The organism is Microbacterium sp. MAH-37 (genome assembly GCF_009758255.1).
In the GTDB taxonomy this organism is placed as follows: domain Bacteria; phylum Actinomycetota; class Actinomycetes; order Actinomycetales; family Microbacteriaceae; genus Microbacterium.
This window is the reverse complement of the sequence record NZ_WSEN01000010.1, coordinates 846902-904572: the sequence shown is the minus strand read 5'-3', so window position 1 is coordinate 904572 and position 57671 is coordinate 846902. Positions and strand designations below refer to the sequence as shown.

Sequence of the window (57671 nt, the reverse complement as noted above, 5' to 3'; positions counted from 1 at the left end):
CGTTCTTGTCGCTGCCGATGGCGAGCCCGGCCGCCACAGCGCTGTTGCCCCATAGCGTCCACACGTTCGCGGTGATGTCTTCCGCCCAACTCCGGCTATCGGCGGGTTCGAACAGCAGCCCGGGAAGATCGGGGCTGACCGTGCGGTATCCCGTCATCGCGTCGACGCCGATCCCGCGGACGGCGTCGTTCTCGCGGCGCGCGGGAATGAAGCCGTCTGCGAGCGGGTCCGCGACGTCGAAGAACACCAGGTCGAACAGTGGCTGGGGCTTCCCGGAGCGTGCGAACGTGCCAGGAAGAGCTCCGGTCATCCATTTCCGCATCGACTGATGGGTGCGGGTGCGCTCGCGCTGCATACGGTGGTGGAGGACCGCACTGGGCCCTTGGGCAACCGCCAGGTGCCCGGGCCGGCGAATGAGCGCCGCCTGGTGGTCGGCGTGCAGCACGTCATTCAGCCTGTCAGAATGAGACTCATCCAGCCAGAAGCTGACGACGACCGCGGTGAGCCCCTTGCCGATGGGCACGCCGTAGATGTTGGCGGCTGTCACGCCCGGTGGGAGCGTCGCACGGTGCGTAGTGAGGGCACTGAAGCCCGTGGATTCCCCAGAGTGCAGGTGCGCGATCCGCCAGCCGACCTGTCCACCCCCGGCGCGTGATGACGCGAGCACCTCCTCGCCGGCGTGGTCTCTCGACAGTTGAGGGGCGCTCCATCCGGCACGTCGGATGGAGTCGTACAGGCGGTGAACGCCGCTTGCGGTGAAGTACTCCACCACCCACACCGCTGGAAGGGCGATCTTCTCGTCGTCGGGAAGGTGGATCCGCCACCAGTCCCGATGCCCCTTCTGCCGTCGGAACTCCTTCGCATAATGCGTCTGCTCCAGGAAGCTCTCGGAACGGCGGAGGGCTTCTTGCCACCGTACAGGAAGCCTCGAGGCGGCCTTCGAGTAGTGGAGCCTGTTGAGAATGACATACGGCAGGTCGTACCAGCGGAACCACCTCCCGAGTGGGCGCAGATACTCGTACCCTGAGCGTTCCTCCTCGGCCGGGCTTGTTGCGGGCGCGGGCTCGTTGGCGTCCTGCGCCGGGAGGGGATCCGGTGGGCCCTCGGCTCGTTGTACGCGGCGTTGCGGGGTGCTCACCGCTTCAACGTATCGGAGTCACAGCGTGTGCCCGGATTGAAGGGCGGCAAGAGTGCACACAACACCATGCGACGGCCGGCGGCGGTGAGCAACTGACGACGGCAACTGGGCGGTCACGAGGGAGGATGGATGAAACCGTCCCCGGCCCTTCCATGATCCCGGGGACGGTTTCGCCTCGTCCTAGAAGCGTCGCTTCTTCTGAAGGTATTCATTTCACGGAATGTGCACCGGCACCCTGAAACCGGAAACGCGGTGTGGGCTGGCCTTGGGGCTAGCCGGGGCTGGATGCCTTCAGGGCGAAGTCGTCGTTTATCTTGATGACCAGCGCGAGGGTGAGCTTGAGGGCGGAAATGTAAGCGTCGAAATGAGCCTGCGGGCCGTCGGCATCTGCCTGTGTTCCGTGCAGGTACTTGTTGCGGATCTCCGGCCCGTTGAAGAACTCGGCCTTGTTGAGGTGGAAGTTGAAGTAGCCGGCCTCCGCGGCGGTGAGCAGAGTCGCGCTCCGGCGAAGCCAACCACGCTCGACCATCTCGTCAGCCAGCGAGCGCGACGCTGCCGGCAGGTGGCAGTAGCTCGCGGCCTCCCTCGCCCACAAAGAGCTGAGGATGAGGAGCTGGGGAATGCTCGCGACGCGGACGTGTTCATCTTCGCGCTGGAGGATTCCGAGACCAATGAGATGGTCGAGCGTTCCCCGGTGCACATCCAGGAAATCGCTGTAGGCAACTGTGTGGCGCAGGAGCACTTGAGTCAGCGTGTCCTCGTGCAGCTCTTCCCGGAGATAACCCATCAGAGACTGGTCGGAGAACAGGGCGTGGAGTATCTGCTGAATCTCCGGTGCGTCCGTCGCGTAGAGGTACTTTCCGTCATTGAGTGTGGGGATGTGCTTGTACCGCACGGTGTCTGAGGTGATGGTGAGCAGCTCTCTGTCGATCTCGCCGTCCGCCACGAAGAGATCGAACTGGCGCACAACGCTCTCCATCTCCGACAGGAGGTTCCGGGTCTTCTCCAAGTACCCGGACTCCTTGTTTGAGGGGGAGAACGTGAACCCGTCCGCGCCGAACTCGACGGGCAGGTACTCCTGGAAGAACCAGGCGATGACGGATTCGAGGTCGATGCCCTTGTCGCGGAGGAAATCCAGGGTCAGTTGTGTCTGGACCGTGGAGCTCATGTCGCGGATCCTGTAGGCCGCACCCATGTGATAGTCGGTGCGCCCGACGGAAGTGAAGAGCCCCTCGAGAGTACCGAGCTCTGCCTTGTACGAGGGGAGGGTGAGCAGGACGTTCTCGTCGGCGAATTCGAACAGGTGCTGGAAGTGATTGAGCACGCTCGCGGGATCTGTGGTCTGCTCCAGCCATTCGCGGCTATATGAGAGGTGTATGACCATCCCATCGAGCGTGGACAGAGCAGGTCCTTCCTGGCCGCCGACGATGCTCACTTCGACGCCCGTCCGGATGCCCTCGTTGTTCTCGAAGAATGCCTTGGTGTCGCGGGCCTTGCGGCGCTTTGCGTCCAGTTTCAGTTTGGCGTCGACCCCGGTGTCTTTCGTGATCGGTGCTGCTTCGATGAGCGCCACGTAGTTCCCGTTCGCCTCAGGCGCCTGAAGGTAGCGGCTCATCAGATCCCTGGCATCCGCGGGGGTGAGAGAGGAGGGGATATAGAGGTGCCGGCGCCGGTCTCTCCCGAAATGATGCTCGATGAGGAGCTCTGCGTTCCGTGGGTCCTCGATCATGAGCTCACGTACTTGAGGGTCGTATGCGGACACCAGCTTCTTGTTCTCAATCAGCTCACCCACCCGGAACCCCTGGGCCAGGAGCAGCGGGAGCATCTGCGCTGCTCCGCACCGTTCGAACGCCCGATTGTTGCCGAGCAAGGTGAGGACATCACTGCGGTACTGGAAGGGAACCGCCTGGATGCGTGCGTCAAGGTTAGAGCTGTTCACCTCGGTGAAGAAGCGGGCAACGGCACCCCGGATGCGGGAGCTTTTCTCGTTGAGCTCCGCCATTTCTTCGTCAGTGAGGGTCCGGGGCACAAAACCCGCCTGGACGAACTGGTGCGCGTGGTGGAGCTCGATGAGGTCCGTAACATTCCCGGGCGGGGATGACCCGTCGAAGGCGCGCACGATTGCGGCCGCTTCGCCCGCCTGCCAGCCCGAGGACAGATCATGCTGCCCGAAATACTGCAGGCGATGCTCGGGCTCGTGAGCCTCCCTCGTGCCGGTCACTCGCGTCCCATCTCTCGCATCAGAGTCCTGTTGGTGGTGCGCACGGAGCGCTCCACGTTTGCCCAATGCTGCCAGCGAGATGCGATGTACGCCTTACGTTCATCCGTCATCATCACCGACCGGGCAAGTGCCTCACGCGGGTCCCCCAGCGCAAGCGCTTCATCTCCCGATCCCGGCGTCGTCTGATACATGGGGGAGAACGCGAACGGCCGCACGGCGCTCGGCCCGATGGTCGCCGTGATTGAACTGGAATGGTCATGGCGCGGTGTCAGCGAATCGAAGGTCATGAACTGCTCATGCTCACCCCGCTGAGTGTCCCGCTTCAGTAGCAGCGCGTCGGGGTCCCTGTATCCCCCTCCCACCTCGAACTCGCTCCGACGACCGAAGATGAGCACGAAGTGCGGCTCAAGCGGGCGGGACGTGTACTTGTCGCCGAGGAAGAGGAACCGCTCACGGAACGCACTGGCGTTGTTGCCCTCCTTGAACCACGCACGCCACTCGTTCAGTTGGTCGTGCGCGGCGGTGAAATGTGCAGACGGGCGACCGTCCTTGTTGAACCATCGCTTACCCGGCTTTTCGATCTCGATGAGGATCGGGGTGATCAGCGCCGATGAACGAGTGACCCACATGAAATCGGGCTCGAAGTTCTTCCCCCGCCCGTTCAGCCGCGGCTGCGCAAAGACCACACCCCCATCGGACCCGTGGTGCCCGCCCGGGCCCACGTCGCCGCTTCCGCCGGGGATCATGGCCGGGTGCAGCTCCAGGAAGCTCTGGACTGCTGCCTCTTCGGGATCGCTGTCCAGCAGCTTGTCCCAGTCGGCGAGCACAGCCGACTTGTAATCGTCCCATGCCATGGGCAGAGGGCGACCGGGGTCTTGATCCGCAGCGGCTCGAACGTACCGATCCTCACCGAAAGCAGGTGTTGTCATTCACAGAGAGTATCCACCACAGCGTGCCTCGCCGTCGCTGCTCCCAGGACCGCTGAGCGAACTTCCCCGCCCTGAATGGAAATCAAATGCCGTTCACCGATATGTTGAGCGCCGACAGCTGGACTGAAATGCGTCCCCTTCCGTTCGCCGGCCGTGTTGGCGCGATTCGATAGTTCAACTTCGATGGCGTCAATGGGTTGAGCCCTCTGAATCAGGGCTGGCCCATGTTCTCGCTTGTCAGCGGGTCGGTGCTCGTCTGGCGGCTCCCACGCATGGCAGAGCCTGCATGGCGTCATGCTCTGCGCGCTGGTCACTCTTGCTGTGGCGCTCGCGCGGTGCTACTTGTTGGCCACGATCAAGAGCGGGATCGTTAGGTTCCCCGCAAATGTGCCCACAGTCTTTGCCCGCATGAACTTCGGCCCGCTGGCGATGGCCGTGTGCCGGCCTTGGGGCGGAAGGCGAACTGCGGAATCTCCCGACGGTCGCAATGAATGCTCAGTCGGCGACGGCCGTCGCCGCCGCTCGTTCCGCGGCAGACATCACGACCCACCCGCCAAGCACCCCCGACACCCCCCCACCCGTCCGGACCTGAGCTCAGCGATGATGATTGTCGTCGCGATGATGATTGATGATCATCATCGCGACAGCCAGAGCACGGGCACGAGTGGTGTGGCGTCGCCACGCTCTCACGCAATTCGGGATGGAAAGCTGGTCGCATGCGAGACTCCAGGCCGCCGGTGTTCGACGTGCGCGAGCGCACGAACACTGCCCCGGCGACGCACGAGGAGTCCTCGTTCCCCTTCCTCAACAGGGTCGCCGGCGAGTTCTGGGAGCACCCGCGCCGCTTGATTCAGGACTGGTGCGACCGCCTCGCCGATGACGAAGACTATGCGGACGTCCGCGGGCGCCTGCGTTCCGGAGACGCACACGAGTACAGCAGCGTCATGCTTGAGCTGTACATCCACGAGCTACTTCGACGCACCGGCCACCAGATCACCGTGCATCCCAAGCTTGCACACACTTCGCGCCGGCCCGATTTCTACGCCGAAAAGAACGGCACGGGCTTCTACGTAGAAGCGGTCGTGCCTGGCGCAAGCAAGCAGACGCTGTCCGGGCGGGCCCGGGAGAACAGGTTCCTGGACGTCATCAACCGCCTCGAAGACCTGAACTTCACCCTCTCGTTGAACTCGCTCGCAGTCGGTGCATCCAACCCACCCGCATCTAAGCTCCGCGGCGCACTCCACGCGTGGCTCAGATCACTGGACCCTGATGCTGTCACCGACTGGGCGACGGCTCCGGCGTTCCGGTGGGAGAACGGCGACTGGGCCGCAGAGTTCTCCGCGCTCCCGAGGAAGGCGAAACCTCGGGGCCAGGCTCGCTCTCACCACCGAGCCATCGGCGTCTATGCTCACCAGCCGGCGCAGTGGGTCGACGACGCGGTTATCATCGAGCGCGCCCTGAAATCGAAGCACGGCGAGTACGGCGCGCTGGATAAGCCGTTCGTGATCGCTGTCGGACTCTACGTACACGACCCGGACCTGTGGCACAGCACGAACGCGTTCTACGGGCACGAACGGATTCAGTGGAACGACGGTGAGGAAGCGAGCGGGTTCCGCGGGTTGGACGGCTACTTCGGTGCGCCGCCAGCTTGGCGACACACGAACGTGTCCGCAGTGCTCCTGGTCAATCAGCTGCAGCCATATCATCTGCACCACACCCAGGCGACACTGTGGCGGCATCCCGGCGCCGCGCTCCCGGCGCCACCTCTGGACGGCCCGATAGACACCATGACGATGACCGACAACCGGCTGGACGCCACGGCAGCCACCACGCCGGCGCTCGAGTTCTTCGGCCTGCCCACGCCCTGGCCGCCGGGGGTTCCCTGGCCGAAGACTCGGGAGTAATGCCGTCGCTTCCGCGATGCAACATCCGAAGTGCGAGTCGATGCTGACGAGGCCGGGAGATATTTCCGCGCGCACTGGGCATGAAGGTGCACTGCGCATGAAGTAGGTATGACCAGCTCACATCTGCTCCGCCCCGCCGTGAGGCCTCGACCCCATCGCACTGCGAGCAGGCGACTCGACGGGCGGGAGAACAGCCGGCGGGGGATCGCTCGGGCGGCTGTCGGGGACGGAACAGAAGGAGGCTCTCGTGACTGAGATTGGCGACCGCATCGCCCGCCTCCGCGCCGACATCGGGCTGACACAACACCAGACCTCCCCACTATCCGCGGAAACGTGGAGCCGCATCGAGTCGGGGGAGGTAATGCCGAATCTCGGCGAAGTGCTCGGGATCGCTGCAGCACTTGGCTGCTTCGTGTCCACCGTCTTAGGTCGCGGAGAGGCCTTGGATCGATTGCAGGCGGTGACCAACCCCGGTGCGGAAGAAGGAAGCGCAACTGTCGGCCTCGAGGAATTGAGGTTCTACCTGGAGGCGAAAGACCGGATCCGCGAGGCCGGGTTCATCTAATCAGCGCCCGCACGAAGGCAGCAGGCTCGCGATGTTGCGCGAGTTCTGCGCGTTGCTGACCGCGGTTGACGCAGGCAGCCAAGGTAACTTCCCGTCGAGATCCTGGTCCCGAGGGTCGACTAGCTAGCTTTCTGTCGCCGAGTGTCGTCAGGCTCCACGTGGACTCCGAACGTCCTGCTGAAGAGTGGATGTTTCCGCATGGAGGACGGGTCGGAACACTCCGTCCGCGATGAGTCGCGGCAGCGAACTGCGGTGACGAGCCGTGATGCAGCGGATTCGACCGCGTGTCGCGTGTGATATTGCGCTCACCGGCAGACCTAACGTTGGAATATGCGGCACGTACCAGAGTCCGCGCTTGTCGAATGGATAGAGCGCTGCGCCACCGATGCGCGTGAGGCACCGAGCGTCACGGTCAGTGCTGCCCATCACGACGAGTATCTGCTGCTCCATGGACTGATCGTCCGCACGTTCCGCTACAGCAACGCTTATCTGACCCTCGTCAAAGCCGGAATGGAAGGCGAAGCCGTGCCGCTCGCGCGAGCAGCCTTGGAGCACGCTGTCACCCTGCAATGGGTGTTCGTCGTCGATGGCGGGGTTACGAGGTATAGGAACACCGTCGCTCACGACCGCGTCGACCATTTCCGCAGTCTCGCGGAATGGCTCGACAATGACGAGCTCCGCGAAGCGCTGTGCCAACTCGACCCGATTCCAAAGGGCAAGCAGCTGGGCAAGTTCACGGACATGATGCGTGACCTCGACGACAAGAAATTCCTCCAGATGAGTTACCGCATCCTCTCTCAACACGTGCACGTGACGCACAGTGCGGTGACCGCGTTCCTCACTGAGGGCGAAGAAGGCGAACTCCACATCCTGTACGAGCAGGAGTATGCCTACCGAAGCCAGGCAACTTATGTGTGCGCCATCGCGTGCATGATGGCCCGCTGGGTCCTCGCCCGGCTGACGAACGATGAAGAACTGCTCATTGAGCTTGATCAACTGTCTGACGAGCTGCAGCTACCCATGAACCTCACGGACAACGTCAAGCCTCCGTTGACGCGCCGGACGGGGATCTGACCAGGTAGAGAGAGCATCGTCAGTGCGGCACCGCTGCAACACGCGTTCCCGCCTGCCAGCATCTAGAAAAACCCAGGTCAATAGGAGAAAACGAAACCGGCCCGGTTTCCTAAATGGAACCGGGCCGGTTTCGTAATCGGATCTGTCTAGTTTCCTAAACACACCATCTGTGCGCGAGGGGGGACTTGAACCCCCACGCCCTTGCAGGCACTGGCACCTGAAGCCAGCGCGTCTACCTATTCCGCCACTCGCGCATGTCGGTCCGTGACGAACCAACCGCACAAGCCTAACATGCGATTTCGGCGTCGATGAACACGGCAGCATCCCCGGCATCCCGCGAGAAATGCCACTGCGCCCGAGAAACGGCCGCAGCGGCCCTGCCTCATACCGGGAGGCGTTTCTCGCGGCGGAGCGACGCGGCAGAGGCGTTCACTCAGCCGGGCTGGCTACGATGTCCCTACCGGTCAGCCATGCCTTAGGAGCCCAGTGGGACTACTTGACAGCTTCGAGAAGGGTCTCGAGCGCGCCGTGAACGGCGCGTTCGCGAAGACCTTCCGCAGCGGCGTCCAGCCGGTCGAGATCGCCTCGGCCCTGCGCCGCGAGGCCGACACCAAGGCCGCGGTCGTCAGCCGCGACCGCATCATCGCGCCCAACGACTACGTCGTGCACCTCGCCTCCGACGACGCCCAGCGGATGCAGGCGCTCGGCGGCGCCCTCACCGACGAGCTGCTCGCACTGATGACCTCGCACGCGACTGCGCAGGGCTACAGCTTCGCCGGCCCACTCTCCATCCATCTCGAGGCCGACGAGAAGCTCACCACCGGCACCGTGCACGTCGACTCCGGCTCCGTGCAGGGCAAGGTGTCCTGGCAGGGCGTCATCGAGGCCGGCGGACGCCGACACCCGCTCACCAAGGCGCGCACGGTCATCGGTCGCGGCAGCGACGCCGACATCACGATCTCGGATGCCGGTTCCAGCCGCAAGCACGCCGAGATCCTCTGGGACGGCGAACGCGCCCTGCTGCGCGACCTCGGCTCCACCAACGGCACCAAGATCGACGGCCAGAAGATCCGCGAGGCGGCCCTGCCGCCCGAGACGACCTTCATGATCGGACGCACCGACCTCACCTTCCGCGTGGTCCCCGTCGCCGGTCGCGACGACGCCACCCGCGCGATGGGCACGATCTCGTGAGCGCCCTTCGTCCCTTCGTCTCGCTGCGCTCGCTCAGGGCGACGCTCGCCTGTCCGCTCGCTCAGGAACCGGTCCGATTCTGTCCCTTCGCGACGACGGAGGCCGTGCGATGAGCGAACTGGTCCTCCTTCTTCTGCGCATCGCCTTCCTCGTGCTGCTGTGGTTCTTCGTCTTCGGCGTCATCTACTCGCTGCGGGCCGACCTGTTCGGCGTGCGCGTGCGCAAGCTGCCGGCCGGCGAGGCCGCGGCATCCGCCACTCCCGCTCCCGCGGCGCCGGCGAAGGGTCGCTCGACGGGACCCGCGACCACCTCCACGGCGACGAAGCTCGTCATCACCTCAGGACCGAAGGCCGGACTCGAGGTGCCGCTGGGCACCGAGCCGCTGAGCATCGGGCGCTCCAGCGAATCCGGTCTGGTCATCCGTGACGACTACACCTCCAGCCATCACGCCCGCCTCGTCCCGCGCGGCGGCACCTGGACCATCCAGGATCTGGAATCCACCAACGGCACGTATCTGAACGGCCAGCGCCTGACCGGTCCTCCCGTCCCGATCTCGATCGGCACCCCCATCAAGGTGGGAGCCACGACCTTCGAGCTGCGAGCCTGACCGCGGACATGGTCTTCGAGGGCTCGAGCGCAGCGATCTCCCACACCGGGAAGGTCCGCTCCAACAACCAGGACTCCGGATACTCCGGAGCCAACCTGTTCGTCGTCGCCGACGGCATGGGAGGCCACGCCGGCGGAGACGTCGCGTCGAGCATCGCCATCCACCGCATCCAGGGACTCGACCACGCCTACGAGTCCACCGACGACGCGCAGGCCGAGCTGCAGGCGGCGGCCACCACAGCGGCATCCGATCTGGTGCGCGCCTCCAAGGACCGCCCGGAGCTCGCGGGCCTCGGCACCACGCTCAGCGCGATCATCATGGTCGACGACTACGCCGTCATCGGCCACATCGGCGACTCGCGCATCTACCTGTTCCGCGACGACGAGCTCACCCAGATCTCCGCCGACCACACCTTCGTGCAGCGGCTGGTCGACTCCGGCCGCATCACCCCCGAAGAGGCCCGCTACCACCCGCGCCGCTCCGTGCTGATGCGCGTGCTCAGCGACATGGACATCGACCCCGAGCTGGACATGTTCGTCATGCCCACGCATCCGGGCGACCGCTGGCTGATCTGCTCGGACGGCCTCTCCGGCGTGGTCGACGAGCTGCACATCGCCAAGGCGATGCGCCTCGGCCTCGCTCCCGGCCGCACCTCCGACATCCTGCTCAAGCAGGCGCTCGACGGCGGCGCCCCCGACAACGTGACCATCGTCATGGTCGACGTCGGCGGCGCCCACCCGCTCTCGTCCGGCACGCCCACCGTCGTCGGCTCCGCCGCCAACCCGCAGGGCGTCATCGTGCCCGCCGCGCGCTCGTCGCTGACCGGATGGCTGCACCCAGTACGCCAGGCCGCGAACGAGCCCACCCACTTCGAGCCCGCCGCCGACTACCTCGAGGAGCTCATCGAGGAGGACAAGCGCCGGTCGCGCCGTCGGCGCATCGGATGGATCGCCGCGCTCGTCGCCGCACTCGCCCTGCTCGTGGGCGCGGGCTTCGTCGCCTACAACTGGACCCAGACGCGCTACTTCGTGGGCGCCGACGACGACAGCGTCGTGATCTTCCGCGGCGTGCAGCAGAGCATCGGGCCGATCAGCCTCTCCACCGAGATCCAGGACACCCAGATCCTGCTCGCCGACCTGCCGCCGTACCAGCGCTCCGCCGTCGAGCGCACGATCAACGCCCGTTCCCTGTCGGATGCCGAGGCGATCGTGAACCGCCTTCGGGTGAGCGCCGACGACGTCACCGGCGAGACCCCGACCCCCACGCCGACTCCCAGTGAGGAGCCGACACCATGACCGACGTCGCCGCAGACACCAGCGTCGTCAAGGCGCTGAAGAAGATCCGTCAGCCGCAGACCCAGCGCAACCGGGAGTTCTGGCTGCTGCTGTTCGCCTGCGCGATCTCGGGCTTCGCGCTCACCCTCGTGCAACTCGGCGCACTGGATCGCATCGATCCGATGATCCTCGTGATCGGCGGCGGCCTGGCCGTGCTGGTGTTCGCCCTGCACATCGTGCTGCGCGCCGTGGCATCCGACGCCGACCCGTTCGTGCTGCCCATCGCGACCCTGCTCACCGGGCTGGGCATCGCGATGATCTACCGCCTCGACATCGCCGAGAAGCTCATCGGCTGGGCGGCGTACTCCAACAAGCAGCTGGTGTGGACGGCGATCTCGATCGCCCTCGCGATCGCCCTGGTGATCGCGCTGCGCAACTACCGCGTGCTCTACCGGTACACCTACATCTTCGGCCTCGCCGGAATCGTGCTGCTGATCCTGCCCTTCATCCCAGGGCTCCGCATCCCGGACGCGAACGCCCAGGTCTGGGTGTCGCTGGGCGGCCTGTTCTCGTTCCAGCCGGGCGAGCTCGCCAAGATCTGCCTGGCGATCTTCTTCGCCGGCTATCTGGTGCGCACCCGCGACAGCCTCGCCTCTGTGGGCAAGAAGTTCCTCGGCATCACCTGGCCGCGCATGCGCGACCTGGGCCCGGTGATCGTGGTCTGGGCCGTCTCGCTCGGCATCATCGTCATCCAGCGCGACCTCGGCACCGGAATGCTGATCTTCGGCATGTTCATCGCCATGCTCTACGTGGCCACCGGCAAGACCAGCTGGGTGCTCATCGGGCTGGCGGGCGTCGCGATCGGCGTCTTCCTGGCCGCGCAGGTGCTGTCGTACGTGCAGGGGCGCTTCTCCGCCTGGCTGCACGCGTTCGACCCCGCGCTCATCGAGAGCCAGGGCGGCAGCTACCAGCTCGTGCAGGGCATCTTCGGACTCGCGCACGGCGGTCTGATCGGCACCGGGTGGGGACAGGGGCGCCCCGACATCACGCCGCTCGCGCACAGCGACTTCATCATCCCCAGCCTCGGCGAGGAACTCGGCATCGTCGGCCTGTTCGCCATCCTCTGCCTGTACATGGTCTTCGTCAGCCGCGGCATCCGGATCGGGCTCGCCGGCCAGGACGACTTCGGCAAGCTGCTCGCGATCGGGCTGTCGTTCACGATCGCCCTGCAGGTGTTCATCATGGTCGGCGGCGTCACCCGCGTGATCCCGCTGACCGGTCTGACCACGCCGTTCCTCGCCGCCGGCGGTTCGTCGCTGGTCGCCAACTGGCTCATCGTCGCGCTGCTGCTGCGCATCAGCGACGGCGTGCGCCGCCAGCCCCGGGTGGTGATCGGATGACCAAGGAGCTGCGCCGTCTCGCGATCGTGATGCTCGCGATGTTCCTCGCACTGTTCGTCGCGACCAGCTGGATCCAGGTGGTCGAGGCCGACACTCTCGCGCAGAACCCGGAGAACACCCGCACGCGTCTGGACAGCTACCAGATCCAGCGCGGCGCGATCATCGCCGGCGGCACGGCCATCGCCTCGTCGACGCCGGCCGATGACAAGTACCGCTACCAGCGGGTGTACAAGGATGCCCCGATGTGGGCGCCCGTGACCGGATACTTCAACCCGGCGCTCGGCTCGGCCACCGGCATCGAGAAGGCCCTGAACACCGAGCTCTCCGGCACCGGCTCCAGCGCGTTCTTCGCCGAGATCGAGCGGATCTTCTCCGGCCAGCCGCAGCAGGGGTTCAGCGTCGAGCTCAGCATCGATCCGCAGGTGCAGAAGGCCGCCTGGGACGCCATGCAGGGGCTGCAGGGCGCGGTGGTCGCGATCGAGCCGAAGACCGGGCGCATCCTCGCGATGGTGTCGACGCCCAGCTTCGATACGAACACCCTCGCGGTGCACGACGCGAACGCTGCGAACGCCGCGTACGACGCGCTCGACGAGAACCCGCAGAACCCGATGTACAACCGCGGGATCGGCGGCGACCTGAACCCGCCGGGTTCCACGTTCAAGGTCGTGGTCGCCGCGGCCGCGGTGAACGGCGGCGACTACACCATGCAGTCCACGCTGCCCAACCCGGCCCGCTACACGCTCCCCGGCACCAAGATCGTGATCTCGAACGCCTGGGGCGGCACCTGCGGCCCTGGCGCCGAGGTCACGATCGCCGAGGCGATCAGGCTCAGCTGCAACATCCCGATGGCGGAGCTCGCCGTCGAGCTCGGCGACGAGCGCATCCGCGAGACCGCGGAGGCGTTCGGCTTCAACAGCGCCTTCGAGACGCCGCTGAAGTCGACCCCGTCGAGCTACCCGAAGGGGCTCAGCGACGATCTGACTGCGCAGACCGGGTACGGTCAGGGCCCGGTCACCGCGACGCCGCTGCAGATGGCCATGGTGTCGGCGGGCCTCGGCAACGGCGGCATCGTGATGAACCCGCGGATGGTGGACGCCGTGATCGGCGACGACTTCGCCGTGCACCGCGAGTACGACGACACCGAATTCGGCCGCGCCGTCGACAAGGACACGGCCGCGGCGGTGACGGCGGCGATGGTCGCGAGCGTCAAGGACGGCGCCGCGCAGAATGCAAGAATAGACGGAGTCGATGTGGCCGGTAAGACGGGCACTGCGCAGAACGGCGAGTCCAAGCCGTACACACTGTGGTTCACGGGATTCGCCCCCGCGGAGAATCCCGAAGTAGCGGTTGCAGTCGTCGTGGAAGACGGCGGTGGTAAGGGTCAGTCCGGATCCGGCGATGCGATCGCCGCTCCGATTGCGAAGAAGGTCATAGAGGCGGTGCTGGGCAGATGAGGCCGACGCAGGGTGTGTCGTTCGGTGGTCGCTACGAGCTGCAGTCGCGTATCGCGATCGGCGGCATGGGCGAGGTGTGGGAGGCGACGGATCACGTCATCGGACGCACCGTCGCCATCAAGATCCTCAAAGACGAGTACATGGGTGATCCGGGCTTCCTCGAGCGCTTCCGCGCCGAGGCCCGCCACGCTGCGCTCGTCAACCACGAGGGCATCGCGAGCGTGTTCGACTACGGCGAGGAGAACGGCTCCGCGTACCTCGTCATGGAGCTGGTGCCCGGCGAGGCGCTCTCGACCGTGCTGGAGCGCGACGGCGAGCTGAGCGCCGACAAGACGCTCGACATCGTCGCGCAGACCGCTTCCGCGCTGCAGGCCGCGCACGCCGCCGGCCTGGTGCACCGCGACATCAAGCCGGGGAACCTGCTGATCACGCCGGACGGGCGGGTCAAGATCACCGACTTCGGCATCGCGCGCATCGCCGACCAGGTGCCGCTGACGGCCACCGGCCAGGTGATGGGCACGGTTCAGTACCTGTCGCCCGAGCAGGCCTCCGGCCACCCGGCCTCCCCGGCCACCGACATCTACTCGCTCGGCATCGTCGCGTACGAGTGCCTGGCGGGAAAGCGCCCGTTCACCGGCGAGTCGCAGGTGGCCATCGCGATGGCGCAGATCAACGAGCAGCCCCCGCCGCTGCCGGCCACCGTGCCGCAGCCGGTGCAGAACCTCGTGATGGCGATGATCGCCAAGAAGCCCGCCGACCGGCCGTCGTCCGCCGCCACCGTGGCCCGCGCGGCCCAGGCGCTGCGCCGCGGCGACCTGAACTCGGCGGCGATCGCGGTGCCCGCCATCGCGGCCGGCGTCGCGGCGGCCGGTGCCGACGACGCGACCCGCATCCTCGGTGTGGACGATTCCACCAGCATCATGCCGACCACCGCTCCGCTGCCGGCGGAGGAGGCTGCGGAAGAGGCCGAGAAGAAGAAGCGCAGCCCGTGGACGTGGCCGCTCATCGCGCTGATCGTGCTGCTGCTGCTGGTGCTGGGCGGCACGCTGTTCGCGCTGTTCAACAACCAGGACACGCCAGAGCCGACGGACTCCAGCACCAGCGCGCCGCCGCCCACGACGCCGACGACGCCGCCGCCCACGACCGAGGCTCCCACGCGCGCGGACGTCCCTGGCGGCCTGGTCGGCCTCAGCTGCGACGCCGCCACCGCCAAGGTGAAGGAGGCCGGTCTCGAGGCCAACTGCACCACCGGCAACACCCCCGCCACCTCGCAGGAGCAGGTCGGCACCGTGCAGAGCGTCAACCCCACCGGCACTGTTCCTCTGGACGCGATCATCACGCTGACGCTGTACAAGGACATGGTCGCCATCGGCCAGCCGTCTGCGCCGACGTTCTCCGGCACGCTCACCGAGGGCCAGCCCGGCACCGTCAACTGGGCGTTCAGCTGCCCCTCCGGCACCGGCGGGAACACCGCCTACGACGTGACGATCACGAACGCGACGTTCGACGACGGATCGACGAAGCGCAGCTTCGGCGGCGACGTCACTTCGGCTCCGATCACGCCGATCGCCGGTTCCGCGGGCAAGACGGTCTCGGCCACGTTCGTCGCCTACTGCGACAACCGCCCCTCCGACGCGTCTCCGGCCGGCCAGTCGAGCGCGATCCTGCCGGCGGTCGGCGACGGTCAGGGCGACGGTACCGAGGACCCGCCGCCCGCGGGTTAACCTGGATCAGTCGTCACAGAGGTCATCATCACGCAGTCAGAGATCATCGCAGAGGGGGAGCATCCCGTGTCAGGAGAGCCGCGAATCCTCGCTGATCGCTACCGCGTCGATGAGATCATCGGTCGCGGCGGCATGGCGAAGGTGTACCGCGGGTACGACCTGACCCTGGGCCGCCAGGTCGCGATCAAGATCCTGGACCCCGAGCTGGCCAGGGATGCCGCGTTCCGCACCCGGTTCCGGCTCGAAGCGCAGGCGGCGTCGCGGATGTCGCATCCGTCGATCGTGCGCGTCTTCGACGCCGGCGACCCTTCGGACGGCAACACCGCCGGCGAGCCGCCGTACATCGTCATGGAGCTCGTGCACGGCACGCTGCTCAAGGACATCATCGCCGCGGGGCCGGTGCCGCCCGAAGTCGCCGTGCGCTACACCGACGGCATCCTCGAGGCGCTGGACTACTCGCACCGTGCCGGCGTCGTGCATCGCGACATCAAGCCCGGCAACGTGATGATCACCGACTCCGGCGCGGTCAAGGTGATGGACTTCGGCATCGCGCGCGCGGTGTCCGACTCGTCGTCGACCGTCGCCGAGACCACTCAGATCATCGGCACCGCCGCGTACTTCTCCCCGGAGCAGGCGAAGGGCGAGCCGGTCGACGCCCGCACCGACCTGTACTCCACCGGCGTGGTGCTCTACGAGCTGCTCACCGGGCGCCAGCCGTTCCGCGGCGACTCCCCGGTGGCCGTCGCCTACCAGCACGTCAGCGAGACCCCGGTGCCCCCCACCGAGGTGAACGAGGCGGTGCCCGCCGGCCTCGATCCGATCGTGCTGCGCGCGATGGCGAAGGACCCGTACCAGCGGTTCCCCGATGCGGCGAGCTTCCGCAAGGCGCTCGACAGCGCCGTCACCGGACGCGCGCCGAGCAAGAAGGAGATCGGCGCGCTCACCAGTGAGCTGTACGGCCCCAACCCGCGCCAGGCGCAGGAGACGGCCCGTTCGCTGCGCCAGCTGAGCACCGACACCACGATGACCCGCACGCAGTCCGGCCCGCCGGTGGCGTGGATCTGGGCCGGCGTCGCGCTGCTCGCCGTGCTGCTGGTCTCGGTGCTGTTCTGGGTGATCAGCATGAGCATGCGTCCGCCGGAGGTGCCCAGCACCTCACGCACGGTGCCGAACCTGATCGACCAGACCACCGAGTCCGCGCAGAGCCAGCTCGAGGATCTCGACCTGTTCGCGAAGGTCGTCACGGAGCCCAGTTCCCAGGTCGAGAAGGACCACGTGTTCCGCACCGACCCTGAGGCCGGGCAGACCCTGAACGAGGGCGAGACCGTGACGATCTACGTGTCCACGGGCGCCGAGCTGGTCACCGTGCCCGTGCTGGAAGGTCTCTCGCAGGATGCCGCCCGACAGGCCATCGAGGACGCCGGGCTCGTCTTCGGCGAGGTGCGTCAGCAGAACGATGCGAAGGCGAAGGGCGGCACAGTGCTGTCGGCGAGCCAGGATGCCGACGCCCAGGTGCCGCCGAAGACGGTCGTCGACCTCGTGGTGGCGAGCGGCGTGATGACCGTGGACAACATGACGGGCTGGACTCTGGACGCCGCCACCGCGCGGCTGAAGGAGCTCGGGATGACGCCGAACCCGGTGAAGGACGACAGCTGCCCCGCGTCGACCCCGCCGACGGTGAAGTCGATGTCGGTCGCGCCGGGCGACGTGCCGATCACCACCACGGTCGACCTGAACTACTGCAGCGGCAGCTGAGCTGGAGCGAAGCCAGCCAGTTGCCCAGCAGCCGGTGACCGCTCTCGGTGAGGATGCTCTCGGGGTGGAACTGCACCCCGGCGATCGGCAGGCTCTCGTGCGCGATGCCCATCACCGTGCCGTTCGCGGTGCGCGCGGTCACGCGGATCTCGGGCGGCAGATCCGCCTCGGCGAGCGCCAGCGAGTGGTAGCGCCCGGCATCGAAGGGTGAGCGGATGCCGGTGAACAGCCCCGTCCCGTCATGCTGCACCTTCGACACCATGCCGTGCATGAGCTCGGGGGCAGCGACGATCGGGGCGCCGTAGGCGGCGCCGATCGCCTGGTGCCCGAGGCACACCCCGAGCAGCGGCATCCGCTTCTCCGCCGCGTGCCGGACGATGTCGACGGATGCTCCGGCATCCGCCGGTTCGCCCGGACCGGGGGAGATGAGGACCCCGTCGTAGGCGTCCATCAGATCGGCGAAGAAGGCGGCGTCACCGGCATCCGCCTCGATCATCGTCACCTCGGCGCCGAGTTCGCGCAGGTAGCCGATGAGGGTGTGCACGAAGCTGTCGTGGTTGTCCACGACGAGGATCCGTGCCGTCATCCGAGGTCGACCTCGCCGGGTGTGATGAACGGGCTCACCCACGGGAACACATAGAAGAACAGACCGTAGAGCACGGCGGCGAGCACGACGAGCAGGATGATCGTGCGCACCCACCAGGGTCCGGGCAACAGGCGCCACAGGGCGGCGTACATCAGCGGGCTCCTTCGGCGGACGGTGTGGCGACGTCGACCGGCGCCAGGGACGCCGGCGGGCCGTCGGCACGGGGCTGGAAGCTCTCGAAGACGCCGTAGGCCACGATGCGCTCGGCCAGCGAGTACAGCGGCGAGCAGGCGGTGAGAGTGATGTACCGCTCGCCGGTGGAGAGCTCGGGCATCTGCGGCACGTCGAGCAGCACGTCGGTCTGGGTGGGCTTGACGTACTCCAGCGTGCGGAACCTGTAGGTGTACCAGCCGTCGCGGGTCTCGACCACGATCGCGTCGTTCAGCTTCAGCTTGTCGAGCTTGTTGAAGGGCTTGCCCCAGGTGGTGCGGTGGCCGGCCAGCGCGAGATTGCCCACCTCGCCGGGCATCTTCGACTCGGTGTACAGGCCGATGCCGATCTTGTCGAGGGTGCGGGCGCGGCTGGTGCCGCCGGCCATGTTCACGTCGTAGTCGTCGCCGAAGCGCGGGATGTGCATGTTGGCGAAGATCTCGGCGTCGGCCGGATGCGGCTGCACAGGGGGAGGAACGACGACGGTGCCGTCGGGGCCCTCGGTCGGCTGCGGAGGCTCGGGGACCGGCATCCGATCCCACTCCTGCGACAGCGCGGCGCCCTTCTCGTTGTTCTGCGCGCCGATGATGATGTCGCCCACCCAGAGCTGCCAGACCACGAACAGCAGCACCAGCACGCCGGCGGTCAGCAGCAGCTCGCCGAGCACGCTCGCGAACGTCGCTCGTGAGCGACGTCGAGAGGGTGCGACGGTCATGATCGGAAGTCTAATCCGGGGCGTTATCGCGGCCAGAACGCGCAGGTAGACTGTCTCCATGGCACGTTCCCGCAATCCCGAAGAGCCCGCCGTCGAGCGCGCCGAGGGCGATGACGCCCCCAACGCCGCCTGGTTCAAGCCGGTCATGGTCGGCTTCATGCTGCTCGGCCTGGTCTGGATCCTGGTCTACTACATCTCCGGACAGGCATGGCCGATCCCGGGGCTGGGCGCCTGGAACCTGGCCATCGGCCTGGGCATCGCGCTGATCGGCTTCCTCATGACCACGCGCTGGCGCTGACCGGCATCCGCTTCTCGATACGAAGAGACCCCCTCGATGAGGGGGTCTCTTCGTATATGCGGGCTGTGGAATCACATGTGTGTAATTCTCCCCATGCTGTGCACAACCCTGTGGATAACTCTGTGGGTCAGATGAAGACGCCGGCGTTGATCAGCGCCGGCGGCACCAGAGCGACGACCAGCAGCAGGCCGACGCCGACCGCCGAGAGCAGGCCGATCTGCAGACTGCGCTGCTTCGGCCGCTTCGTGCGCGTGAAGATGAACGCCACCAGTGCGCCGACAAGCATGCCGCCCAGGTGCGCCTGCCACGAGATCCCGCCGATGAAGAGCCCGTAGACGAAGTTGATCACCAGGATCACCAGGATGCCGGTGACGTTCGCCCCGAGGTGCCGGCCGACGATGAGCAGTGCGGCCATCAGGCCGAAGATCGCGCCGGAGGCGCCGACCGTCGCCTGCCCTGGATCCAGGCAGGCCACCATCACCGAGCCGCCGAGGCCGCTGAGGATGTACAGCGTGAGATAGCGCCAGCGGCCGAGCATCGGCTCGAGGCTGCGGCCGATCATCCACAGGGCCAGCATGTTCAGGGCGAGGTGGATGAAGCCGCCGTGCACGAGCATGGCCGTGAACAGCCGCCACGGCTCGAACACACCGCTCAGCTGCGGGTAGAGGTACGGCGCGAAGAACGCCAGCGCGTTCGTGATCTGATCGCCGATCCCCGGAATCATCGCGATCAGGCTGACAAGGCTGGTCACCGCCATGATCGCGTAGGTGACGATCGGCTTGCCGCCGGCGGCCGAGGACATGCCCCACTGCCGGCGCGCTCGGCGCTGAGCGGGGGATTCGGCCTTGCGCTGGTCCTTCAGGCACTCCGGGCAGATGACGCCGACGGGAGCCTGCGTCTGGCACTCCGGGCAGATCGTGCGCAGGCAGCGCTGGCAGAGCACGAAGCTCTGCCGATCCGGATGCCGGTAGCAGAAGTTCTCACGGTTGGCCGTGAACTCGGGCGTCGACATCCGGATCGGAGGGGCGCGATCAGGCGGCGACGATGTCGACGGACTGCAGCACGACCGGCTCGATCGGGCGGTCGCCCGCGGCGGTGGGCACGGACGCGATCGCGTCGACGACGGCCTTCGAGGCGTCGTCGGCGACCTCGCCGAAGATGGTGTGCTTGCCCTGCAGCCACGGCGTCGGGTCGGTGGTGATGAAGAACTGCGAGCCGTTGGTGCCCTCGGCCTGACCGGTGATGGCGTTGCGACGCAGGCCGGCGTTCGCCATGGCGAGGATGTAGGGAGCGTTGAAGTTCAGCTCCATGTTGATCTCGTCGTTGAAGGTGTAGCCGGGACCGCCGACGCCCTGACCGAGCGGGTCGCCGCCCTGGATCATGAAGTTCGGGATGATGCGGTGGAAGATGACGTCCTTGTACAGCGGGCCCTCGCCGGGCTTGCCGGTCGCCGGGTCGGTCCACTCGCCGGTGCCGTCGGCCAGGCCGACGAAGTTCTTGACGGTGTTGGGGGCGTGGTCACCGAAGAGGTTGATGACGATGTCGCCGTGGTTGGTGTGCAGGGTTGCGACGTGCGAAGCGTGAGGCATGCCCTCCATTCTCGCAGAGGATGCTTTGAATGCGGCCGGTTCTGTGCCGTCAGGGGAATGCATCTGGCAGGATGGGGGCAACGAACTCCGATCGACGGGAGAGAACGTGAACGTCAGCCGCAAGCGCAAGAAGGAACTGCGCAAGCTTCAGGAAGACGCGGGCCGGCTCTGGGAGTCGCAGCAGGTGCTCGTCGGTCAGGCCGCCGATGTCGCTCGTGAGGCCAGCCGTCAGCTGGGCAACTTCAACCGCGAGCAGATCGTGCCCACCGTGCAGGACACCTACAACCGCAAGGTCGCGCCGGTCGTCGACCAGGGCGTGCGCTACGGCAAGCACGTCGTCGACGACAAGGTCGTTCCGATCGTTGGCGGTGTCGTGGGCACCGCGCTGTCGGCCTGGGATGTCGCCAACGCCAAGCGTCAGGGTGCCGTGCGCCACACCGTCGTCGTCCCGGAGAAGAGCGGACTCGGCCTCGGTCGCGTCATCGCCATCATCCTGGGCGTCGCCGCAGCGGTCGGCGTGATCGCCGCCGCCTGGCAGGCGCTGCGCGCCGACGACGAGCTCTGGGTCGCGGACGACCCGCTGTCGCCGCCGAACGCGTGACCACGCCTTCGGCCACTGAGCCGGCCGAAGGGCACTCCAGGGTGCTCGACGCCGCGGCCGCCCGCGGACTCGAGATCGAGATCCGCGAGCGCCCCGCGGCGAACAGCCTGCAGGAGGCCGCGGACATCCTCGGCATCCCGGCATCCGGCATCGTGAAGACGCTCGTCGTGAAGCGCTCGGATGACACGTACCTGTTCGCGCTGGTGCCCGGTGGGCGCTCGATCTCCTGGCCGAAGCTGCGCGCGATCGTCGGCGTGAACAAGCTGCGCCTGCCCGAGGCCGAGCTGGCGCTGGCCGCCACCGGGTACGAGCGCGGCACGATCACGCCGGTCGGCAGCACCACGGACTGGCCGGTCTACGCCGACGAGACCATCGTCGGGCAGCGCGTGGCCATGGGCGCCGGCGCGCACGGCTACAGCCTGTTCGTCGATGCCGACGCCCTCATCGCCGCCTACGGCGCGACCGTCGCCGACATCTCCGAGCCGGAGAAGCCCCGGGGCTGACGGGCGGGCGGACGCCCTTCGTCTCGCTTCGCTCACTCAGGACCCGAACAGATTCGCACCCTGAGCGAGCGAGGAACGAGCGAGACGAAGGGCGTCCTCATCACGTGATCAGCGCGTGAACAGCAGCTTCCCGCCGCCGATGACACGTTCGCGGGGGAGCGTGCGCACCAGCGCGTCCATCGGGTTCTCCGCGTCGATGAGCACGACGTCGGCGCGCGAGCCCGTGGCCAGGTCGTTCTGCGCGACGCCGGCGAACGGCGCGGCCGCCGAGGTGGCCAGCTGCACCACGCGCAGCAGGTCCTCGTCGCGGACGATGCCGGATCCGCGGGCGTACTGCCAGGCGATGCCCATCAGGTCACCGGTGCCGTACGGGCTCCACAGGTCGCGGATGCCGTCGGTGCCGAAGCCGAAGCGCACGCCGGCGTCGTCGAACTCGTGCAGGCCGAACTGCGTCATCCGCACCGGCGCGACGGTGGTCATGGTGATGTCGAGCTCGGCCATCTGCGCCAGCAGCTCGGCGCGACGCTGCGGAGTCTGGTCGACGATCGCGAAGCCGTGCGCGATGTTGACCTTGCCCTGCAGACCGAGGGTGCGGGTGCGGTCGATGATGAGGTCGAACTGGAACGCGCCCAGCGAGCCGCCGTCGTGCAGGTGGATGTCGACGCCGGTGCCGTACTCGGCGGCGAGGCCGAGGATGGCGTCGATCTGGCCGACCGGGTCGCGGTCGATGCCGGCCGGGTCGAGGCCGCCGATGTGCTCGACGCCCGCCTTCGCGGCATCCTCCAGCAGAGCGAGCACGCCGGGGCGGCGCAGCACGCCGTCCTGCGGGAAGGCGATGATCTCGCAGGCCAGCGCGCCGTCGTAGGTGGCGACGGCCTCGCGCACGGCCTCGATGCCGCGCAGCCCGAGTCCGAGGTCGACGTCGACGTGGGTGCGGATCTCGGTGGTGCCCGTTTTGACCGACTCGGCGAGGACCGCGCTGGTGATCTCGACGCTGGGGATGCCGAGCTCGTCACGGCGTGCGCGCTCATGACGGATGCGACCATCGGTGCCGCCCTCACCGCCGTAGGACTGCCACGGGTGACCCCACCACGACTTGTCGACGTGCGCGTGGGTGTTGACGAGGCCGGGGATGGCCAGCAGGCCGCGACCGTCGATCTCCGTCTCCGCGATCGGAGCATCCGTCGCGGGAACGACCTGCGTGATCTCGGAGCCGTCGATGAGGATGTCACTGGCCTCCCCTCCCCAGGGGCGGACGTTGCGGACGGCGGTGACTGCGGGGAAGGAAGTGCTCATCGTCCTATCCTCGCCGATGCTCACCTGCTTCGGGGGTGGACTAACTCAATTGAATTGAATTAGAGTGGTTCGCACTGGCCGGGACACGCGCAGAGAGGCGATCAGGTGACTGCCGCATCCAAGGAGGGTTTCGTCGCCCTCGGCGTCTACGGCGCCTACCCTCACACCAACGGCTTCCTTCCCGGCGGCGAGCGCATGGTGGTCGGTTCCGCCGGTCTCGACGCCCTTCTCATCGTCGACGTGGCGATCGGCGCGACACCTCGTCCGCTGCTCGAGCTCGCCGAGATCGGCTCCGCTCCCGGTGCGATCCCCTGGTTCGATGTGGCCCTCGAGGTCCCGCTGCTCGCGACCGTCTGGGCGGGGCGCATCCTCACCCTCGATCTGTCGGATGCCGCGCCCCGTCCCCGTGCGGTCCGCACCGCCGCTGAGGGTGCCGCCTTCGACGGCCTCGTGTCGATCTCACCGGACGGCTCGCGGATCGCGGCGATCGAAGTGCGTGGCGACAGCCGGACGCTGCTGTCGATCGACGCGCGCAGCGGCTCCGTCGAGAGCAGCACCGCGCTGCACGGTGAGGCGAACCACGTTCAGATCAGCCCCGCGGACCCGGCCTGGGTCGGGTTCGCACACGAAGGTCCGGCGGCGAGCATCCCGGATCGGATGTGGGGCGTGCATCCGCGCCTGGCGCCGCAGGGGATCTCGCTGTTCGATCAGCGGGCGCTGTCGGCCGACCACGATGATCCGCTCCAGGCCGGGCACGAGCGCTGGATGTTCCATCGGCCCGGCGCGATCATCGTCGCGTACGGCGAGGGCCCCGCACCGCGTGGCGTGTGGGAGGTGCCGGTCGGCGCGGAGGCCCGGCTGATCTCCGCGGGAGACCGCGACTGGCACTGCGGGATCAGCCGGGACGGCACACGCGTCGTCGTGGACACCACGGGTCCGGCTGCAGCGCCCGGCCGCGGATGGGCTGATGCGGGAGACCGCAGCTCGATCGTCGTCATCGACACGGCGACGGGTGCGCGCACCGTCATCGCCGAGACCCGCTTCGCGCCGCATCCGTTCCATCCGCATCCGGCCTTCACGCCGGACGGAGCGCAGATCGTGCACAACCACATCGACCCGCAGGGCCGGCGCGGGGTCGCCCTGCGCGAGGCGGCCCAGTGAGCGGGCGACTGCTGCTGACGTTCGACGACCGGCACGTCGGCTCCTGGGTGGCCGCGCGCCCGCTGTTCGACCACGTCGGAGCGACCGTCACCTTCTTCGTCGTGGAGGCCGACCTCCTGGATGCCGAGGAGCAGCGCGGCATCCGCACCCTGCTCGCCGACGGACACAGCGTGGGATCGCACGGACTCCGGCACCTCGACGCCGATGCGGCGATCGCCGGCCTCGGCGCCGAGGGGTACCTGCGCGCCGAGATCACCCCGAGCGTCGAGGCCCTCTCCGCACTCGGCGCGCGCTGCCGCTCCTTCGCCTACCCGAACAGCCGACGCGACGACGTGTCGGATGCCGTGCTGGGCCGGCTGTTCGACTGGATGCGCGCCGGCAGCGCGCGCACCCACGACAGGGACGTCGCCGCGCGAACGATCATGAGCCGGCCGACGCCGGTGCTGCCGAGCCGCGGCATGGACACCGGCCGGGGCGAACAGGCGCATCTCGCCGACGCCGACGTGCTCAGCTCGCTGCTCCGCGCGACCGCCGAGCACGACGCGACCCTCGTGCTGTACGCGCATGACATCGCAGATCGCAGCCAGGCCAACCACATCCATCCCGATCGCCTCGCCGCGGTGCTGGCGGAGGCCGACGACCTCGGCCTGCAGATGCACGGCCTCGACCGACTCCCTCTTCCAGAAAGCGCACGATCATGACGACCCGTCTCCAGACCTCGGACCCCCTGACCCTCGACGCCGCCCGTCGCGCCGGTGACGCGGAGTACGACCGGCAGTGGGACCTGCTGCTCAGTGAGGCCAACTACAACCCCATCCACACTCGCATCGTCTCGGGACGCGCGCATCGTGTCCGTGAGAGCCTCGCCTACGCGCTCGTGCTGTTCGAGCTGGCGTCCGCCGGCGACGACCTGGTCGACGGCGAGCGCCGTTCCGACCGAGGCGCTCGCGTCCTCAGCACCGTGCTCGACCTGCAGGACACCGATCCGCGCAGCGAGACCTACGGACTGTGGGGCTACTGGGCCGAGGAGCCGGCGGCGCAGATGTCGCCGGCGGACTGGAACTGGGCCGACTTCATCGGCGAGTTCCTGATCCTCATCCTGCGCCGCCATGGCGAGACGCTCGCCCCCGAACTGCGCGGCCGCGCGGAGACCGCACTGGTGCACGCGGCGCGGTCGATCATCCGACGCGATGTCGATCTCGACTACACGAACATCGCTGTGAAGGGCGCGTTCGTCACTCTGGCCGCCGGGGAGATCACGTCCGAGGACTCCATCGCGGAGTACGGCCGCGAGCGGCTCTCCCGACTGCACACCCGGCTGCTCGCGCAGGGAAGCTTCGCCGAGTACAACTCCCCGACCTACTGGCACGTCGTGCTGCAGGCGTTCACCGGCATCCGTCAGTACGTCGACGATGTGGACATGCATCCGCTCGCCGCGGACCTCGAACGCGTCGCCTGGGAGCACTTCCTGCGGCACTGGCACCCCGCCGCCGGGCAGCTGAGCGGACCGATGGCGCGCTGCTACGACACCGACCTGCATCTGCGTCCCGGCGTGCTGTCGGTGCTGCAGCGCGTGGCCGGTGACACCTGGCCGCTGCTCGAGAAGACCGACCTCGAGCCCGACATCCACTTCGTACAGGATGCCGTGCTCGACTACCGGATCCCCGCCGACCTGCGTCCGCTGCTCGATCACGTGGCATCCGCCGACACCGTGCGCGAAGTGTTCGCCGACACCTTCTACATCGAGGGCCAGGTCGCCGGGATCTCGGAGGCCGCCGCTTCCGGCGTGCCCTCCGTCGTGGTGCCCACGGTCGGGGCGACCTGGCGGGACGGCGCGCTCAGCCTCGGCAGCGTGAACTTCAGCGACACCTGGCTGCAGCGCCGGCCGCTCCTGGGGTACTGGGTCGAGCCCGGAGACGACTCGACGGACATCACGCGCCCCGCCCGATTCGTCGGTGTCGAGGTCGTCCGTGACGGACACGGCTTCGCCGGCGGCTCGTTCTGCTCGGTGCAGGAGGACGGCCGCGTGCTGTGGGCGCTCGCGCTCGCGACGCCGTCCGGCGACGAGCACATCCACCTCGACGCGATCCCCGCCGGGACTGCCGTCCCCACCAGCGACCTGCGGGTGCGCTTCCGGATCCGCGGGGCATCCGCCGACGCCGTCCGCGTCGACGGCGAGCCCCTGGCAGCAGGAGCGAGCGTCGCCGACGTCTCGCGTGTGCAGGTCGAGACCCCCGCACTGCATCTGGACTGGGTGCTCGCCGCCGCCCGCTTCGACGGCGCAGAGGTCGGCGCGACCGTGACGGCCGGCGATGACATCGTGATCGACGTGCCGTGGCTCACCTCCCCTCGCGATCTGGCCGTGTCGGGCCTGGGCGAGACGTTCGCGACCGGGATGCTGCGCATGAGCGCCGCACCGCTGGATGATGCCGTGGTGACGGCTGCCGTCGACGGCGACGTGGTGCGCACCGCCGGAGCCGGCCTCCGACTCCTCGCCCCCGTTCTCCCCGGCTCCCGCCTGGACCACGCGCGCATCGCGCAGCGCGCCCGCCTCTGAACACCATCCCCATCACCCGAAGGACCATTCATGGCACAGTTCGACATGCCCCTCGAGCAGCTTCAGGCCTACCGCCCCGAGCGCGAGGAGGAGGCCGATTTCGACGCGTTCTGGCAGCGCACGATCGCGGACGCACGTGGATTCGGAGCGCCGCAGTTCGAGCGGATCGACTCGCCGCTGCGCAACCTGATCGTCGAGGACGTCACCTTCCCCGGCTTCGCCGGCCACCCGATCAAGGGCTGGTTCGTCCGGCCGGCGCACGGAGACATCCGCGGCACCGTCGTGAGCTACATCGGCTACAGCGGCGGCCGGGCGGTGCCGGAGAGCTGGACCCTGCTGCCGAGCGCCGGGTACGGGCAGTTCGTGATGGACAGTCGTGGCCAGGGGTCTGGCGGCAGCGCCTCGGCGACCGCCGATCCGGTCGGCAGCGGTCCCCGCATCGCGGGGCAGATGTCGTCCGGGCTCGAGCACCAGGACGGCTACTACTACCGCCGGCTGTTCACGGACGCCGTCCGCGCCGTGGATGCCGCCCGCAGTCACGACGCGGTCGACCCGAGCCGCGTGGTCGTGGCCGGGGGAAGTCAGGGCGGCGGCATCGCCGTCGCCGCCGCCGGCCTGAGTGACGGGCTCGCGGGAGCGATGATCGATGTGCCCTTCCTGAGCCACTACCGCCGCGCCCTGCGGATCACCGACGCGAACCCGTACAACGAGCTCGCACGGTACCTGCAGACGCGTCGCGGCGAGGAGGAGGACGTCTTCCGCGTGCTCAGCTACTTCGACGGCGTCAACTTCGCCGCCCGCGCCACCGCGAAGGCGCTGTACTCGGTCGGGCTCTACGACGCGGTGTGCCCTCCGTCCACCGTGTTCGCGCAGTTCAACGCCTACGGCTCCGACGACAAGCGCATCGAGGTGTACCCCTACAACGGCCACGAGGGCGGCCAGTGGACCCATCAGCTCAAGCACCTGGAGTTCCTCGACGAGGTGTTCGGCGCATGACGCGGATCGAATGGACCACGTCACGGTTCTCTCTCGAATTCGCCGCGCCCGGCGACGCGGCCGTGAGTCTTGTCGCACTGGCCATCGACGGAGGAGAGAACGCCGTCGCGCCGCGCGCGATCGTGGATCTCTTCACCGCCGGCGAGCACCGGCGGCGGACCAGCCAGGCGTTCGTGCGCTCCGCCGCCGGTGAGCGGCTCCGATACCGTTCGCATGAGGCGGATGCCTCTCACCTGAGCATCCGCCAGCACGACGACGCCACCGGTCTCGAGGTCACGACATCTGTACGTGCGGTCGGCGCCGGCCTGCAGTGGACGCAGACGATCCGCAACCTCTCCGACCGCGCATGGACCCTGACCGCCGCGAGCTCCCTCACGCTCGAGCTCGCGGATCGCGCCGATGCGCGGCTGCTGTGGGGCGAGAGCGAGTGGCTGGCGGAGGGTCGATGGCACGAGCAGGGGCTCGGCGAGGTTCTGCCGGACCTCGGACTCGACTCGCACCGCCAGGACGGCCGAGGGCGGTTCGTCCGGTCGAGCCACGGCGCCTGGTCCACCGGCGAGTACCTGCCGACGGGGGCGATCGTGCGCGACGGGGGCCCATCGGTCGCATGGCAGGTGGAGACCAGCGCGGGCTGGAGCTGGGAGCTCGCCCAGACCGAAGGGTCGGTGGTGATCGCGGCATCCGGTCCCGGCGACCTGGAGCATCAGTTCGCCGAGCGTCTCGAACCGGGGACGTCGTTCACGACGGTGCCGGTGGGTCTCGTCGTCGCGGACGGCGGGCGGGACGCCGTCTTCGCCGAGCTCGCCGGGTACCGGCGCGCCCTGCGGCTGCTGCGCCCCGCGGACGAGTCCCTCCCCGTCGTCTACAACGACTACATGAACACACTCATGGGCCAGCCGTCCACCGAGGAGCTGCTCCCGTTGATCGAGGCCGCCGCAGCTGCCGGCGCCGAGGTCTTCTGCATCGACGCGGGCTGGTTCACCGACGACACCGACTACTGGTCGGCGATCGGCGTGTGGGAGGAGGCGCCGTCCCGCTTCACCGGCGGTCTCGCGTCCGTGATCGACGAGATCCGCAGCCGCGGCATGGGTGCCGGCCTCTGGCTCGAGCCGGAGATCGTCGGCGTGGACTCCCCCGCCGCGCAGTCCCTGCCAGACGATGCGTTCTTCCAGCGCTTCGGAGAGCGCGTGATCGAGTCGGAGCGCCTCCACCTCGATCTGCGCCATCCGGCGGCCAGAGCGCATCTGGACGAGACGGTCGACCGGCTCGTCGCGCGGTTCGGGGTGTCTTATTTCAAGCTCGACTACAACATCAACCCCGGGGTGGGCACCGACCACGCCACCACGAGTGCCGGCGCCGGTCTGCTCGGGCACACGCGGGCGCTGCGCGCGTGGCTGATCGATGTGCAGGCCCGGCATCCCGAGGTGCTGTTCGAGAACTGCGCCTCCGGCGCGATGCGCATGGACTACGCGCTGCTCTCCGTGGCGCACCAGCAGTCCACGAGCGATCAGCAGGATGCTGTCCACTATGCGCCGATCGCGGCCTCAGCACCCGCGAGCGTACTGCCCGAGCAGGCCGGGAACTGGGCCTATCCGGCTGCCGGCATGTCCGCCGGCGAGACGGCGGTGACGCTCGTGAACGGTCTGGCAGGACGCTTCATGCTCTCCGGCTTCCTCCCGCAGCTGCGCGAGGACCAGACCCGAATGGTGAGCGAAGCGGTCGCGCTGCACACGTCGTGGCGCGACCGATTGAGCAGCGCCGTGCCGTCGTGGCCCCTCGGCCTGCCTGGATGGGACGACGACGTGATCGCCCTGGCTCTGCGTTCCGGCGGTGAGACGTTCTTCCTGTGTGTCTGGTCGCGCGGCGCCGCGCGCCAGGTCGTCCTGCCCGGCCTCGGGGGCGCCGTGCGCACGACGTTCCCCGCCGCAGGTGCGGATTGGCCGGTCGCCGTGCGCGGTGACGATCTGGTGATCGAGGTCCCCGCGGGTCCCGACGCTCGCGTGCTGGTGCTCTGATCCGGCATCCGCGGCCGTCGTCAGCCGAGCGCGACGACGGCCGCGGCGTCCTCCTCGGTGAGCGGGCCCCACGGCATGCGCGTCGCACCGAGGTCGGGTCCCTGAGCGCTGATCAGCGCCTTCACGAACGCGGGTCCGCCGTGCCGGCCGGCCGCCACCGCGATCCGGCGGAACGGCTCGTGCAGGGCGAACGCCTCCTCGAGGCGCCCGGCGGCGACCGCGTCGTGCACGCGGCGCGCCTGCGGGGCCAGCAGGTTGTAGAGACTGCCGATCACCCGATCCGCCCCCATGGCCAGCGCCGCGGGCAGCAGCTCGTCGCGGCCGAAGTACGCCTCGACCCCCGACGCGCGCACCGCTGCGAACGCCGAGAGATCCTCGTCCGTGAACTTGACGGACGACAGCGTCGGGATGCGCGTGCGCGCAGCCGCGACGATGTCGACGATCGGCACCCGCGAGCCCGTCATGCCGGGGAAGTGGTAGATGCAGAAGGGCGTTCCCGGCGCCGCCGCGGCGACGGTCTCGAAGAAGTCCACGGTCCCGGTCAGCCCGATCGGACCGTAGTACGGGGCGACGGTCGAGACCAGATCGGCGCCGACGCTCTCGGCATGACCTGCCAGCGCAGCGGCATCCCGCACATCCGTCGCACCCACGTGCACGCCGAGCCGCAGGCCTCCGCGGGCCTGCACCCATGCCTCTGCCAGCGCTCTCCGCTCGCCGACGGACAGGAACGGGAACTCTCCTGTGGTCCCGCCGACGAAGACGCCGTCGACGCCGTCGGCGGCCAGCCGCTCCGCCTGCGCTGCGACCTGCCCCAGGGCGAGTTCCCCGCCATCGTCATACGGCGTCGGAACGGCCGCCCAGATCTCCAGAGTCATGGCCTCAGCCCTTGATCGCGCCGGCCTGGCCGGCGCTCTTCAGGAACTGCTTCTGGAAGATCAGGAACAGCACCACGGGAAGGATGACCGAGATGAACATTCCCGCCATCAGCAGGCTCATCTCCGCCGAGGCCGTGATCCGGTACAGACCGACGGACAAGGGCTGCAGATCCGGGCTGGGCAGCACGAGCAGCGGCCACAGGAACTCCTTCCAGGCGCCGATGATCGTGATCAGCGAGGTGACGCCGATGATGGGCTTCGACATCGGCAGCACGATCCTCCAGAAGATCTGGAACGGACCCGCCCCGTCGATCTTCGCCGCCTCGAACACGTCCTTCGGCAGAGTGTCGAAGAACCGTGTGATCAGCAGCACGTTGAAGGCGCTCGCGGCGCTGGGCAGCCACACCGCCCAGAACGTGTTGATGAGGTTCCAGTGCAGCAGCGGCATGTCGAGCACGGTCACGTACTGGGCGATGAGCGACACGACGCCCGGGATGAACAGCGTCGCGAGCACCCCGGCGTTGACGACCTTCGCGTACTTGGGCTTCAGTATCGAGATCCCGTAGGCGCCGGTGAGGGCGACCAGCATCCCGATGAACCAGGTCCCGGCCGCGATCCACACGGTGTTCAGCAGATACTTGCCGATGTTGATCTTGGTCCAGGCGTCTGCGAGGTTGTGCCATTGGATGCCGCTGGGCCACCACGCCCACGGCTCGCGCAGGATGTCCTGCGTCGTGGACACCGAGGCCTTCGCCAGCCAGAGCAGCGGACCGGCCGAGATGACGATCAGGACGACGATGAGGAAGGTGTTGAGGATCCACAGACCGACGCGGACCCGGGTGCTCCGGCGCTCGAGGTCGGAGATGTTGGTCCTGTCCTGCTGGTCGTCGTCCTTGCGCCGACGGCGGCGAGGCGAGACGGTCTCGTCGACGGGACGGCCGGTGACGAGGGCCTCGGTGGTCGGGGGCACGAGGGTGTCGGTCATGACTTGCTCCAACTCCGGGTGAGCCGCAGATAGACCGCGGAGACGATGGTGAGCACGACGGCGAGCAACAGGCTCAGGGCGGTCGCCTTGCCGTAGTCGCCCTGCTGGAACGCGTAGTTGTAGATGAGCATGAGGACGGTCGTCGTCCGGTTGACGGGCCCTCCGCCGGTCATGACGAACGGCTCGGTGAACACCTGCATCGTGCCGATGATCTGCAGCAGCAGCATGAGGAGCATGATCCCGCGCATCTGCGGGAGGGTGATGTGCCAGAAGCGGCGGACGACCTTCGCGCCGTCCATCTCGGATGCCTCGTAGAGCTCGGGCGGCACGGACATCAGTGCGGCGAGATAGATGATGGTCGACTGTCCGAAGCCGGCCCAGGTCGCCTGGATCACGATGTCGAGCATCGCCGTGTTGGGGTCCTGCAGGAACGGGAGCGGCCCGATGCCGAACAGCCCGAGGACCGAGTTGAACAGGCCGTCCGGTGACGGATCGTAGAACTGCTTCCACAGCAGCACCGAGACCACGGGCGGGATGATCACCGGCAGGTAGGCGAGGACGCTGGCGAACTGCCGGCTGCGTCGCATCTCCGCCATGAAGGTCGCGAGCAGCACGGGCACAGGGAACCCGATGAGCATCGCGAGACCCGCGAAGAGCAGCGTGTTCGCGACGGCTGTGCCCAGCAGCGGGTCCGCGAGCACGCGCTGGAAGTTCTCCAGACCCACCCAGGTGGGCTCAGTGACGAGGTTCGTCTTCTGCAGTGCGAGCACCAGGCTGCGGAGGATCGGCCACCACGCGAAGTACGCGAACGTGAAGAGCAGCGGGACGAAGAACAGGAAGGTCGTCACGCCCCCGCCGCGCGCCCAGATCCACAGCCGGCGAGGGAGCGGCTGTGCGCGGCGCCTCTGCGCCGCCGTCGTGGCTTGGGTCATACGTCGATCCTGTCGTCTCTGAGGGATGCGGGGAGAAGGGGGGGGTGCACCCCTGTCGTGCGCGGCGTCGCGCCGCGCACGGCAGGGTCGGCGGGATGCCTGTCAGCCGGCGTCCACCAGCGACTGCACGGCGCTCTGGGCGTCGGAGAGCAGCTTGTCGATGTCCGCCCCCTTGTCGGTGAGCACGGCCTGAGCGATCGGGTCGAGGGCCGCATACAGCTCCTGCGCCTTGATCGCGGGCTCGGGCACGACCGCGAGGTCGCTCGTCAGGTAGGCGGTGTAGTTGTCGCGGTTGACGTTGATGTACGGCTCGATCCAGCCCAGGTAGGTGTCGTAGCTCTTCTGGTCCACGATCGGCAGCTCCGGCGCGCCGACCGGCCGGCCGTCCGCCGCCGAGGATTCCGCTGCAGCGACAGCCGCATCCTTGTCGGTGTACTTCTTGAGCCAGTAGAACTCGGTCCACTTCAGGGCAGCGGCCTGCTCGTTCACCGAGGCCTTCGGGTTGACCCACTGGATGGCCCCGCCACCGAGCGCGCCGAGCCCGTCCGCACCCTGCGGGAGCGGCGCGATGCCGACGTCCTCGCCGTCCATGCCACGGTTGACGACCAGGTCGTTGTAGATCGTGCCGCCGTTGATCGTCTGACCGATGTTGCCGCCGCCGAGCTCGTTGCGGATGTCGTCCCCGCCGAGCAGGAAGTTCGCGCCGGCGGCGTTTCCCTCCCAGCGCACGTCGTGCAGGAACTGCAGGGAGTCCTTCATCGCGTCGGTGTCGATCGTGACCTCGGTCTTCTTGCCGTCGACCTTCTGCACGAGCGAGCCGTTCGAGTAGGACATCGTGGTCAGCAGCCACCCGCCCTGGTTGCCGGTGGTCGGGATGATGAAGCCGGTCTTCCCGGTCTTCTCGGTGATCGTCTTGGCGTTCTCGAGGATGCCCTCCCAGTCGGTGGGCACGGCATCCGGGTCGAGTCCTGCCTGCTTGTACAGCGCACGGTCGTACACGAGCGCCATGGTGTACGCCTGACGCACGACCCCGTACTGCCTGTCGTCCTTGGTCACGACGGCCTGCAGATTGGGGTTCACGGCGGAGAGGACGTCGCTGTCGGCGACGAGATCCGTGATGTCGGCTGCCTGCCCGCGCTCGATGAGAGCCTGCATGTCGGTGAACGGGATCGCCAGCGTCGTGGGGGCGGTGCCGCCGACCAGCTGAGCGTTGAACGTCGACGGGTCGTAGGTGGTCTCCTCGCCCTTCACCGTGATGTTCGGGTAGAGCTCCTCGAACTCGGCGACGCGCTTGTTGAACGTCTCGAGCGATGCCGCCTGGTCGGCCGTCGGCATCTCGCCGACGGTGATCGTGACCTTGGCGTCCGGGTCGACCTCCGCAGCCGTGTCGTCCGCGCTGCCGGGCGCGGAGCATCCGGCGAGAGCGAGCCCGGCGAGAGCGGTGAACGCGGCGATGCCGAGAGCACGCTTCTTCGCTGATGTGTGCATTGCTGCTACTCCTTCGTAGGGGAACTGTGATGGATCTCTGGGTACTCCGCGACGTGCCAGCCTAGCCACGCCGCGCGCCTCACCTCGAAACGCGCAGGGTGAGGAGCTGGAAGGGCCTGAGCGCGAGCCGAGCAGTCGTCTGCTCGAGCACCGCTCCGACCGGAGCATCGATCCGCCGCTCGAGCAGATCGACGGTGTGGATGCCGTGGGCGCCGGGCACGTCGACGGTGATGTCGACCTGCGCCTTGGCTCCCTCGGACTCGTAGAGCCGGACGACGAGGTCGCCGGAGCGATCCTCGGCCAGCTTGACCGACTCGACGCGGACCGCGGGGTGCGAGACCGTGACCAGCGGCGCCACCGCTCGGGCTCCGGTCACCGTGCGCAGCGGCAGGTTCATGCGGTAGCCCTCGTCGACGGCCTCGCGGATGCCGGCGCCGGGACGGACCGCGACCGTGATGTCGTGCCGCCCCTGATCCGCCTCGGGGTCGGGGAAGACCGGCCCGCGGAGCAGCGAGAGACTCGCCGTCGTCGTGGTGCCGCCGCCGTCGCGGGTGTCGCGGCGCACGTCGTGCCCGTACGTGGACTCGTTCGCGATCGCGACGCCGTAGCCGGGCTCCGCGATGTGCGCCCAGCGGTGCATCGAGATCTCGAAGCGGGCCGCATCCCACGACGTGTTCGCGTGCGTCGGACGGTACACGTGCCCGAACTGCGTCTCGGCGGCGCTGCGGTCGGCGTGGATGTCGAACGGGAACGAGAGCTTCAGCATCTGCCGCTTCTCGTGCCAGTCGATGTCGTGACGGATCACCACGGCCTCGGCGCCCGCGGCGAGACTGATGGTCTGCGTGATCCGCGAGCCGCCGAACGCGTGCTCGACGATCACCGAGGCGATGCCGTCGCCGCTCTCGGAGCGGATCGAGGTCGGCGACGTGAGCGCACGGGAGACCCGGCGGTAGTGCTCGTCGATGTCCCAGGCGTCCCACTTGTTCGGGATGTCGCGGAACAGCTGGAGCAGGTTGCCCGCCTCACCCGGGGCGATGGCCTCTCGTCCCGAATGCGCGTCGGTGAGCGACACCATCAGTCCTCGGCCGTCGATCACCGTACGGACCCGCCCGTTGTCGAGCACGAACCCGTCACCGGCGGCGGTGACGGTCGCACCGTCGGCGGGCGCCGGTGCGGGCGCGATGGAGAGCGCAGCGGCTCCGCCCTCGGCCTGCGGGCGGGCGTTCAGCACCAGCATCCGCTCACCCTCGCCGACCAGTGCGGCGACCGAGTCCGCGATGGTGCGCTCGGCGACGGCGGCGACCTCTGCATACATCCGCTCGACGTCCTCGTACACCCAGGCGATCGAGCATCCGGGCAGCACGTCGTGGAACTGGTTGAGCAGCACGTCGTGCCACGCGCTCTCCAGCTCGTCGTACGGGTACTCCGCGCCTTCGCGCACGGCAGCCGTCGCCGCCCACAGCTCGGCCTCGCGGAGCAGGTGCTCACTGCGCCGGTTGCCCTGCTTGGTGTGATGCTGCGAGGTGAGGGTTCCGCGGTGCAGCTCGAGGTAGAGCTCGCCCGACCACACCGGCGGGTTCGGATACTGCTCCTCGACACGCTCGAAGAACCGCTGCGGCGAGTCGATGACGACTGTCGGCGACCCCTCGAGGGACCGGAGCCGGCCGGCTGCGGCGATCATCTCGCGGGTGGGGCCGCCGCCTCCGTCGCCCCAGCCGAACGGGATCAGCGACAGGGAGGAGTCGCCCGCCTCGCGGAAGCTGCGCTCGGCGTGTGCCAGCTCGGCGCCGGACAGCTCCGAGATGTAGGTGTCCGCCGACGGGAAGTGCGTGAGGATGCGGGTGCCGTCGATGCCCTCCCAGAGGAAGGTGTGGTGGGGCATCTGGTTGGTCTGGTTCCAGGAGATCTTCTGGGTGACGAACCACTTCGAGCCGGACGCGGCGATGATCTGCGGGAACGCGGCGGAGTAGCCGAAGGTGTCCGGCACCCAGACCTCCTGCGTGTCGACGCCGAACTCCTCGAGGAAGAACCGCTTGCCGGCGACGAACTGCCGTGCCATCGCCTCGCCGCCGGGCATGTTGATGTCCGGCTCGACCCACATCCCGCCCACCGGGATGAATTGACCGGTCGCGACCTTCTCCTTGATCCGCGCGAAGATCTGCGGGTAGTCGTCCTTCATCCACTTCAGCTGCTGCGCGGACGAGCAGGCGAACCGGAACTCCGGGTGGACGTCCATCAGGTTCAGCACGTTCGAGAACGTGCGGGCGCACTTGCGGACGGTCTCGCGGAACGGCCACAGCCATGCGGAGTCGATGTGCGCGTGCCCGATCGCGACGACCTCGTGCGCGCTCGCGTTCGCAGGGCTGGCGAGCACCTCGGCGATCACGGCGCGGGCCTCGACAGCCGTCCCGGAGATGTCCTGCGGGTCGGCGACGTCCATCATGCGCTCGAACGCCCGCAGGATCCTGTGCCGCCGGGGGTTGTCCTGGCTGAGCTCGCGCATCAGCCCGTCGAGCGTCCACACGTCACGGGCGAGCTCCCACACGTTCTCGTCGAGCAGGCCGACCGCGAACTGCGTGGCGGTGTAGAGCGGTTCGTCACCGGCGGTGGACTTGGCACCCATCGGCGTGGGGAGGAAGTCGTAGTCACCCGCGACGTCGGGGTTGCCCGCGGCCTCGACGTAGAACTCGACCGTGCGCTCGCCGTCCCAGGGGAGGTACGAGGCGCGCGGCGAGACCGCCTTCAGGATGGTGCCGTCGGCGCGGTAGCCGAGACCCTCGGCCTGGAACCCGGGCCGGTCGCCGAAGAAGCCGAGGTCGACGAGGAGCTCCACCCTCGTGGCGGCCGGAAGCGCACCCTCGTCGTCGAACCACTCCTCCGGGACCGCTCCGGTCGCCCGGAACCACACCGTGGACCATGGCCGGCCCCAGGCGTAGGGGAGCCGCACGGCTGCGTAATCGGCTGCGAGCGCCTCTGCGGCCGGGATCGGCTCGTCGGGAACCTCGAAGACAGCCACATCGAGCGGGCTCACGGTGCGGTAGAGCGCCGGGGTCAGGAACTCGGCGATGAAGCGCTCCAGACGGGCTTCCGCGATGGGCCGGTTGTCGTGCACGGTGTGTGTTCCTCTTCGTCGAGTGCGGGTGATTTCGTCACTCTAATTCAACTTGATTGATTAAATCAAGCACTTCCCCCGTCGCGAGTGCTGCGTGCGCTCCGACGGCTCCGATCAGTACGCGTGCACTCGCCCCTCGGGCCAGTGCCGTTCGACCCCGACGTCATCGAGTTCGGCCTGAAAGGCCGCGAGATGCCGCCCGTCCGCGCGCACGGCATGCGGGTCGAGGCCGGCGGCGGCGCAGTACGCCGCGAGGTGCCCTGCCGCCTCTCCGATGTTCCACTCCACCGGATGCAGGCGGTAGCAGCCGTTGGTGATGTGCGTGGTCCCGATGTTCTTGCATGCAGCAAGCAGATTCTTCATCCGCCGGGGGATGAGGGCGCCCAGCGGGATCTCGAACGGCGTCGAGGCGACGTCGATGTACGTGTCTCCCCCGGTCGACGGATGCAGGTCGATGCGGTACATCCCCACCCCGACGGAGTCCTCGTACCGCGTGGCGCCGGCGTCACCGCGCACCGCGAACGAGACGTCGTTCTCGGTCACCGTCGTCAGTGCGCGGATGCGGCGGGACTCGCGATGGTACGGGGCCTGTGCGAGCCCGTCGTCCGTGCCCATGACATCAGGGCGCAGGCGCAGACCGGGGAAGCCCCGCCCGCCGTCCGAGCGCGGGGCCTCGGTCTGCATCCAGTACAGCATCGACAGGCTCAGGCGCCGCGCGGCCGCGTATCGCTCGAGTTCGACCTCGCGCGGAACATCGAGCACCGGCGCCAGGAAGTAGTCGATGCTCGGCCAGTTCACCAGGCAGAGGTCGCTCGCGTAGAAGCCGTCGGCGAACATCGACCGCGCCGCGATCCTGCGGAAGCGCCACAGCTCGAGGTCGCCGGCGGTCTTCGACTGGTCCGCGTTCACCGCCAGCACGTCGTCGTCCGGATTCGGATCGAACGTCCGCTGCGTCATCTCCAGCGTGCGGGGGTTCGGCGCGACCCAGGACAGCATCCGCTCGCCCTGCCAGGCGGCGGGCGCGTACTCGCGCCAGAACTCGTAGTCCTCCGGCTCAGGGATGGTGTGGTCGCCGTCGACGTGCTCGACGACGAAGCACACGCTGAGCGCCTGCACGTTCTCGGGCTGCGCCGTCTCCGGCGCGCTGGGCTCGCCGGTCTCGGCGTGCGATTCGAAGCCGGTCACGTACTCGGTGCCGGTCAGGGGGAGCAGTTCACCGGTCTCCGTCGCGTCCAGGACGAAGTCGGCGCTCACGGTGATCTCGTCGCCGTCGCCGACGGCCGGGGCCAGCGTCACACCGATGACGCGGTCGCCGTCCACCTCCGCCGCCACCGGCCGCATCCGTTCCAGAAGCCTGATCCTCCCCGCTGAGCGGTACGGCGCGAGCATCTCCTCGAGCACGCCCACGGCGACCCGCGGTTCGTGGCAGAGACGCGAGACCCACCCGGCACCGGGGTTGAGGTCCGGCTGCTTCCGTGCCGCCTCCGTCAGCGGGTACCGGCGCCGGTATGCGTCGCGGATGCCCTCACGGAGGGCTCGGTAGCGCGCGGTGACGCCGAACTCCTCGACCCAGGCGTGCTCGTCCGGCGGCACCGCCTGCGAGGTGAGCTGGCCGCCGATCCAGGGATGCTCCTCCGTGAGCACCACCTGCGCGCCCCGCTCAGCCGCGGCGAGCGCAGCGGCGATGCCGCCGAGACCGGCTCCGACGATGAGGACGTCGGTGGAGATGTCGGCGGTGGTCATGCGGGGGATCCTTCCCGTGGCGGGGTCGTGGGTGCGGGTGCGAGCGTTGCGCCCTCGACGTCGGCGCAGTCCAGGAGCTGGTGCAGGTCTCGTTCGTTCAGAGGTGGGGCGGACGCGGCCTGCTGGTCGATGATGCGCGACAGGAGCAGGACGGCCCTGGCCCCCATCTCCTCGCGCGGGACGGCGAATCCCGACCACCTGCGCCCGCCGCGCCGGGGGTTCAGCGGCTGACCGAGCAGCAGCATCGACACGTCGAGGGGGACGCGCAGGCCACGGGCTTCCAGGGCGTCGGCGAGGGCCTCGGCATCGGTCTCGGGCGTGACGAGCACGGCGCTGAGACCGCGGCCGACGATCTCGGATGCGACGTCCGATGCGCTGCCCGGCTCGAGGACGCAGGGGGCGATCCCCTCCGTGCGGACGCCCTCGCGGTAGCCCGCGAGGCGGTCCTGGGCCGGCTCGTCCGTGAACGGGGATGCGACGTAACCGATCCGCCGATGCCCCAGGGCCGTCAGGCGGGCCAGCTGGCGCGCGGTCGCGACGGCGTAGTCCGCCCCGACGTAGGAGAGCGCCTGGCCCTCGCGCTCACGCTTGCCGACGAAGACGAAGGGGTATGCGGTGTCGAGAAGCTTCTGCAGTTCGGCGTGATCCTCCTGATGCCCGAGCAGCAGGCATCCGTCGGCGATGCCGAGCCGCTGCCAGCCGTCATGCGCGAGCCGACGCCGTCCGTCGACGACGCGGGCGGAGGTGAACAGCAGCGTGTCGACACCCAGGCGCTCGGCCGCGTGCTCGATGCCGTGCAGGATCGCGTTGTAGAAGTCGTTGCCGCCGCGCGGGAACGTCGTCTCGTACGTGAAGATCCCGAGGATCTGATTGCGGCCGCTGGCCAGGCGCTGGGCGACCGGGTTCGCCGAGTAGCCGGTGATGCGGATCGCGTCGAGCACCCTGGCGCGGGTGGCCTCCGAGATGCGGACGCCGGCCGGCGCGCTGCCGTTCAGCACGAAGCTCACCGTCGGCTGGCTGACGCCGGCCATGGCGGCGACGTCGGCCTGGGTGACGTGATGGCGCGGCATCGCACCTCCTTGATCCGCTGTTCGTGACGACCTGAGCAGTCTCCGCTCAGCCGGATGATGCGGTCAAGGTGATAATGCGCATTATTAGCGGAATCGCATCACGATTCGAACACCCGCACCGCATGGATCATCACTCGCGGATCGCCGTTCGTCGCGGTCACGACGATGCGGACGGCGTCGGTGATCACCTGGTCGACGTCGTGGACCCGCCGACGGCGGCGGTTGCCGGCGACCTCGGTGAGCACCTGCCACGCGCCGCCCACGCGCGCCTCGACGCGGTAGTCGCGGACGAGCTCCGGCATGACGAGGAACGGAGTGGTGTGGTGGTGCAGGTTGATGAGGTCCTCGTCGACGTCGTCGTTGAAGACGAGTTCGATCCGTGCGACGGGACGAGCGGTGTCCCAGCGGAGCTCGATCCACTCCTCGCCGGCGGTCGGCTCGGACGCCCACAGCTGCGGACCGCCGAACGGCCGGGCGAAACCGCCCACGACGTGCGCGGGCCGGTACGCCGCGGTGTCGGGCGTGACCGCGAAGCGCGGCGATCGTCTGCGCAGCTCCGCGGCGGACCACTCGTTGGTCTGCGGATCGGCGAGCAGCACCCCGGGCTCTCTGGCGAGCAGTCCGAGCACTCCGTAGGGCGGGCGCTCGTCCCCCACCAGGATCGCGAGATCGTCGTTGCGGCGCACGATGACGACGGCGTCCTCCGGCGCATCCGGCGCGTGATCGAAGCGCGCCTCGAGGACGCCCCGCCCCCGATCCACCCTGACCTCGCGGGTCGCGACATGGTCGACGGGGATGTGGTTCATGCCGTTGCCCGTGCCCCACAGCTCGACGCGGGCGATCGTGTCGACGGCCGCCTCGACGCCGATGCGCACCGTGTCCAGCCTCGGGTCGACGGGCAGCAGCAGGGCGAAGTCGCGGTCGCCGATCGGGAGGGCCTCGTCGCCCGCAGCCGCCCCCAGCACGCGCAGGGTGGACGACGCGGAGACCGATGCCGAGAGCGCCAGATCCGCGGCATCCGTCCAGGGCACCCCGACCACCGAGGCATCCTGACGGACGAGGGTGGACAGCAGCTCGGTCAGGTGCTGTCGGCCGATCTCGCGCGGGGTGGTGCCGTGGCGGGCGGCGAGGGCGGCGCCGGTGCCCGCAGCCTCGCCGGTGACCGCGCAGGTCGCCATGACGCGCGTCGTGCCGAAGGCGACGTGGGTGGCCGAGATGTCGCGGCCGGCCATGAGCATGTTCGAGACGTTCACCGAGTACAGCGAGCGGAACGGGATCTCGTAGAGACCGGGACCATGCAGGTGACGGGATCCCGCGGCATCCGAGTACACGCCTCCTGGCGGGTGCAGGTCGATCGACCACCCGCCGAATCCGATGTTGTCAGGGAAGCCGGTCTGCCCGAGGATGTCGTGCTGGGTGAGCACGTGATCGCCGACGAAGCGGCGGTACTCGCGCTTGCCGGGCATGGTGCCCACCCATTCCAGGGTGAGGGTGTCGGCGTCGAACTCACCGGAGTTCTTGATGTGGTCCCAGATGCCGAAGACGACGCCCCACAGCTCGTCGCGGATCGCCTCGTTGTCGTCCACGGCGTCGAGTTCGCCGCCCCACTCGATCCACCAGTAGTCGCAGCCGTTCATGGCGGTGTCGATGTGGCGATGGATCGGGATGCCCGCCGCGACGATGTCCTTCGTGATCCCCGGGGGCACGAACCGCACCGGCGCTCCGGTGTCCTTCGTGTAGAAGAGGATGGTGCTGCCGAGCATCTCCGTGTCGGCGGTCTCGGGCGCCCAGGGCTCCGCGAATGCGGCGCGATCCTCGCGACCGGACATGTACCGCGCCCCGGCGAGGTGCCCGACGAGGCCGTCACCGGTGCAGTCGATGAAGATCGGCGATGAGAACGTGATGAGCTTCTCGGATCCGGTCTGCCAGCCGGTCACCGTCTCGATCGTGCGGTCGTCCTCCGGCCCGGTCGCGGTGACCTCGCGCACATCGGTGTTGAGGAAGAGCGAGATGTTCTCCTCGGCGCGGACGGCGTCGAGCACGACGTGGTCCCAGAGGATCGGGTTCCCCTCGGGATTGCGCCACTGGTTCTCGAGGAACAGCTCCCCCATGATCCCGGTCTCCCTGGCGAACTTCTGAGCGCCGTGCGACGTGGCGCCGACGATCCAGACGCGCACCTCGCTCGACGAGTTCCCGCCGAGCACGGGGCGGTTGTTGATCAGGGCAACGCGAGCGCCGTTGCGGGCAGCGGCGATGGCCGCCGCCACGCCGGCGGGGCCGCCGCCGATGACCGTGACGTCGGCGTCATGGGTGAGTGTCTGCACGATTCTCCTGTTCAGGCGGATTCTGGATGCCGGGTCACCGCGAGCGATCCGGAACAGTGGAGCGCCCGACGGCGAGCGTCCCCGGAACGCGGACGATCGGCTCGAGCTGCTCGCCGGCGATCGCGGCCAGCAGCGCGTCGCCGGCGGCACGGCCGACGTCGACCAGTCGCGGGTCGACGCTGGTCAGATCGAGATCGGTGCCGAGCACGTGCCGCTGGTGGTTGTCGTGTCCGACCACGGCGACGTCCTCGGGGACACGCAGCCCGGCATCCGCGAGGGCCGCCATCGCGCCGATGGCGATCTCGTCGTTGCCTGCGACGACTCCGTCGAACGATTCACCCGCGTCGAGCAGATGGCGCACGGCTTCGCGTCCCCACGCCTGCGAGTAGGAACCGTACGCCGGTCTGCCGCCCACGGGCTGGAGCCCGCTCTGCGCCAGGCTCTCGACGACGCCCTCGGCTCGTCGTGCAACGGCGGGCAGGTCGGCGGAGGCCGTGATGTGCGCGAGGCGCGTCCGACCGAGTCCGAGCAGGTGCTCGGCCGCGATGACGCCGGCCTGATGCTCGTCCGAGGTGACGACCGGTCTGCGCGACGGCGTGGGCTCGACGTTCGTGAAGATCATGGGTGCCGGGAACTCGAGAGCCTCGGCGAGGTCCGTGATGTCCGGGGTGTCTCCGACCACGAGGAGCGCATCGACGCGGCGCGCCTTCAGCCGCTTGAGGTGCGCGGCGAGATCGGCCGGCGTCGCCCGTGCGTTGTGCATGAGCGTCGCGATGCCGTGCTCGCCCAGCCGCTCAGCGGCGCCGATGATCACCGGCATGCTGAACAGGCCGACGGCCTGTTCGGCCAGCACCCCCACGGTCGCGCTGCGGCCCGTGACGAATGATCTGGCCAGGGCGTCGGGGTGGAAGTCCAGGCGCTCGGCCGTGGCGCGCACGCGCTCCCGTGTGCTCTCCGACACACGGCCCGTGGCACCGAGAGCGCGGGATGCCGTGCCGACGGACACGCCGGCCGCGGCCGCGACATCGCTGAGCGTGACCTTCTTGGCCATCGGGACCTCCTCGGGATGCGCAAACAATTGTGCATCGGTTGACAGCACGACCTTAGCAGTCCATGATCATCAATCGACGCCATGTGCGTAAACGATTGCGCAACCTGTGAGCAGATCCCGGCGTCACCCACCGCCTATCGAAGGAGATGGCACCGCATGCCCAGATCATCCCCGCACCACCGACGACGGATCCGTGGGTCCGTCGCGATCGTCGCCGCAGCAGTCACCGCGCTCGGCGCGCTCACCGTCACGGCCGCGCACGCCTCGGACACCGTGTCCGCACGCCTCGGCGACCCTGCCGTCTACTCAGGCGTCATCAAGGCCTGGCCGGGCGACAAGGACAAGGATCCCGCCCATGCCACCCGTCAGGTCGACGGAGAGTCCTGCTGGGTGATGTCGAACGACCCGTTCAATCGCTACGTCTACGTGGACGTCGACCCCGCGGCCATCCCCGCCGGCGCGACGCGGGCTCTCGTCACCGTGAGATTTCACGACGCCGCGCCCACCGGGATGCGCATCGCGTACGACGCCAGGTCCAACGCGTTCCAGACCACTGCGACGCAGCAGCTGCTCGGCACCGGGGAATTCGTCTCCTCGCAGTTCGAGCTCACCGACATCCGCTTCTCCAACAACGCCAACGGTGCGGACTTCCGCGTCGACGTCACGGCGAACGAGGGTTCCGTGCCCCCGGTCTGCATCAGTGACATCACCGTGGACTTCACGGACACTCCTCCGCTCGCGATCACCTCGCGGTCGCTGATGTTCGAAGAGGGTGACGCGGCGATCTCGCTCGCCAGCGCCGCGACCTCGGTGGACTACGTCATCGGCGATGCCGAGGGCGTGCCCGTGAAGACCGGAAAGGCGCCTGTCTCCGGCGGCAAGACGAGCATCGATCTGAACGACTTCGGCCCCGGCTACTACACCCTGAAGGTCACGGCCGATCCGGGCGCTCCCGTCACCCGGACCACCTCGTTCGGCATCGTGACCCCGACACCGGCGGGTGCGGTGTCTCCCGACTCGTTCTACGGGGTCGGCATGCATTTCGGCTGGCAGGACGTCGCCACTGAGGACGCGCTGCTCGAGACCATGACACTGGTGGGCTGGGGCTCCACCCGGTCTGACGCGTACTGGTCCAGCATCGAGAAGTCCCCGGGCGTCTACAGCTTCGACAACTACGTCGGAACCCGGGGCACGCGCAAAGCCGCATCGCTGGGGATCACCACCACGCTCAACTGGATGCGGGACAACCCGCTCTACGACGGCGGCAAGACGCCCAGCACGCTCGAGGGGCTCGCCGCCTATGCGGCGTACGCCACCGCGTCTGCCCAGTACTACGCGCAGTTCGGGAGCTCGTTCAGCGTCTACAACGAGTACAACTCGACCGGGTTCAACAACGGCGGATGCGGGATCACCGCCGACTGCTATTACAAGATGCTCTCCACCACGTACGACGCCGTGAAGTCCGTCGCGCCCGACACCACGGTGCTCGGTCCGACATCGGCCGGCTTCTCGCTGCCCTTCGCCCAGCGGCTGATCGAACTCGGCGGCCTCGACAAGCTCGACGTGTACTCGGCGAACAATTACGGCTTTCACGAGCCGGGGCAGGCGCCCGAGACCGGCAGCTATGGCACGGACCTTCCCGTTCTGGCAGACATGATCGACCAGGCCGACGGAGATCGCGACATCCCGTTCTGGATCACCGAGACGGGTTCGGCGACGAACACGGCCGGGGTCACCGAGGAGCAGCAGGCCGAACGGATCGTCCGCGCCCAGGTGCTGGCGATGGCGGCCGGGGTGGACAAGCTGCTGATCTACGACGCCCTCGACGACGGTGACGATCCGACGGAGCGCGAGCAGCGGTTCGGACAGTTCCGCCGCCCTGCTGCAGGCATCACGGGGATCTCACCCAAGCCGTCCGCGGTCTCCACGGCAGTCCTGATCCGACAGCTTCCGGATGCGAAGGTCGGAGAGCGGGAGGATGCCGGGCACTCCGACGTGTACGTGTACCCCTCCGCCGCAGATGAGGAGACCCGCATCCTGTGGTCGATCTCGCCGCGCACGGTCGCGGTGTCCGCGGAGACGCCGATCACGCTCACGGACGAGTTCGGCGAAGCGACCGAACTCACCCCGCACGACGGCAAGGTCTGGATCGACCTCGACGGCAGCCCGGTGTATCTGCACGGTGCTGTCGGAGGCGTCCAGGTCGCAGAGGCGCCGGTGTCGTTGGAGGTCGCGGAGACCTCGGTGACGAACGGCCCGCTCACGGCGACCGTGACGGGCACGGGCGCCGCGGCGTCCACCGTCACGATCGGAGAGGTCGCGGCCGACCTCGCAGGCGGCGATGCCACGGCCGACCTGACCCTCCCCGGCGTCGAAAGCACCGGTACCCGCCGGGTCACCGCATCCGTCGCCGACGACAGCGGGACCTACGCGCGACTGCGCGATGCGAGCACCGTCATCGACAGTGCAGTCGTCACCGGGCGCCCCGCCGTCGCGCTCGAGGCGGACGGTGTCCGGACCAGCCTCGAGATCGGCATCACCAACAACGACCCCGTCAACGCGCTGCCCGTGAAGAAGGTGACCTGGAATGCGGCCGGAACGAACGGTGTCGCAGAGGATGCTCCTGCCGCCGTGCCGGCGGGGAGCACCGCGACCATCTCGATCCCGGTGACGGGTGCGGAACTGAACATGCCGTACTCCTACTCGGTGACCGCCCTCACCGGGACAGGCGACGTCCACGACGTCGGCAAGCTCAGCTGGGCGCCGATCGCGGACGGCGACGCGGCGTCCCTGCCGGCGATCTCCCTGGACGATCAGGGGAAGTGGGTGAGCCTGCGTGGCGGAACGAGAGACTCCTCGGCCGACCTCGGCGGCACGGTCCGTTTCAGCTCGACCCCGGAGGCGATCCGGGTGGACGCGACGGTCACGGACGACATCCACGTCGGCGCCCGGACGAGTGCGGTGGACAGCTGGCAGGTCGATTCGCTGCAGTTCAGCGCCTACACGGACTTCCCCGGGGTCGTCGGCGCCGTGCGGACGGAGTTCACCGCCGCTCTCCTCGACGGAGGCGCCGTGCTGTACACGCACGCGGCGGCGCCCGGTCAGAGCACGGGCGACACGCCGGGAGGGGCTGTCGAGATCTCGCGCGATGACGCCGCGGGAACGACGTCCTACGCCCTGTCGGTGCCCTGGGCCGCCCTCGGCTTCTCGGAGCGCCCGTCGTCGGTGTTCGGGCTCTCGCTGCTCGTCAACGATGCGGACTCCTCCGCCGCGACGGACGTCCGATCCGGGTTCATCGAGTGGGGCGGCGGAGTGGGCACGGCGCCGAAGGATCCGCTGAAGTTCATGTCGGCGCAGGTGCTCTCCGCGGACGAACCCGAACGACCATGCGACACCACGGTGGACAAGGATGTGAAGGGACCTCTCGTGGTGGCCGGCGGAACGACGTGCCTCACCGGTGTGACGGTCTCCGGTCCCGTCATGGTGACCGACGGCGGCTCGATCCGGGCGACGGATTCGACGCTCATGGGCATGCTGCTGGCGACATCCGCGGGAGAGGTGACGCTCACGAGCAGCGAGCTCAGGGGAATGCTCACCGTTCACGGCGCCTCCGGGCCCGTGACCATCGCCGACAGCGTCGTGCGAGGCATCGCGGCGCTCAGCGACAACTCCGGCGGCGTGACGCTGACCGGGAACGAGGCGTTCGGGCTGCTCAGCTGCACGGGGAACGATCCGGCCCCGACCGGCGGCTCGAACACGATCCACGGGATGGCATCCGGTCAGTGTGCCGGGCTGTGATCGGCTGAGAACTGCGGAATGGGGCGGTCGGCATGATGCCGACCGCCCCATTCCGTGTTCCTCACTCGTGCGCTCAGCCCACCAGCTGCACCGACTTGAACAGCGCGGGGTTCTTCGGCGCGGCGCCGACGCCGGCGCCCCACTCCAGATACCCGGCGCGTGCGTCGGTGCCGGGGATGTCGCCGTCGGCATCGTTCACCAGGAACGACAGTCCCCACACGCCGCTCGGCGGCCCGTCGTAGCCCAGCGACGACCACGGCACCGACACGTCGTAGGTCGTCGTCCCGGCATCCTCATCCCGCACGATCTCCGCCGTCGCCCCGGGGGTGAGCCCCGCCTTCTGTCCGGCCGGAGGCGTGAAGGTGTAGACGATCGGCCCGCTGGCGTACAGCGCCGCCGCGATCTCCACCCGCTCGCCGCCGAGCACGGTCGGGAACAGGTCGTAGGTGTTGAACTGGACCGAGTCGGCCTGCCAGCTCAGCGCAGGATCGGTGCGGTCCGCCTGATGCACGTCGTCGGTGATGGTGGCCCGCATCACCAGCGCGTCCTGCGTGGCGGTGTACTGCAGTCCGCCGCCCAGGTCGGCGGGACCGGTGCGGGTGCCCGAACGGATCGGATTCCACTTTCCGATGGTGTTCAAGTCGATCGGGTCGAGCGTCTGCGCTCCGTCTTTCTCGATCGGCGAGAAACTGATCGGGCCGCTGTCGGAACGTGTCAGCTCGCCGGAGTGCGCCACCACGCTCGCCGTCTGCGTGGTGTACAGCTTCGGGTCGTCGATCGGCACCGACACGGACTTCGTGGCGCCACCCGGAACGGTCAGCCCCTGCGTCACGGTGCCCGAGAGGTTCCCGACCTTCCAGTCGAAGCTGTCGATCGTGAGGTCGGTGTTCGCCGCGTTGTTCACGACGCTGACGTCGAGGCTGTACGCGTACCCGCCCGCCTCGGTGCTGATCGACGGCCGTGCCGAGACGGAGAACGGATCGACCACCGCGGTCTTTCCCCGGCCCTCGGACACGAGCCGGCCCTTCTTGTCCGTCAGGGTGACAGCCACCTCGCGCTCTCCGAGCCGAGTGACACCCGGCAGGGTCAGCGAGACCTTCCCCGTGTCGGCGAGGTTCACCTTCTTCTGCACACCCGACGCCGCGACGGTCAGCTCGCCGCCCTTGATGTCGGCCCCGTCGGCCACCGTCACCGTGACTGGGAGGTCGGCTCCCTGGACCGAGCTCTCCGCGACGGAGACATCGACCAGCGGAGCGCTCGGCGCGACCGTCGCGTCGCCGGTGACGAAGACCGGGGAGCCGGTGAGCTGCACGACCGCCGATCCCTTCGGCACGTTCCTGCTCCGGCCGAACTGGTCGGTCAGGACGTATCCGTTGCCGGAGTTGATCTGCACACTGTCGGTGCCGGTGCTCCACAGCACGCGGGTCGTGTCCGCGGCGCGGTCACCGGTGTAGCGCAGGCTGTACAGCGAGTCGGATCCCAGGTCCTCGCGGCCGGCCGGCGTCTTGCCGACGGTCTGCCTGATCGCCACGGCCTGCGAGACGAAGCCCGGCTTCGGGCTGATCCCGTGCACGGCGCCGTAGGTGTAGTTGTCTCCGGGGCACTTCCAGAGGTAGCAGGCGGTGTCGTCCGCACGGTTGATCAGGCCGAACCGATCTTCGCGCTCACCGGAGTTGAACCCGTCGTCGTAGAGGTCGTACCAGAGGTACTCGTCCGCTCCGGCGAGCTGGGCGAGCAGCGGTCCGCGGATCGCGTAGTCCGCCTGCTGCTCCTGGGTGGAGCCGGCGTCGTGCGTCGGCCAGCCGTTCTCTGTGATGCGCACCGGGATGTCACGATCCCCGTCCGCCTCGTCGATCATGGCCGTCAGCTGCTCCAGGTTCTTCAGGTCGGATGCCTGCTCGGGCGGTGTTCCCGCACCGTGCTCGGAGTAGCCGTAGTAGTTCGTGGCGTACGTGTCGAGGTGGTCGAGTCCGCCCTGCGCGATGAAGTCCTTCGCCCAGGCGAGCTGCACGCCGGCCGTGATCGGTGCGATGACGTTCGCCTTCGCGTCCGCCGCGTGCGCAGCCGTGAACGTCGGCTTCAGGATGTCGAGATAGCAGGCCGCCGTCAGGCCGCACGTCCCGTTGTTGAAACCGGACGAGTTGTACTCGTTGAGGATGCCGATGTCGTGAGAGTCGCCGGCAGCGGAGTAGTGAGCGGCCGTCGCACCGACGTAGGCGGCGAAGGCGGAGATCGCCTCGGGGCTCGCGGGCGTGCGGTTGCCGTCGTAGAGAGGGCTGGTGAGGCCGGCGTTCCACATCACCTGCTGTCCGCGGTCGGCGAGCTCGCCGACGACGCGCACGCCCTCGCCGCTGAAGTCGTACTGGCCCTTCGTCTTCTCGACCTCGCCCCAGGTCGTCTCGATGCGGCTCTTGCCGTAGCCGGCCAGGACCATCGCATCCATCAGGGCCTCGGTCTGCGCCGTCGGCTGGTGTCCGCGATGGATCTGCGTGCCGAAGAAGGCGTCGCCGTCGTTCCATCCCGCCGGCGGATCGTCGAGCACGGCGAGGGAGGTCGTGCGCGTGACCGGTTCGCCGACGTCGGCCGTGACACTCAGCGTGTAGTAGCCGAACGGCAGATCCTTCAGATCGATCGAGCCCTCACCGTCGGCCACGGCAGCGGTGCCGGTTCGCAGCTCGACGTCATCGGCGTCGCCCAGCCGCCAGCTCACCTCCTCGGCGGGCGTGGCCACATCCACCGAGGCCTGACCCTCCTTGAAGATGAGCGACGGGCTCATGATGGCCAGCGAGTCCAGGGCCGCGATCGGCTGGTCGGTGAAGCGCACCGAGATGCCGGAGATGCACACCGGAGGGATGGCGCCGTCCGCACCCTGCACCTGAACCCGGAAGTCGGAGCCGTTCGCCCTGTTCGTGAACTTGATGTCGGTGAGCTCGAACGAGTGCGACTTCCAGCCGCTGGTGTCCGTGAGCCGGTAGAGGCTCGAGTTCGCCCATGCGTTGGTGGTCGAGTTGTAGTTGACCAGCATTCCGGCGGTGCCGACGTCGTGGTAGTCCACCGTCACGATGGCGCGCGTGGCACCGGCGGGGATGGCGGCGTCTGCGACATCCACGTACACGTATCGCACGGCGGGGTCGTTCTGCATCTGCCAGCACTGCCGGCCGTCCACCGTGGTGGCGACCATGTCGGCGGTCGCGGAGTTGTCGCCGGGGCGCACCTTGTCGACGCCGTGCAGCTGCGGCGGCGCGGTGAGGATCGCACTCGCGTCCGGTGTCGCAGCCGTGGCAGCGGGCGATGACACCGCCACGAGCCCGGCCACCGCGACGGCGGTCGCGACCCCGGCGCTGAGCAGCCTTCTTCTTCGTGTTCGGGTTCTCGGCGGAGAGAACATGGCATTCGTGGACATGGGGGACTCCTTGATCTGACGTCGTCGTCGATTCGGCCGATTTGGCCGGGAATACGCTTACCAGCTTGCGAGAGTACTAACTTCTTCAAATGCATGGATTAAGTTAGACCCCAGGGCGCGGAAACACAAGCATCCGCTGAGCACGCAGCTGCCGGGTTGCGCGTTCACCCGTGGAATATGGTGGGGAGTCGCAGGTGACCCGTACGTCCGATCTTCGGAGAGCTCAAGGGGGTTCAGTGGCGCAGAGCCAGAGCCGTGGCACGAACATGCCGCGCGTCGCAGACTTCAATGAGGCAGTCGTGCTGAACGCGATCCGGCGCGCCTCCGGCGGCCGCAGTCGAGTCGAGCTCACGGAGGAGACCGGGCTCTCCGCCCAGACCGTGTCGAACATCTGCCGGCGCCTGCTGGACCAGGACCTGATCGTCGAGACCGGCAAGCAGGCCGTCGCCTTCGGCAAGCCGCGCACCATGCTCGAGCTGAATCCGGCGGGCTGCTACGCGGTCGGGGTCCACATCGACCCCGCCGTGATCACCTACGTCCTGCTGGACTTCACCGGCGCCGTCGTCGTCAACACCAGTCATGAGACCCCTGCCGTGCAGGATCCGGAATCGGTGCTGGCGCAGATCAACGAGCACATCCTCACCCTCATCGCCCAGGCGCCCGTCGATCGCGATCGCATCATCGGCATCGGGATCGCCTCACCCGGGCCCGTGGACGTCGTGCGCGGACTCGTCCTCGATCCGCCGCACCTGCCGGGATGGCACCAGGTGCCGCTGCGTGACGAGATTCAGGAGGCGACCGGGCTGCCGGTGCTGCTCGACAAGGACGTCATCGCCGGCGCCGTCGCGGAGCAGTGGGCCGGGGGGCCCGAGGGCGCCCGCAACTTCGTGTTCCTGTATCTCGGCACCGGCGTCGGACTCGGCATCGTGATCGACGACCTCGTCGTACGCGGGATCTCCAGCAACGCGGGCGATGTCGGCCTGCTCCCCGTCTCGGCCGACGAGTTCGGCGACCGCTACACCCGCCCGTTCCGCGCATTCTGGCAGGCCGGTTCCCCGCAGAGCCTCGCAGAGCAGGCAGTGGCCGCGGGCGTGCTGTCCGCTCGCACCGATCTCTCCACCCCGGCGATCGCCGAGGCTGCGTTCCGCGAGCTCTGCGCCCTGGCGGATGCGGGGGACGAGGGCGCCGGGGAGATTCTGGACCGGTCCGCCCGATCCACGGCATCCGCGATCCTCACCATCACGAACCTGCTCGACGTCGGTTCGATCATCGTCGGCGGCGCGATGTGGGAGCAGCTCTCCGAGCGCTTCCTCACGGTCATGCGGCCGATCGTCGCCCAGGGGTCGATCGCCCACCAGCTGCATGAGGTCTCGATCAACGGCACCACCCTCGGTGCGGATGTCGCGGCCATCGGCGCAGCGTGCCTGGTGCTGGACGACAAGTTCTCGCCCCGCCCGGCGACGCTGCAGCTGGGACGCTGAGGCACCGGGCGAGGCGAGGAGAAGGCGGGACCGCGTCAGCCGATCAGCTGCGCATCCCGGAAGAGCCTCGGATTCTTCGGCGTGGTGCCGATTCCGGACGCCCACTGCAGGAAGCCGTCCCTCGAGTCTCCGGCGGCGATGCCCCTGTCGTCGTCGTTGACCAGGAACGACATGGCGAACGGCTCGGCCGGCGGTCCGTCGAATCCGAGGGACGCCCAGGGGAGCTGCACCACGTAGTGCGTCGTCCTGGCCGACTCGTCGCGCACGATGTCGGCGGTGGCCCCGGGCGTCGTACCCGCGGTCTGGCCCCTCGGCGCGATGAAGGTCTGCACGGCAGCACCAGAGTCGAGCAGCGCCGCGCCGATCTCGACGCTCTGCCCACCGGGCGCCGAAGGCGAGCGGTCGTAGGTCGCGAACTGGATGGAGTCGGTCTGCCACATCGTCGCGGCGTCGCGGGCGCCGAAGTGCGCCTCGTCGACGACCCTGGCGTCCAGGTTCAATCCGGTGTCGTCATAGGTCACGGTCAGCCGACCACTGACGTCATCCGCTCCTGTGCGCGAGCCCTTCGATGAGACCCAGGAGCCGAGTGCGGCGAGATCGATCGGGGCGGCGTCGGCATCGCCCGTGCGCGTGATCGGACTGAAGGCGGCCGTGCCGGCCAGACCCGCATCGGACTCGCCGACCCCGATGCGGTACGGGACGAGTGCGAACAGCACGGGGTCGCCCGCATCCAGCCGGAAGTCGACCGTCCCGCCGGGCGGGATCTCCGTCTCGGCGGGAGCTTCACCCTCTGCGCCGCCGATCAGGTAGTGCAGTGCACCCGGTGCGGCCGCGACGGAGGCGTTGTTCGTCACCGCCACGTCGAGCACGTAGTCACGTCGCGCCCCGTCGGACAGGATGCGGGGCTGCGCCGAGACCGCATACGGCTCGACCGTTTCGGTCCGGGCGCGCAGCAGCGCAAGAACCGTGCCTCCGTTCGGGCCACGTCCGGAGTCGATGATCGTCGCGCGAGCCGCGCGGGCGCCCAACGCCGACGTCGGAGGCAGCTCGACCGAGCCGGTCAGCACGCCTTCCTTCACCGCCATCCTGGCGTCCTCCGCACCCGCGGCGCTGATCCGCAGGCTGGTGTGCGGCCCCTTCACTGCGGATCGGTCCATCGTGACGGTGGCGGGCGCGGGCTGCGACACCACGTTCGTCTTCGCCAGTGAGAGCTGCGGTGCGTCGTTCGTCGCGGCGACCGAGGTCACGGGCCCGCTGAGGTACACCGGCTCCCCATCGAGGTCGACCGTGGTTCCCGCGACCGGCGGGGTGAAGGTCGTCGTCCGCCCGAGGTGGTCGGTCAGCGTCAGCGGACCGGTCCCCGTCACCAGCGCGGCAGCGCCGTCCGGTGCCCAGAGCACCCGGCTGGTCGCGCCGTCACCCGTATAGGGGTACGAGTAGATCGCGTCTGAACCCACATCCTCCCGCGCCTGCAGCTTCTTGCCCGTCAGCTGTCGGATGAGGACCGAGGCCGCGACCGCCGCGGGCTTCGGAGAGACGCCGAGAGCCGACTCGTCCGGCCGCATGAAGATCCCGAAGTTGTGCTCGCGCTCGTTCGGGTCGGTGCCGTCGTCGAGGGCGGAGTACCAGGTGTACTCATCCACACCGGCATCCATCACCAGGATGCTCGCGCGCACGAGATCCTCGGCCTGCTGAGCCGGAGTCGATCCCACGGCATGCGTCGGCCAGCCGTTCTCGGTGATCCAGACCGGGATGTCGCGATCCCCGTCCTCCTGGTCCACGCGGTCGACAAGGGCGGGGAGCGCGGAGACCAGGAGAGTGTCCTCCGGCGGTGTGTTCTGCCCATGCAGTGCATAGCCGTACACGTTGAAGGCGAAGGTGTCGATGTAGTCGATCCCGCCCTTCTCGAAGAACTCCTCGTTCCAGTCAGGGACGATGCCCGAGGTGATCGGCCCCATCACGTTGACGTCAGGGTTGGCGGCGTGCATCGGACCGTAGACGGCCTTGAGCATGTCGACGTAGCAGGACGCGGTGATCCCGCAGGCGCCGTTGTTGAAGCCCGTGCCGTTGAACTCGTTGTAGATGTTGAAGTCGTCGATCTCCGGCCCGTACTCCGCAGCGGTCGCGGCGGCGAACCTGCCGAAGGCCGCGAGCCCCTCCGGCGTGCTCGGAGTCACGCCGCCGTCGTAGAGGGGGTTGCGGTACGCCACCACTCCCATCGGCTGCATCCCCAGGCTCAGCGCCTGCGCACTCTTGGAGTCGAAGGAGTACCCGGAGAAGCTGTAGACGTCCTTCTTCTTCTCGATGAGCTCCCAGTTGACGTCGCCGCGGATGTGCCCGTACCCGATGTCGGCGAGCGACTCCATCAGCCCGTCCTCCGCCGCGCCGTAGTGTCCGAAGTGACTGCTGATCCCGAAGAACGAGGCGTCGTCGAGTGCGCCGGACGGCGTCGGCGTGATGACTCCGAACGACGCGTGACGTTCCAGTCTCTCGCCCAGCACGTCGCCCTCGAAGGCGATGCCGAAGTAGCCGAGTCCGAGGTCGGAGACGTCCAGGCTCGCCTTGCCGTCGGCATCCGGTGCGAGGGTTCCGGTACGGAGCTGCGTGCCGTCGTCGGCCGTGAGGGCGTAGTCGACGCTCGACGCGAGAGTGCCGAGCTCGAGCACGGGATCGTCCGTGGTCAGAAGCAGACTCTTGTTCGTCAGCGAGAGACGAGGCACGTCACTGAAGGTTACCGCGACCTCGGAGAAGCACACCGGCGGCACGACGCCGCTCACAGGACTGACGTTGACCCGGAAGTCCGCATTGTTCGTCGCATTCAGGAACCGGATGGCATCGAGCTGGATGGTCTGCGTGCGCCAGGCGCCGGTCCCGTCGAGAATGGCGGGGGAGGATGCCTGGAACGCGGATCCGGTGCCGTCGTACTCGACCCGCATGGTCGTCGACGCAGCGTCGTAGTACGTGAGGGTCACGTTCGCGTACCGCGATCCCGAGGGCTTCGCATTCGTCGCGACATCCACGTAGAGGTAGCGGTTGAGGGGATCCTGCGACATCTGCCAGCACTCGACGCCGGCCATGGATGTCACGGCGTGCGCAGGATCCTTGTCTTTGTCTCCCGGCCACGCTGCGACGATCCCGTCGTAGCTCGGTGTCGCCGAGAGCACGGCGGTGGCATGGGGCTCGGCGACATCGGCCGCCGCGCCGGCTCCCGTGGCGAGGAGTCCTGCGACGATGAGGACGCCGGTGAGAGCGCAGGCCAGTCCGCGTCGTACGCGCGGTTGCTCGGTGGTCACAAGAGGCTCCTTCGACTCGGATTCCGAGTTACTCTAAGTTGTTGGGTAAATGACGATCAAGCCTGATCATCGGACGCATTATCGACCTGAAACCGCGGATTTCCAGCTGAAATTAAGAATCTCCAATCTGTTGATAAACTGCGCGACATGAACGACGCGATCGCGACCACAGCTCTGCGCGGCGGAAACCTCCCCCACCTGGCCGACTTCAACGAGACCATCGTCCTCGAGGCCATCAGGCGCGCGACGGACGGCTGTTCCCGGGTGGAACTTGCACGCGTCACCGGACTCTCCGGTCAGACGATCACGAACATCACCCGGCGCCTTCTCGCGCGAGAGCTCATTCACGAGGCCGGCAGGACGGCCCCCGCGGGCGTGGGCAAGCCGCGGACTCTCCTGCGCCTGAATGCGCGGGGCGCGCACGCCGTCGGGGTGCACATCGACCCGGCGAGCATCACGTACGTCCTGCTGGACTTCCACGGCCGGCCGGTGGCGCACACGTCTCATCGCACGCCCTCGGTGACAGATGTTCAGCCCGTTCTGGACGAGATCACCGCGCACGTCGAGTCGCTGATCTCGGACTCCGGCGTCGATCGGGATCGCGTCATCGGCGTCGGAATCGCCTCGCCCGGCCCGATCGATGTCGTCAACGGCGTGGTGCTGAACCCGCCGCTGCTGCCCGGCTGGGTGAATGTTCCGCTGCGCGATCACCTGCAGGAGCAGACCGGGCTGCCGACGATCATGGACAAGGACGTCATCGCCGGTGTCGTCGCGGAACAGTGGGCCGCGGACGCCGAGCACTCCCGCAACTTCGCCTTCGTGTACATCGGCACCGGCATCGGAGTCGGACTCGTCCTGGACGGGCATGTCGTCCGGGGCACGTCCAACAACATCGGCGACATCGGTCTGATGCCTGTCTCCACCACCGGAGATGCCGGCGAGTCCCCGCGAGAGTTCGCCGCGCTCGGGGCGGTCGCTTCCGCGCACGTCGTGATGCGCCAGGCCGCGCGGCGCGGCATCCTCCCCGCCGACTTCGGCGAGGTCCAGCCTGCCGAGGCCGCCGCCGCCTTCCGTGTGCTGCGCGCGCTCGCCGACGGCGGTTCCCCGTCTGCGCGCGAGATGCTCGTCGAGATGGCCCAGTACCTCGCATCCGGCATCCTGACCATCACCAACCTCCTCGACCTCGACCGTGTGCTGCTCGGCGGACCCATCTGGCGGGAACTCGCTCCGTACGCGCTCGACGTCATCGGCGCCGAGGTCGATCGCCGCACCGTGACCGGACGCCTGCACGAGGTGACCGTCTCCGGAACATCGCTCGGAGACCAGGTCGCCGCCATCGGCGCGGGCTGTCTCGTGCTCGACCAGCATTTCGCGCCCCGCTTCGCCCCGGACACGGTGCGCGCATGACCGCGCTGCGCCGCCGTCTGCTGCACGACGGCTGGACCGTGAGCGCCGGCGACGGACCGCACGAGCTGGACGAGCGCACCAGAATCCCGGCGACGGTCCCGGGATGCGTGCACACCGACCTTCTCGCCGAGGGACTCATAGACGACCCCTTCGCGGACGACAACGAGTCGGCGCAGCGCTGGATCGGCCAGACGGACTGGAACTACCGGACTCGCTTCGACGCAGAGCCGGGCGGCGCGGACCGGCACGATCTCGTGTTCGACGGCCTCGACACGGTCGCAGACGTCCGCCTCAACGGAATCCTCGTGCTGTCCGCTCGGAACCAGCACCGATCCCATCGGGTCGACGTCACCGACCTGCTGCGACACGGCGGCAACGACCTCGACATCCGCTTCACGTCGCCGGTGCGCTGGGCGAACGCGCAGAGCGCCGTCCTCGGAGCCCGTCCCCGCCCCTATCCCCTGCCCTACGAGGCGATCCGCAAGTCGGCGTCCAGCTTCGGCTGGGACTGGGGCATCCACACGGCGACCAGCGGCATCTGGCGGCCCGTCGCCCTGGAATCCTGGTCGACCGCCCGCATCGACCGCATCCTGCTCGATGCCCGGCCGGAGGATGCCGGACGCGGCATCCTCCGGGCCGACATCCGGATCGAGCGGGCGGATCCGGAGGCCGAGTTGACGGTGTCCGTCGACCTCCTCGGCGAGCACCGTCAGGCCGTCATCCCCGCCGGCGGGGACAGCGTCCTGATCGAGCTCCCGCTCGAGGACGTGCAGCGCTGGTGGCCCGTGGGGTACGGCGAACAGGCCCTCTACGAGGTCGACGTCGAGCTGCTGCACGACGGCGTCGTCGTCGACTCCCGCCGGCGGCGCGTGGGGTTCCGCACCGTGCGCTGGGACACTTCCCCGGATGCGCACGGCACGGGTTTCACCCTGCACATCAACGATCG

General features: G+C 68.4%; 42 protein-coding genes and 1 tRNA gene (2 of these 43 running past the window's edge). 22 read left to right on the top strand and 21 right to left on the bottom strand.

Annotation, left to right across the window (positions count from 1 at the left end):
• The 3 genes from GON06_RS18350 to GON06_RS18340 all read right to left on the bottom strand — a co-directional run.
• A protein-coding gene (locus GON06_RS18350; RefSeq protein ID WP_157313740.1) for a hypothetical protein crosses the window boundary here: on the bottom strand, nt 1-1138 show its 5' portion. The gene continues 587 nt to the left of window position 1, outside the view; the window shows 1138 of its 1725 coding nt (coding positions 1-1138); its start codon is at nt 1136-1138; its stop codon lies off the left edge, out of view.
• A 271-nt stretch (nt 1139-1409) separates the two neighbouring features.
• Nucleotides 1410-3359 carry a hypothetical protein gene (locus GON06_RS18345; protein ID WP_157313739.1) on the bottom strand — a complete coding sequence of 650 codons (1950 nt, stop codon included), beginning with the start codon at nt 3357-3359 and terminating at the stop codon, nt 1410-1412.
• The gene (locus GON06_RS18340; RefSeq protein ID WP_157313738.1) at nt 3356-4213 is read right to left on the bottom strand and encodes a Shedu anti-phage system protein SduA domain-containing protein; all 858 of its coding nucleotides are present in this window, start codon (nt 4211-4213) and stop codon (nt 3356-3358) included. Before GON06_RS18340 ends, GON06_RS18345 begins: the two co-directional genes overlap by 4 nt.
• 791 nt (nt 4214-5004) lie before the next feature.
• Here GON06_RS18340 and GON06_RS18335 point away from each other — a divergent pair.
• The 3 genes from GON06_RS18335 to GON06_RS18325 all read left to right on the top strand — a co-directional run bounded on the left by GON06_RS18335 (nt 5005) and on the right by GON06_RS18325 (nt 7831).
• Entirely contained in the window at nt 5005-6192 is a 1188-nt protein-coding gene (locus GON06_RS18335) for a hypothetical protein (RefSeq protein WP_157313737.1), read from the top strand.
• Between the two features lie 247 nt (nt 6193-6439).
• Complete coding sequence (locus GON06_RS18330) at nt 6440-6757, top strand: helix-turn-helix domain-containing protein (RefSeq protein ID WP_157313736.1); 318 nt, start codon at nt 6440-6442, stop codon at nt 6755-6757.
• A 330-nt stretch (nt 6758-7087) separates the two neighbouring features.
• Complete coding sequence (locus GON06_RS18325) at nt 7088-7831, top strand: DUF5677 domain-containing protein (protein ID WP_157313735.1); 744 nt, start codon at nt 7088-7090, stop codon at nt 7829-7831.
• 170 nt (nt 7832-8001) lie between these two features.
• On the opposite strand, the gene GON06_RS18320 is transcribed toward GON06_RS18325, so the two are convergent.
• A tRNA-Leu gene (locus GON06_RS18320) sits at nt 8002-8085 on the bottom strand.
• Between the two features lie 232 nt (nt 8086-8317).
• Between GON06_RS18320 and GON06_RS18315 the strand changes: the two genes are divergently transcribed.
• The 7 genes from GON06_RS18315 to pknB all read left to right on the top strand — a co-directional run bounded on the left by GON06_RS18315 (nt 8318) and on the right by pknB (nt 17236).
• Complete coding sequence (locus GON06_RS18315; RefSeq protein WP_332837714.1) at nt 8318-9022, top strand: DUF3662 and FHA domain-containing protein; 705 nt, start codon at nt 8318-8320, stop codon at nt 9020-9022.
• A gap of 109 nt (nt 9023-9131) precedes the next feature.
• Nucleotides 9132-9629, top strand: coding sequence for an FHA domain-containing protein FhaB/FipA (locus tag GON06_RS18310; protein WP_157313734.1), 498 nt, complete (start codon nt 9132-9134; stop codon nt 9627-9629).
• 8 nt (nt 9630-9637) lie between these two features.
• Nucleotides 9638-10924: a PP2C family protein-serine/threonine phosphatase gene (locus GON06_RS18305; protein WP_157313733.1), complete on the top strand. Its 1287-nt coding sequence runs from the start codon at nt 9638-9640 to the stop codon at nt 10922-10924.
• Complete coding sequence (locus GON06_RS18300) at nt 10921-12303, top strand: FtsW/RodA/SpoVE family cell cycle protein (RefSeq protein ID WP_157313732.1); 1383 nt, start codon at nt 10921-10923, stop codon at nt 12301-12303. Before GON06_RS18305 ends, GON06_RS18300 begins: the two co-directional genes overlap by 4 nt.
• Nucleotides 12300-13757, top strand: a complete 1458-nt coding sequence (locus tag GON06_RS18295; RefSeq protein WP_157313731.1) for a penicillin-binding transpeptidase domain-containing protein — start codon at nt 12300-12302, stop codon at nt 13755-13757. Before GON06_RS18300 ends, GON06_RS18295 begins: the two co-directional genes overlap by 4 nt.
• Complete coding sequence (locus tag GON06_RS18290) at nt 13754-15481, top strand: serine/threonine-protein kinase (protein ID WP_157313730.1); 1728 nt, start codon at nt 13754-13756, stop codon at nt 15479-15481. The genes GON06_RS18295 and GON06_RS18290 overlap by 4 nt, the downstream gene beginning before the upstream one ends.
• A 66-nt stretch (nt 15482-15547) precedes the next feature.
• A complete protein-coding gene (gene pknB / locus GON06_RS18285; protein ID WP_332837713.1) occupies nt 15548-17236 on the top strand; it encodes a Stk1 family PASTA domain-containing Ser/Thr kinase in 1689 nt (562 codons plus the stop codon).
• Here the strand turns inward: pknB and GON06_RS18280 are convergent.
• Genes GON06_RS18280 through GON06_RS18275 form a run of 3 tightly spaced genes read right to left on the bottom strand, consistent with a single transcriptional unit; the run spans nt 17196 to nt 18747 of the window.
• Nucleotides 17196-17822, bottom strand: a complete 627-nt coding sequence (locus GON06_RS18280) for an anthranilate synthase component II (RefSeq protein ID WP_157313729.1) — start codon at nt 17820-17822, stop codon at nt 17196-17198. The two genes, pknB and GON06_RS18280, sit on opposite strands and share 41 nt — an antisense overlap.
• The gene (locus GON06_RS18580; protein ID WP_198346766.1) at nt 17819-17974 is read right to left on the bottom strand and encodes a hypothetical protein; all 156 of its coding nucleotides are present in this window, start codon (nt 17972-17974) and stop codon (nt 17819-17821) included. Before GON06_RS18580 ends, GON06_RS18280 begins: the two co-directional genes overlap by 4 nt.
• Nucleotides 17974-18747 carry a class E sortase gene (locus GON06_RS18275; protein ID WP_157313728.1) on the bottom strand — a complete coding sequence of 258 codons (774 nt, stop codon included), beginning with the start codon at nt 18745-18747 and terminating at the stop codon, nt 17974-17976. The genes GON06_RS18580 and GON06_RS18275 overlap by 1 nt, the downstream gene beginning before the upstream one ends.
• A 58-nt stretch (nt 18748-18805) precedes the next feature.
• On the opposite strand from GON06_RS18275, the gene GON06_RS18270 reads away from it, so the two are divergent.
• Nucleotides 18806-19045, top strand: coding sequence for a cell division protein CrgA (locus GON06_RS18270; RefSeq protein WP_157313727.1), 240 nt, complete (start codon nt 18806-18808; stop codon nt 19043-19045).
• 127 nt (nt 19046-19172) lie between these two features.
• Here the strand turns inward: GON06_RS18270 and GON06_RS18265 are convergent, their stop codons facing one another.
• Together GON06_RS18265 and GON06_RS18260 are read right to left on the bottom strand one after the other, a co-directional pair.
• Entirely contained in the window at nt 19173-20057 is an 885-nt protein-coding gene (locus GON06_RS18265) for a rhomboid family intramembrane serine protease (protein WP_157313726.1), read from the bottom strand.
• Between the two features lie 19 nt (nt 20058-20076).
• On the bottom strand, nt 20077-20634 hold the full coding sequence (locus tag GON06_RS18260; protein ID WP_157313725.1) for a peptidylprolyl isomerase: 558 nt from the start codon (nt 20632-20634) through the stop codon (nt 20077-20079).
• A gap of 106 nt (nt 20635-20740) precedes the next feature.
• On the opposite strand from GON06_RS18260, the gene GON06_RS18255 reads away from it, so the two are divergent.
• Both GON06_RS18255 and GON06_RS18250 read left to right on the top strand, forming a co-directional pair.
• Nucleotides 20741-21235, top strand: a complete 495-nt coding sequence (locus GON06_RS18255; RefSeq protein ID WP_332837712.1) for a DNA helicase — start codon at nt 20741-20743, stop codon at nt 21233-21235.
• 41 nt (nt 21236-21276) lie between these two features.
• A complete protein-coding gene (locus tag GON06_RS18250) occupies nt 21277-21738 on the top strand; it encodes an aminoacyl-tRNA deacylase (RefSeq protein WP_332837722.1) in 462 nt (153 codons plus the stop codon).
• A 108-nt stretch (nt 21739-21846) separates the two neighbouring features.
• Here the strand turns inward: GON06_RS18250 and GON06_RS18245 are convergent, their stop codons facing one another.
• Nucleotides 21847-23034, bottom strand: coding sequence for an amidohydrolase family protein (locus GON06_RS18245; protein WP_157313724.1), 1188 nt, complete (start codon nt 23032-23034; stop codon nt 21847-21849).
• A gap of 105 nt (nt 23035-23139) precedes the next feature.
• Here GON06_RS18245 and GON06_RS18240 point away from each other — a divergent pair, with 105 nt between their 5' ends.
• Genes GON06_RS18240 through GON06_RS18220 form a run of 5 tightly spaced genes read left to right on the top strand, consistent with a single transcriptional unit; the run spans nt 23140 to nt 29763 of the window.
• Entirely contained in the window at nt 23140-24195 is a 1056-nt protein-coding gene (locus GON06_RS18240; protein ID WP_157313723.1) for a hypothetical protein, read from the top strand.
• Complete coding sequence (locus tag GON06_RS18235) at nt 24192-24896, top strand: polysaccharide deacetylase family protein (protein WP_157313722.1); 705 nt, start codon at nt 24192-24194, stop codon at nt 24894-24896. Before GON06_RS18240 ends, GON06_RS18235 begins: the two co-directional genes overlap by 4 nt.
• Nucleotides 24893-26752, top strand: a complete 1860-nt coding sequence (locus GON06_RS18230; protein ID WP_157313721.1) for a hypothetical protein — start codon at nt 24893-24895, stop codon at nt 26750-26752. The genes GON06_RS18235 and GON06_RS18230 overlap by 4 nt, the downstream gene beginning before the upstream one ends.
• 30 nt (nt 26753-26782) lie before the next feature.
• Complete coding sequence (locus tag GON06_RS18225) at nt 26783-27748, top strand: acetylxylan esterase (RefSeq protein WP_157313720.1); 966 nt, start codon at nt 26783-26785, stop codon at nt 27746-27748.
• Nucleotides 27745-29763, top strand: coding sequence for a glycoside hydrolase family 36 protein (locus tag GON06_RS18220; RefSeq protein WP_157313719.1), 2019 nt, complete (start codon nt 27745-27747; stop codon nt 29761-29763). The genes GON06_RS18225 and GON06_RS18220 overlap by 4 nt, the downstream gene beginning before the upstream one ends.
• 20 nt (nt 29764-29783) lie before the next feature.
• On the opposite strand, the gene GON06_RS18215 is transcribed toward GON06_RS18220, so the two are convergent.
• From GON06_RS18215 to GON06_RS18175, 9 genes are all read right to left on the bottom strand, one after another.
• The gene (locus GON06_RS18215) at nt 29784-30638 is read right to left on the bottom strand and encodes a dihydrodipicolinate synthase family protein (RefSeq protein WP_157313718.1); all 855 of its coding nucleotides are present in this window, start codon (nt 30636-30638) and stop codon (nt 29784-29786) included.
• 4 nt (nt 30639-30642) lie between these two features.
• Nucleotides 30643-31623 carry a carbohydrate ABC transporter permease gene (locus GON06_RS18210; protein WP_157313717.1) on the bottom strand — a complete coding sequence of 327 codons (981 nt, stop codon included), beginning with the start codon at nt 31621-31623 and terminating at the stop codon, nt 30643-30645.
• A complete protein-coding gene (locus GON06_RS18205; protein ID WP_116240352.1) occupies nt 31620-32555 on the bottom strand; it encodes a carbohydrate ABC transporter permease in 936 nt (311 codons plus the stop codon). Before GON06_RS18205 ends, GON06_RS18210 begins: the two co-directional genes overlap by 4 nt.
• 102 nt (nt 32556-32657) lie before the next feature.
• The gene (locus tag GON06_RS18200) at nt 32658-34043 is read right to left on the bottom strand and encodes an ABC transporter substrate-binding protein (protein WP_157313716.1); all 1386 of its coding nucleotides are present in this window, start codon (nt 34041-34043) and stop codon (nt 32658-32660) included.
• A 79-nt stretch (nt 34044-34122) separates the two neighbouring features.
• The gene (locus tag GON06_RS18195) at nt 34123-37155 is read right to left on the bottom strand and encodes an alpha-mannosidase (protein ID WP_332837710.1); all 3033 of its coding nucleotides are present in this window, start codon (nt 37153-37155) and stop codon (nt 34123-34125) included.
• Between the two features lie 114 nt (nt 37156-37269).
• Nucleotides 37270-38898: an FAD-dependent oxidoreductase gene (locus GON06_RS18190; RefSeq protein WP_157313715.1), complete on the bottom strand. Its 1629-nt coding sequence runs from the start codon at nt 38896-38898 to the stop codon at nt 37270-37272.
• Entirely contained in the window at nt 38895-39968 is a 1074-nt protein-coding gene (locus GON06_RS18185) for a LacI family DNA-binding transcriptional regulator (RefSeq protein ID WP_157313714.1), read from the bottom strand. The genes GON06_RS18190 and GON06_RS18185 overlap by 4 nt, the downstream gene beginning before the upstream one ends.
• A gap of 98 nt (nt 39969-40066) precedes the next feature.
• Complete coding sequence (locus GON06_RS18180; protein WP_332837709.1) at nt 40067-42292, bottom strand: FAD-dependent oxidoreductase; 2226 nt, start codon at nt 42290-42292, stop codon at nt 40067-40069.
• Nucleotides 42293-42326: 34 nt separating this feature from the next.
• A complete protein-coding gene (locus GON06_RS18175) occupies nt 42327-43343 on the bottom strand; it encodes a LacI family DNA-binding transcriptional regulator (protein ID WP_157313713.1) in 1017 nt (338 codons plus the stop codon).
• A 156-nt stretch (nt 43344-43499) separates the two neighbouring features.
• On the opposite strand from GON06_RS18175, the gene GON06_RS18170 reads away from it, so the two are divergent.
• Nucleotides 43500-47141 (top strand): hypothetical protein, encoded by a 3642-nt coding sequence (locus GON06_RS18170; protein WP_157313712.1) that lies wholly within the window; start codon nt 43500-43502, stop codon nt 47139-47141.
• A gap of 73 nt (nt 47142-47214) precedes the next feature.
• Here GON06_RS18170 and GON06_RS18165 read toward each other — a convergent pair whose 3' ends face one another.
• Entirely contained in the window at nt 47215-50544 is a 3330-nt protein-coding gene (locus GON06_RS18165; RefSeq protein WP_157313711.1) for a hypothetical protein, read from the bottom strand.
• A gap of 236 nt (nt 50545-50780) precedes the next feature.
• On the opposite strand from GON06_RS18165, the gene GON06_RS18160 reads away from it, so the two are divergent.
• A complete protein-coding gene (locus GON06_RS18160; RefSeq protein WP_332837708.1) occupies nt 50781-52025 on the top strand; it encodes an ROK family transcriptional regulator in 1245 nt (414 codons plus the stop codon).
• Between the two features lie 35 nt (nt 52026-52060).
• Here GON06_RS18160 and GON06_RS18155 read toward each other — a convergent pair whose 3' ends face one another.
• A complete protein-coding gene (locus tag GON06_RS18155) occupies nt 52061-55318 on the bottom strand; it encodes a hypothetical protein (RefSeq protein WP_157313710.1) in 3258 nt (1085 codons plus the stop codon).
• A 147-nt stretch (nt 55319-55465) separates the two neighbouring features.
• Here GON06_RS18155 and GON06_RS18150 point away from each other — a divergent pair, with 147 nt between their 5' ends.
• Together GON06_RS18150 and GON06_RS18145 are read left to right on the top strand one after the other, a co-directional pair.
• A complete protein-coding gene (locus tag GON06_RS18150; RefSeq protein ID WP_157313709.1) occupies nt 55466-56725 on the top strand; it encodes an ROK family transcriptional regulator in 1260 nt (419 codons plus the stop codon).
• A protein-coding gene (locus GON06_RS18145) for a glycoside hydrolase family 2 protein (RefSeq protein ID WP_157313708.1) crosses the window boundary here: on the top strand, nt 56722-57671 show its 5' portion. The gene runs 1492 nt beyond the window's last position; only the first 950 of its 2442 coding nucleotides appear in the window; its start codon is at nt 56722-56724; its stop codon lies off the right edge, out of view. Before GON06_RS18150 ends, GON06_RS18145 begins: the two co-directional genes overlap by 4 nt.

What these genes read in the sequence shown, in the direction of transcription:
- GON06_RS18340 (WP_157313738.1), bottom strand. Translation starts at nt 4,213, where the DNA reads ATGGCATGGGACGATTACAAGTCGGCTGTGCTCGCCGACTGGGACAAG.
- GON06_RS18335 (WP_157313737.1), top strand. Translation starts at nt 5,005, where the DNA reads ATGCGAGACTCCAGGCCGCCGGTGTTCGACGTGCGCGAGCGCACGAAC.
- GON06_RS18325 (WP_157313735.1), top strand. Translation starts at nt 7,088, where the DNA reads ATGCGGCACGTACCAGAGTCCGCGCTTGTCGAATGGATAGAGCGCTGC.
- GON06_RS18310 (WP_157313734.1), top strand. Translation starts at nt 9,132, where the DNA reads ATGAGCGAACTGGTCCTCCTTCTTCTGCGCATCGCCTTCCTCGTGCTG.
- GON06_RS18305 (WP_157313733.1), top strand. Translation starts at nt 9,638, where the DNA reads ATGGTCTTCGAGGGCTCGAGCGCAGCGATCTCCCACACCGGGAAGGTC.
- GON06_RS18300 (WP_157313732.1), top strand. Translation starts at nt 10,921, where the DNA reads ATGACCGACGTCGCCGCAGACACCAGCGTCGTCAAGGCGCTGAAGAAG.
- GON06_RS18295 (WP_157313731.1), top strand. Translation starts at nt 12,300, where the DNA reads ATGACCAAGGAGCTGCGCCGTCTCGCGATCGTGATGCTCGCGATGTTC.
- GON06_RS18290 (WP_157313730.1), top strand. Translation starts at nt 13,754, where the DNA reads ATGAGGCCGACGCAGGGTGTGTCGTTCGGTGGTCGCTACGAGCTGCAG.
- GON06_RS18280 (WP_157313729.1), bottom strand. Translation starts at nt 17,822, where the DNA reads ATGACGGCACGGATCCTCGTCGTGGACAACCACGACAGCTTCGTGCAC.
- GON06_RS18580 (WP_198346766.1), bottom strand. Translation starts at nt 17,974, where the DNA reads ATGTACGCCGCCCTGTGGCGCCTGTTGCCCGGACCCTGGTGGGTGCGC.
- GON06_RS18275 (WP_157313728.1), bottom strand. Translation starts at nt 18,747, where the DNA reads ATGACCGTCGCACCCTCTCGACGTCGCTCACGAGCGACGTTCGCGAGC.
- GON06_RS18270 (WP_157313727.1), top strand. Translation starts at nt 18,806, where the DNA reads ATGGCACGTTCCCGCAATCCCGAAGAGCCCGCCGTCGAGCGCGCCGAG.
- GON06_RS18265 (WP_157313726.1), bottom strand. Translation starts at nt 20,057, where the DNA reads ATGTCGACGCCCGAGTTCACGGCCAACCGTGAGAACTTCTGCTACCGG.
- GON06_RS18260 (WP_157313725.1), bottom strand. Translation starts at nt 20,634, where the DNA reads ATGCCTCACGCTTCGCACGTCGCAACCCTGCACACCAACCACGGCGAC.
- GON06_RS18245 (WP_157313724.1), bottom strand. Translation starts at nt 23,034, where the DNA reads ATGAGCACTTCCTTCCCCGCAGTCACCGCCGTCCGCAACGTCCGCCCC.
- GON06_RS18230 (WP_157313721.1), top strand. Translation starts at nt 24,893, where the DNA reads ATGACGACCCGTCTCCAGACCTCGGACCCCCTGACCCTCGACGCCGCC.
- GON06_RS18225 (WP_157313720.1), top strand. Translation starts at nt 26,783, where the DNA reads ATGGCACAGTTCGACATGCCCCTCGAGCAGCTTCAGGCCTACCGCCCC.
- GON06_RS18220 (WP_157313719.1), top strand. Translation starts at nt 27,745, where the DNA reads ATGACGCGGATCGAATGGACCACGTCACGGTTCTCTCTCGAATTCGCC.
- GON06_RS18215 (WP_157313718.1), bottom strand. Translation starts at nt 30,638, where the DNA reads ATGACTCTGGAGATCTGGGCGGCCGTTCCGACGCCGTATGACGATGGC.
- GON06_RS18210 (WP_157313717.1), bottom strand. Translation starts at nt 31,623, where the DNA reads ATGACCGACACCCTCGTGCCCCCGACCACCGAGGCCCTCGTCACCGGC.
- GON06_RS18205 (WP_116240352.1), bottom strand. Translation starts at nt 32,555, where the DNA reads ATGACCCAAGCCACGACGGCGGCGCAGAGGCGCCGCGCACAGCCGCTC.
- GON06_RS18200 (WP_157313716.1), bottom strand. Translation starts at nt 34,043, where the DNA reads ATGCACACATCAGCGAAGAAGCGTGCTCTCGGCATCGCCGCGTTCACC.
- GON06_RS18190 (WP_157313715.1), bottom strand. Translation starts at nt 38,898, where the DNA reads ATGACCACCGCCGACATCTCCACCGACGTCCTCATCGTCGGAGCCGGT.
- GON06_RS18185 (WP_157313714.1), bottom strand. Translation starts at nt 39,968, where the DNA reads ATGCCGCGCCATCACGTCACCCAGGCCGACGTCGCCGCCATGGCCGGC.
- GON06_RS18175 (WP_157313713.1), bottom strand. Translation starts at nt 43,343, where the DNA reads ATGGCCAAGAAGGTCACGCTCAGCGATGTCGCGGCCGCGGCCGGCGTG.
- GON06_RS18170 (WP_157313712.1), top strand. Translation starts at nt 43,500, where the DNA reads ATGCCCAGATCATCCCCGCACCACCGACGACGGATCCGTGGGTCCGTC.
- GON06_RS18165 (WP_157313711.1), bottom strand. Translation starts at nt 50,544, where the DNA reads ATGTCCACGAATGCCATGTTCTCTCCGCCGAGAACCCGAACACGAAGA.
- GON06_RS18150 (WP_157313709.1), top strand. Translation starts at nt 55,466, where the DNA reads ATGAACGACGCGATCGCGACCACAGCTCTGCGCGGCGGAAACCTCCCC.